The organism is Streptomyces sp. NPDC088387 (assembly GCF_044753385.1).
Classification (GTDB): domain Bacteria; phylum Actinomycetota; class Actinomycetes; order Streptomycetales; family Streptomycetaceae; genus Streptomyces.
Map to the genome: position 1 here is coordinate 531,660 of NZ_JBIVNC010000002.1, position 56,724 is coordinate 588,383.

50 protein-coding genes (2 of these 50 running past the window's edge) are annotated in these 56,724 nt (G+C 71.8%); 17 read left to right on the top strand and 33 right to left on the bottom strand.

Features of this window, described 5'->3' with window-relative positions; all coding sequences use genetic code 11:
• The 15 genes from hpnH to ACIQAC_RS06995 all read right to left on the bottom strand — a co-directional run.
• On the bottom strand, positions 1-679 hold the 5' portion of the coding sequence (gene hpnH, locus ACIQAC_RS06925) for an adenosyl-hopene transferase HpnH (RefSeq protein ID WP_402187760.1). 344 nt of this gene lie to the left of the window's left edge; 679 of the gene's 1,023 nt are visible here — the first part of the coding sequence; it begins with the start codon at positions 677-679; its stop codon lies beyond the left edge, outside the window.
• Between the two features lie 5 nt (positions 680-684).
• Positions 685-1,326 (bottom strand): 1-hydroxy-2-methyl-2-butenyl 4-diphosphate reductase, encoded by a 642-nt coding sequence (locus ACIQAC_RS06930; protein ID WP_402187762.1) that lies wholly within the window; start codon positions 1,324-1,326, stop codon positions 685-687.
• The gene (gene shc / locus ACIQAC_RS06935; RefSeq protein ID WP_402187763.1) at positions 1,326-3,311 is read right to left on the bottom strand and encodes a squalene--hopene cyclase; all 1,986 of its coding nucleotides are present in this window, start codon (positions 3,309-3,311) and stop codon (positions 1,326-1,328) included. The genes ACIQAC_RS06930 and shc overlap by 1 nt, the downstream gene beginning before the upstream one ends.
• A gap of 119 nt (positions 3,312-3,430) precedes the next feature.
• A complete protein-coding gene (locus ACIQAC_RS06940) occupies positions 3,431-4,495 on the bottom strand; it encodes a polyprenyl synthetase family protein (protein WP_402188200.1) in 1,065 nt (354 codons plus the stop codon).
• 68 nt (positions 4,496-4,563) lie between these two features.
• Positions 4,564-5,979, bottom strand: coding sequence for a hydroxysqualene dehydroxylase HpnE (hpnE, locus tag ACIQAC_RS06945; protein ID WP_402187765.1), 1,416 nt, complete (start codon positions 5,977-5,979; stop codon positions 4,564-4,566).
• Entirely contained in the window at positions 5,976-6,209 is a 234-nt protein-coding gene (locus ACIQAC_RS06950; RefSeq protein WP_402187767.1) for a DUF6380 family protein, read from the bottom strand. The genes hpnE and ACIQAC_RS06950 overlap by 4 nt, the downstream gene beginning before the upstream one ends.
• Positions 6,209-7,159, bottom strand: a complete 951-nt coding sequence (gene hpnD, locus ACIQAC_RS06955; protein ID WP_402187769.1) for a presqualene diphosphate synthase HpnD — start codon at positions 7,157-7,159, stop codon at positions 6,209-6,211. The genes ACIQAC_RS06950 and hpnD overlap by 1 nt, the downstream gene beginning before the upstream one ends.
• Entirely contained in the window at positions 7,156-8,067 is a 912-nt protein-coding gene (gene hpnC, locus ACIQAC_RS06960; protein ID WP_402187771.1) for a squalene synthase HpnC, read from the bottom strand. The genes hpnD and hpnC overlap by 4 nt, the downstream gene beginning before the upstream one ends.
• A gap of 356 nt (positions 8,068-8,423) precedes the next feature.
• Positions 8,424-9,203, bottom strand: coding sequence for an ABC transporter ATP-binding protein (locus ACIQAC_RS06965; RefSeq protein ID WP_402187772.1), 780 nt, complete (start codon positions 9,201-9,203; stop codon positions 8,424-8,426).
• The gene (locus ACIQAC_RS06970; RefSeq protein ID WP_402187774.1) at positions 9,196-10,125 is read right to left on the bottom strand and encodes an ABC transporter permease; all 930 of its coding nucleotides are present in this window, start codon (positions 10,123-10,125) and stop codon (positions 9,196-9,198) included. Before ACIQAC_RS06970 ends, ACIQAC_RS06965 begins: the two co-directional genes overlap by 8 nt.
• 95 nt (positions 10,126-10,220) lie before the next feature.
• Positions 10,221-11,105 carry a glycosyltransferase family 2 protein gene (locus ACIQAC_RS06975; protein WP_402187776.1) on the bottom strand — a complete coding sequence of 295 codons (885 nt, stop codon included), beginning with the start codon at positions 11,103-11,105 and terminating at the stop codon, positions 10,221-10,223.
• Positions 11,102-11,881 (bottom strand): CDP-alcohol phosphatidyltransferase family protein, encoded by a 780-nt coding sequence (locus tag ACIQAC_RS06980; RefSeq protein WP_402187778.1) that lies wholly within the window; start codon positions 11,879-11,881, stop codon positions 11,102-11,104. The genes ACIQAC_RS06975 and ACIQAC_RS06980 overlap by 4 nt, the downstream gene beginning before the upstream one ends.
• Positions 11,859-12,920 (bottom strand): iron-containing alcohol dehydrogenase family protein, encoded by a 1,062-nt coding sequence (locus ACIQAC_RS06985; protein ID WP_402187780.1) that lies wholly within the window; start codon positions 12,918-12,920, stop codon positions 11,859-11,861. The genes ACIQAC_RS06980 and ACIQAC_RS06985 overlap by 23 nt, the downstream gene beginning before the upstream one ends.
• Positions 12,908-13,660, bottom strand: a complete 753-nt coding sequence (locus ACIQAC_RS06990) for a sugar phosphate nucleotidyltransferase (protein WP_402187781.1) — start codon at positions 13,658-13,660, stop codon at positions 12,908-12,910. Before ACIQAC_RS06990 ends, ACIQAC_RS06985 begins: the two co-directional genes overlap by 13 nt.
• Entirely contained in the window at positions 13,657-15,453 is a 1,797-nt protein-coding gene (locus ACIQAC_RS06995) for a DUF5941 domain-containing protein (RefSeq protein ID WP_402187783.1), read from the bottom strand. The genes ACIQAC_RS06990 and ACIQAC_RS06995 overlap by 4 nt, the downstream gene beginning before the upstream one ends.
• A gap of 306 nt (positions 15,454-15,759) precedes the next feature.
• Between ACIQAC_RS06995 and galE the strand changes: the two genes are divergently transcribed.
• From galE to idi, 3 genes are all read left to right on the top strand, one after another.
• On the top strand, positions 15,760-16,731 hold the full coding sequence (galE, locus tag ACIQAC_RS07000) for a UDP-glucose 4-epimerase GalE (protein WP_402187785.1): 972 nt from the start codon (positions 15,760-15,762) through the stop codon (positions 16,729-16,731).
• Between the two features lie 135 nt (positions 16,732-16,866).
• Positions 16,867-17,808 carry a cation diffusion facilitator family transporter gene (locus ACIQAC_RS07005; RefSeq protein WP_402187786.1) on the top strand — a complete coding sequence of 314 codons (942 nt, stop codon included), beginning with the start codon at positions 16,867-16,869 and terminating at the stop codon, positions 17,806-17,808.
• A gap of 266 nt (positions 17,809-18,074) precedes the next feature.
• Positions 18,075-18,668 carry an isopentenyl-diphosphate Delta-isomerase gene (gene idi, locus ACIQAC_RS07010; protein ID WP_402187788.1) on the top strand — a complete coding sequence of 198 codons (594 nt, stop codon included), beginning with the start codon at positions 18,075-18,077 and terminating at the stop codon, positions 18,666-18,668.
• A gap of 3 nt (positions 18,669-18,671) precedes the next feature.
• Here idi and ACIQAC_RS07015 read toward each other — a convergent pair whose 3' ends face one another.
• Entirely contained in the window at positions 18,672-19,181 is a 510-nt protein-coding gene (locus ACIQAC_RS07015) for an ATP-binding protein (protein ID WP_402188202.1), read from the bottom strand.
• Positions 19,182-19,468: 287 nt separating this feature from the next.
• Between ACIQAC_RS07015 and ACIQAC_RS07020 the strand changes: the two genes are divergently transcribed.
• Positions 19,469-20,224, top strand: coding sequence for an enoyl-CoA hydratase/isomerase family protein (locus ACIQAC_RS07020; RefSeq protein ID WP_402187790.1), 756 nt, complete (start codon positions 19,469-19,471; stop codon positions 20,222-20,224).
• Here the strand turns inward: ACIQAC_RS07020 and ACIQAC_RS07025 are convergent.
• On the bottom strand, positions 20,211-20,846 hold the full coding sequence (locus ACIQAC_RS07025) for a DJ-1/PfpI family protein (RefSeq protein WP_402187791.1): 636 nt from the start codon (positions 20,844-20,846) through the stop codon (positions 20,211-20,213). The two genes, ACIQAC_RS07020 and ACIQAC_RS07025, sit on opposite strands and share 14 nt — an antisense overlap.
• 35 nt (positions 20,847-20,881) lie before the next feature.
• Entirely contained in the window at positions 20,882-21,841 is a 960-nt protein-coding gene (locus tag ACIQAC_RS07030; RefSeq protein WP_402187793.1) for a GlxA family transcriptional regulator, read from the bottom strand.
• Between the two features lie 178 nt (positions 21,842-22,019).
• On the opposite strand from ACIQAC_RS07030, the gene ACIQAC_RS07035 reads away from it, so the two are divergent.
• Positions 22,020-22,157, top strand: a complete 138-nt coding sequence (locus ACIQAC_RS07035) for an LPFR motif small protein (protein WP_402187795.1) — start codon at positions 22,020-22,022, stop codon at positions 22,155-22,157.
• Between the two features lie 96 nt (positions 22,158-22,253).
• The gene (locus ACIQAC_RS07040; protein WP_402187797.1) at positions 22,254-24,635 is read left to right on the top strand and encodes a Tex family protein; all 2,382 of its coding nucleotides are present in this window, start codon (positions 22,254-22,256) and stop codon (positions 24,633-24,635) included.
• 210 nt (positions 24,636-24,845) lie between these two features.
• Here the strand turns inward: ACIQAC_RS07040 and ACIQAC_RS07045 are convergent, their stop codons facing one another.
• Positions 24,846-26,486, bottom strand: coding sequence for an ABC-F family ATP-binding cassette domain-containing protein (locus ACIQAC_RS07045; protein ID WP_402187799.1), 1,641 nt, complete (start codon positions 26,484-26,486; stop codon positions 24,846-24,848).
• Positions 26,487-26,522: 36 nt separating this feature from the next.
• Positions 26,523-27,548, bottom strand: coding sequence for an oxidoreductase (locus ACIQAC_RS07050; protein ID WP_402187801.1), 1,026 nt, complete (start codon positions 27,546-27,548; stop codon positions 26,523-26,525).
• A gap of 66 nt (positions 27,549-27,614) precedes the next feature.
• Here ACIQAC_RS07050 and ACIQAC_RS07055 point away from each other — a divergent pair, with 66 nt between their 5' ends.
• Positions 27,615-28,568, top strand: coding sequence for an FAD-dependent oxidoreductase (locus ACIQAC_RS07055; RefSeq protein WP_402187803.1), 954 nt, complete (start codon positions 27,615-27,617; stop codon positions 28,566-28,568).
• 73 nt (positions 28,569-28,641) lie between these two features.
• On the opposite strand, the gene ACIQAC_RS07060 is transcribed toward ACIQAC_RS07055, so the two are convergent.
• The 3 genes from ACIQAC_RS07060 to ACIQAC_RS07070 form a co-directional block, all read right to left on the bottom strand.
• Positions 28,642-30,366, bottom strand: coding sequence for a BCCT family transporter (locus tag ACIQAC_RS07060; protein ID WP_402187805.1), 1,725 nt, complete (start codon positions 30,364-30,366; stop codon positions 28,642-28,644).
• A gap of 84 nt (positions 30,367-30,450) precedes the next feature.
• Positions 30,451-31,731, bottom strand: a complete 1,281-nt coding sequence (locus ACIQAC_RS07065) for a M14 family metallocarboxypeptidase (protein WP_402187807.1) — start codon at positions 31,729-31,731, stop codon at positions 30,451-30,453.
• Entirely contained in the window at positions 31,728-33,731 is a 2,004-nt protein-coding gene (locus ACIQAC_RS07070) for a Xaa-Pro dipeptidyl-peptidase (protein WP_402187809.1), read from the bottom strand. Before ACIQAC_RS07070 ends, ACIQAC_RS07065 begins: the two co-directional genes overlap by 4 nt.
• A gap of 198 nt (positions 33,732-33,929) precedes the next feature.
• Between ACIQAC_RS07070 and ACIQAC_RS07075 the strand changes: the two genes are divergently transcribed.
• On the top strand, positions 33,930-35,411 hold the full coding sequence (locus ACIQAC_RS07075; protein ID WP_402187810.1) for a M1 family metallopeptidase: 1,482 nt from the start codon (positions 33,930-33,932) through the stop codon (positions 35,409-35,411).
• A gap of 654 nt (positions 35,412-36,065) precedes the next feature.
• Positions 36,066-36,953, top strand: a complete 888-nt coding sequence (locus ACIQAC_RS07080; protein WP_402187812.1) for an arginase family protein — start codon at positions 36,066-36,068, stop codon at positions 36,951-36,953.
• A 43-nt stretch (positions 36,954-36,996) separates the two neighbouring features.
• Here ACIQAC_RS07080 and ACIQAC_RS07085 read toward each other — a convergent pair whose 3' ends face one another.
• Complete coding sequence (locus tag ACIQAC_RS07085) at positions 36,997-38,463, bottom strand: amino acid permease (protein WP_402187814.1); 1,467 nt, start codon at positions 38,461-38,463, stop codon at positions 36,997-36,999.
• A gap of 269 nt (positions 38,464-38,732) precedes the next feature.
• Here ACIQAC_RS07085 and ACIQAC_RS07090 point away from each other — a divergent pair, with 269 nt between their 5' ends.
• Positions 38,733-39,458, top strand: a complete 726-nt coding sequence (locus tag ACIQAC_RS07090; protein ID WP_402187815.1) for a MerR family transcriptional regulator — start codon at positions 38,733-38,735, stop codon at positions 39,456-39,458.
• Here ACIQAC_RS07090 and ACIQAC_RS07095 read toward each other — a convergent pair.
• The 4 genes from ACIQAC_RS07095 to ACIQAC_RS07110 all read right to left on the bottom strand — a co-directional run bounded on the left by ACIQAC_RS07095 (position 39,435) and on the right by ACIQAC_RS07110 (position 44,862).
• The gene (locus ACIQAC_RS07095; RefSeq protein WP_402187817.1) at positions 39,435-40,094 is read right to left on the bottom strand and encodes an SDR family NAD(P)-dependent oxidoreductase; all 660 of its coding nucleotides are present in this window, start codon (positions 40,092-40,094) and stop codon (positions 39,435-39,437) included. The genes ACIQAC_RS07090 and ACIQAC_RS07095 overlap by 24 nt on opposite strands.
• A gap of 140 nt (positions 40,095-40,234) precedes the next feature.
• Entirely contained in the window at positions 40,235-42,412 is a 2,178-nt protein-coding gene (locus ACIQAC_RS07100; protein WP_402187818.1) for a 3-hydroxyacyl-CoA dehydrogenase NAD-binding domain-containing protein, read from the bottom strand.
• Positions 42,413-42,457: 45 nt separating this feature from the next.
• Positions 42,458-43,672, bottom strand: a complete 1,215-nt coding sequence (locus ACIQAC_RS07105; protein WP_402187819.1) for an acetyl-CoA C-acetyltransferase — start codon at positions 43,670-43,672, stop codon at positions 42,458-42,460.
• The gene (locus ACIQAC_RS07110) at positions 43,669-44,862 is read right to left on the bottom strand and encodes a CaiB/BaiF CoA transferase family protein (RefSeq protein ID WP_402187821.1); all 1,194 of its coding nucleotides are present in this window, start codon (positions 44,860-44,862) and stop codon (positions 43,669-43,671) included. Before ACIQAC_RS07110 ends, ACIQAC_RS07105 begins: the two co-directional genes overlap by 4 nt.
• Before the next feature lie 281 nt (positions 44,863-45,143).
• Here ACIQAC_RS07110 and ACIQAC_RS07115 point away from each other — a divergent pair, with 281 nt between their 5' ends.
• Complete coding sequence (locus ACIQAC_RS07115; protein ID WP_402187823.1) at positions 45,144-46,322, top strand: saccharopine dehydrogenase family protein; 1,179 nt, start codon at positions 45,144-45,146, stop codon at positions 46,320-46,322.
• 31 nt (positions 46,323-46,353) lie between these two features.
• On the opposite strand, the gene mmpA is transcribed toward ACIQAC_RS07115, so the two are convergent.
• On the bottom strand, positions 46,354-46,500 hold the full coding sequence (gene mmpA / locus ACIQAC_RS07120) for a morphogenic membrane protein MmpA (protein ID WP_402187824.1): 147 nt from the start codon (positions 46,498-46,500) through the stop codon (positions 46,354-46,356).
• Positions 46,501-46,725: 225 nt separating this feature from the next.
• Between mmpA and ACIQAC_RS07125 the strand changes: the two genes are divergently transcribed.
• On the top strand, positions 46,726-46,914 hold the full coding sequence (locus ACIQAC_RS07125; protein WP_402187826.1) for a hypothetical protein: 189 nt from the start codon (positions 46,726-46,728) through the stop codon (positions 46,912-46,914).
• Here ACIQAC_RS07125 and ACIQAC_RS07130 read toward each other — a convergent pair.
• Together ACIQAC_RS07130 and ACIQAC_RS07135 are read right to left on the bottom strand one after the other, a co-directional pair.
• The gene (locus tag ACIQAC_RS07130; RefSeq protein WP_402187828.1) at positions 46,863-47,585 is read right to left on the bottom strand and encodes an endonuclease V; all 723 of its coding nucleotides are present in this window, start codon (positions 47,583-47,585) and stop codon (positions 46,863-46,865) included. The two genes, ACIQAC_RS07125 and ACIQAC_RS07130, sit on opposite strands and share 52 nt — an antisense overlap.
• 55 nt (positions 47,586-47,640) lie before the next feature.
• Positions 47,641-48,732, bottom strand: coding sequence for a WD40/YVTN/BNR-like repeat-containing protein (locus ACIQAC_RS07135; RefSeq protein WP_402188203.1), 1,092 nt, complete (start codon positions 48,730-48,732; stop codon positions 47,641-47,643).
• Positions 48,733-49,043: 311 nt separating this feature from the next.
• Between ACIQAC_RS07135 and ACIQAC_RS07140 the strand changes: the two genes are divergently transcribed.
• Positions 49,044-49,460: an SsgA family sporulation/cell division regulator gene (locus ACIQAC_RS07140; protein ID WP_402187830.1), complete on the top strand. Its 417-nt coding sequence runs from the start codon at positions 49,044-49,046 to the stop codon at positions 49,458-49,460.
• An 8-nt stretch (positions 49,461-49,468) separates the two neighbouring features.
• Here ACIQAC_RS07140 and ACIQAC_RS07145 read toward each other — a convergent pair whose 3' ends face one another.
• The gene (locus ACIQAC_RS07145; protein WP_402187831.1) at positions 49,469-50,305 is read right to left on the bottom strand and encodes an isocitrate lyase/phosphoenolpyruvate mutase family protein; all 837 of its coding nucleotides are present in this window, start codon (positions 50,303-50,305) and stop codon (positions 49,469-49,471) included.
• A gap of 398 nt (positions 50,306-50,703) precedes the next feature.
• Here ACIQAC_RS07145 and ACIQAC_RS07150 point away from each other — a divergent pair, with 398 nt between their 5' ends.
• The 4 genes from ACIQAC_RS07150 to ACIQAC_RS07165 all read left to right on the top strand — a co-directional run bounded on the left by ACIQAC_RS07150 (position 50,704) and on the right by ACIQAC_RS07165 (position 56,642).
• Positions 50,704-52,326 carry an ABC-F family ATP-binding cassette domain-containing protein gene (locus tag ACIQAC_RS07150; RefSeq protein ID WP_402187833.1) on the top strand — a complete coding sequence of 541 codons (1,623 nt, stop codon included), beginning with the start codon at positions 50,704-50,706 and terminating at the stop codon, positions 52,324-52,326.
• A 10-nt stretch (positions 52,327-52,336) separates the two neighbouring features.
• Positions 52,337-54,592 carry an ATP-binding cassette domain-containing protein gene (locus tag ACIQAC_RS07155; protein WP_402187834.1) on the top strand — a complete coding sequence of 752 codons (2,256 nt, stop codon included), beginning with the start codon at positions 52,337-52,339 and terminating at the stop codon, positions 54,590-54,592.
• 94 nt (positions 54,593-54,686) lie between these two features.
• Positions 54,687-55,463, top strand: coding sequence for a dimethylargininase (ddaH, locus tag ACIQAC_RS07160; protein WP_402187836.1), 777 nt, complete (start codon positions 54,687-54,689; stop codon positions 55,461-55,463).
• 204 nt (positions 55,464-55,667) lie between these two features.
• Positions 55,668-56,642, top strand: coding sequence for an acyl-ACP desaturase (locus tag ACIQAC_RS07165; RefSeq protein WP_402187838.1), 975 nt, complete (start codon positions 55,668-55,670; stop codon positions 56,640-56,642).
• Between the two features lie 53 nt (positions 56,643-56,695).
• Here ACIQAC_RS07165 and ACIQAC_RS07170 read toward each other — a convergent pair whose 3' ends face one another.
• Positions 56,696-56,724, bottom strand: partial view of a WhiB family transcriptional regulator gene (locus ACIQAC_RS07170; RefSeq protein ID WP_402187839.1) — the final stretch only. Its footprint extends 217 nt past the window's final position; the window shows 29 of its 246 coding nt (coding positions 218-246); its start codon lies off the right edge, out of view; its stop codon occupies positions 56,696-56,698.

The window sequence follows — 56,724 nt, forward strand, 5'->3', positions numbered from 1 at the left end:
AGGCCTTCTTGAAGAGCTCGCGGGTCTGCTCGACGCCGAGGAAGTGCTCCTGGTCGGGCGCCTTCTCGTAGGCGTAGGCGGGCGAGATCATCATCTCGTCGACCTGGAGGTCGTCGTTGAGGAAGTTGAGCACCTCGATGATGGTCTGCGGGGTGTCGGTGTTGAAGAAGGTCGAGTTGGTGGTGACCCGGAAGCCGCGCTGCTTGGCCTCCTTGATGGCGGCCACGGCCTCGTCGAAGACGCCTTCCTTGGCGACCGACTCGTCGTGCCGCTCGCGCAGTCCGTCGATGTGCACGGCGAACGCGAAGTACGGCGACGGCGTGAACTTCTCCATCTTCTTGCGCAGCAGCATGGCGTTGGTGCAGAGGAAGACGTACTTCCGCTTGGCCACCAGCTGCCGCACGATCTCGTCGATCTGCGGGTGCATCAGGGGCTCGCCACCGGCGATCGACACCATCGGCGCCCCGGACTCGAGCACCGCTCCCACGGCTTGGGCGACCGGCATGCGCTGCTTGAGCACCCCGGCGGGGTGCTGGATCTTTCCGCAGCCCTCGCACTTCAGATTGCAGGCGAACAGCGGTTCAAGCTCCACGATCAGCGGGAACTTGTCCCGCCTGCGCAGCTTCTGTTCGGCCAGGTATGTAGCGACCTTGATGGACTGGCGCAGCGGCATGGCCATCTGGCTCACCTCCGGGGGAGCAGCACATTACGGTGCCATTCGAAGAAAGTAGGCATTACGGATCGAAGAACGCGGAAAGCCGATATTCCACCGCGCACCGTGCCGATCCGGACGAGTTCATGTTCTGGAGCGTCCACGACCACCCGTACGGCCGCAACCGGGCGCTCGCCCGCGCGCACGGCGCTCAGAAGCGTGGCCGCCGACTCCATGTCGACGGCGACTGCGCCGGTCGCCCGCAGTTCCGACCGTTCCGGACCGCGGACCACGTGGTCGGAGCCGGTCAGCGGCCCGGTGTGGACGGTACGGCCCGGCAGCGCCCGGGTGAGTTCCTTGACCAGGGTCTGTGTGCCGTGGCAGGTGACGGTCCCGCGCGGGTCCCGGGTCTCCTCGGCGACGACCAGGTCGCCGGGGTGCATCCCGGGCGCGAGGCCGGCGCAGAAGCCGGTGGCGATCACGGCGGCTCCGGCGCGGGCCGGGTCGGCGAGGACCCGGCCCACGGAGCGTTCGGCCGCCCGGGGCCCCATGCCGGTGCGCAGCACGGTGACCGGTCCGCCCGCGCGGCCACGGTCGCCGGTGCGCAGGGCGATCTGCTCGATGCCGAGCGCGCAGGCGATCAGCAGCGGGGCGGAGTCCGGCTGGGCGCCCATCAGCCCTCCTTGATCAGCGCGAACGGGTCGCCGTGTACATAGCGGCCGAGCGCGGTGAGCGGGAAGACCTGCCGGTAGAGGTGGTAGTTGATGGAGAAGTCCCAGGGGAAGCCGGTGCCGGTGAAGTACGGCTCGTCCCAGGAGCCGTCCTCCCGCTGGGTCTCGGCGAGCCACTCGACGCCGCGCTCGACGGCCTTGGAGTCCCGCTCACCGGCGGCCAGCAGCGCCATCAGCGCCCAGGCCGTCTGCGAGGCGGTCGAGGCTCCCCGGCCGCTCCACCGCTTGACGTCGTGGTAGGAGCGCAGGTCCTCGCCCCAGCCGCCGTCGTCGTTCTGCACCGACTCCAGCCAGCGCACCGCCCGGCGGATCGCCGGGTGCGAGCCGGGCAGGCCGGCCGCGGTGAGCGCGGGCACCACCGAGCCGGTGCCGTAGAGGTAGTTGACGCCCCAGCGGCCGAACCACGAACCGTCCGCCTCCTGTTCGGCGAGCAGCCAGCTGATGCCGCGCCGGGTGCGCGGATCGTGGGCGAGTCCCTCGACGGCGAGCATCTCCACGACGTGCGCGGTGACGTCGGCCGAGGGCGGGTCGATGACCTCGCCGAAGTCGCAGAACGGCAGCTTGTTGGGGAACGGGCTGGTGTTGTCGACGTCGAAGGCGCCCCAGCCGCCGTCCTTGGACTGCATGCCGAGTTCCCAGCGCACACCGCGGGCGACGGCCTTGTCGACGCGCTCCCGGTCCGGGTGGGTGACCCGGCGCAGCGCGAGGATCACCTCGGCGCTGTCGTCGATGTCGGGGTAGTTGTCGTTGTGGAACTCGAACGCCCAGCCGCCGGGCGGCAGTTGGGGGCGCTTGACAGCCCAGTCGCCGGGTCTGACGACCTCTTCGGCGAGCATCCAGTCGGCTGCCTTGACGAGTTGCGGATGGTCGGAGGGAACGCCCGCGTCGGCCAGCGCGATCGCGGCCAGGCAGGTGTCCCAGACGGGCGACTGGCAGGCCTCGACCATCCGGGCGCCGTCCTCGCGCCAGACGGTGTAGCGGTCGAGGGACTCCAGGCCGGCGCGCATCACCGGGTGCTGGAGGTCGTAGCCGAGCAGGTGCAGGGCGATGATCGAGTAGACGGCCGGCGGCTGGATGCCGCCCCAGCAGCCGTCGTTCTCCTGGCGTTCGATGATCCAGCGGGCGGCGGTGTTCATCGCGGCCCGGCGCACCCGGCGCGGCGCGACCCTGCGGAACGCGTGCAGCGCCTTGTCGAGCCGCTGGAAGGCGCCGTCCCAACTGGCCGCGGGTGCCAGGGGTCTGGGCGGGTTGGGCCGGGCGGGGTCGGTGTGCAGCTCGTCGAGCGGGAAGGGCGCCGGACGGACCGGGCGCTTCGCGGAGACGATGGTGAGCGGCACGATGGTCTGCCGCGCCCAGCAGCCGAAGTCGTAGATGTTGAGCGGCATCCACTTCGGGAAGTAGATGAGTTCCGGCGGCAGTTCGGGCAGGTCGTCCCACTTCCACCAGCCGAACAGGGCGAGCCAGATCCGGGTGAAGACGCGGGCCTCGGCGATGCCGCCCCGCTCCCGGACCCAGGCGGACGCCCGCGCCATGTGCGGGGCGTCGGGCGCGTCGCCGGCGAGCCGGAGCGCGACGTACGCCTCGATGGTGGCGGAGAGTTCGCCCGGTCCGCCGAAGAAGGTCGCCCAGGTGCCGTCGTCGCGCTGTTCACCGCGGATGAACAGCGCGGCGGCGTGGGTCGTCTTCTCGTCGCGGATGCCCAGGAACTGACGGAGCAGCAGATCCTCCGCGTCCATGGACACGTTGGTCTCCAGGTCGCCCTTCCACCAGCCCTGGGCGTCCTGGAGGGAGAGCAGGAAATCAGTGGCGCGCTCGGTCGCGCGTCGGGCGGCCTCATCGACCCCGGTCGCCAGAGGGGTGGTGCTTTCGCTGGCCGCGGCAGCGCGGGGCGGCATGGCCCCGGTGCTTCCGTCGGTCGTCGCTGTCATGGCTTCCCCTTCGTGCAGTGTGCAAGTGGTGCGTCTGCTGGGTCCGCCGTCGGCCGGTGGGCTTCTTCTGTTCGCGCCGCCGGCCGGCGACTACGCGAGGATGTTTCGACCGATAGTGATCATCTCTTTCGTACGACGACGAAGTCGGCGAGCGCGGAGAACCGTGCCCGCACCTGGTCGGGCATGTCGATGGTGTCGAGGGCTTCGAGGGCGGTGACGTGCTGACGGCGTGCCTCTTCGGCGGTCCACTCGCGGCCGCCCGCCTTCTCGATGAGGGCGGCGCGGGCCGCGAACTCCTCCTCGGAGAAGTTCTCGAAGTCGCTGCTCTTGGCGTCGGCGGCGAGGATCTCGCCGAGCCGGTCGGAGGCGTCGCCGCCCGCCGCGAGCGCGGCCACCACCGGCAGGGACTTCTTGCGCTGGCGCAGATCGCTCCAGGTCTGCTTGCCGGTGGCCTCCGGGTCGCCCCAGATGCCGAGGAGGTCGTCGACGGCCTGGAAGGCCAGGCCGAGATGGTGGCCGTACTTCTCCAGCGTGTCGGCCGTGCGGTCGTCGGCGCCGCCGAGCACCGCCCCGATCGAGCTGGCGCAGGCCAGCAGCGCGCCGGTCTTGTTGCCCTCCATCTCCAGGCACTCCTCGACACTGACCCGGTCGCGGTGCTCGTAGGAGATGTCCTGCGCCTGACCGTCGATCAGGGCGCGGGTGGCGGAGGTCAGCCGGCGTGTCGCGCGGCCGGCGTCGACCGTGCCGAGCTCCAGCAGGACGTCGTTGGCGAGGGCGAACAGGGCGTCGCCGACCAGGATGGCCTGGGCGGGGCCGTGCACCTTCCAGACGGTGTCGCGGTGCCGGCGCTGCTCGTCGCCGTCCATCAGGTCGTCGTGCAACAGGGAGAAGTTGTGGACGAGTTCGACGGCGACGGCGCCCGGGATGCCGACCTCGGGGGCGGCTCCGGTGACCTCGGCGGAGAGCACGGCGAGCGCGGGGCGCACGGCCTTGCCGCCGTCACCGGCGGAGGGCCGGCCGTCGGCGTCGATCCAGCCGAAGTGGTAGGCGGCCACGGTGTCCATCGGAGACGCCAGGCGGTCGACGGCCGCCCGCAGTACCGGGGTGGCCAGGGTCCGGCCGCGCTCCAGGAGCGCGGTCACGTCCACCGCGGTCTCTCGCGCGGCCAGGGAGGCCGGGGGCACAGTGGGCACGTTCTCTCCTCTTGTTGCGGTACCGGAGGTGCGGGGGCCTGCCGCGCGCGGGTCGGTCGTCATGCGGCCTCCTCGACGTCGAAGAGGCGGGCGGGGCGAGGCCGGCCGAGGGCGCGCAGCGCGGCGTCCGCCGCGCTCACGCCGCTGCGGACCGCGCTCTCCATGGTCGCGGGCCACCCAGTGGCGGTCCACGCGCCGGCCAGGTAGAGGCCGGGGGTCCTGGTACGGGCGCCGGGCCTGAGCCGTCCGACGCCGGGGGTGGGAGCGAACGTGGCGGTGCGCTCCCGGGTCACGAAGAAGTCCCGCACCTCGGCGTGCCGGGTGAGCGGCAGCACGCGGTGCAGTTCGGGCAGGTACCGCTCGCGCAGCTCGGCGACCGGCAGGTCGATCTCGTCCTGCGCCGCCGACTGCGACAGCGCCAGGTACTGGCCCTCCTTCAACCCGGACGCGTCGGTCCGGTCGAAGACCCACTGCACGGGGGTGCCGAGGGCGGCGACGAAGGGGGTGTCGAGCACCTTGCGGTCGTAGACGACGTGGACGTTGAGGATCGGCGCGGTGCCGATGTCCAGGAGCCGCTCGGGGGCGTCGAGGGCGCCCTGCGGCAGCAGTTCGTACGTCTCGCGCTGGGGTACGGCGAGGACGACCGCGTCGGTCTCGATGTTCTCGCCGGGAACCTGAACGCTCCACCGCCCGTTTGCGTTGTGGGAGACGGAGGTGACGCGTGTACGGACCTCGGTACGCACGCCCGCGGAGTCGAGCGCCTTGCGGGCGAGCCGGTCGTGCAGTTCTCCCAGGGGCACATGCGCCCAGCCGATGTCGGCGGCGCCCGGGTCGGACAGCAGACCGGTCTTGAACACCATCGCGGCGAGCGACAGTGAGGCGTCGCCCGCGACCGCGTTGAGGGTGGCGACCCCGACCAGGTCCCACAGCGCTTCGACGGCACGCGCCGACTGGCCGTGAGCGGCCAGCCAGCTGCCGAAGTCCTGTGCGTCCAGGGTCGGATCGGAGAGGTCGAGCCCCTTGAGCGCGAGCGCGGCCCGACCGACCTTGGCACGCTCGGCGAGCGAGAGATGCGGGTACGTCGCGAGGCTGCGCCCCAGATGCAGGGGCACCGGCAGCGCGTCGCGCCGGAGTCTGCCCAGCCGCCGCCCCTCGGGCCTGGCGGTGTCGACGACGGGTACGTCGAGGCGGTTCTGGAGCGGGGCGAGCGCCGAGCCGTCGATCCGGTCGAGGAACCACCGGTAGGCGGTGCAGCAGCGCAGGTACACGTGCTGGCCGTTGTCGACGGTCAGTTCGCCGCGTTGGAACGAGAAGGCCAGGCCGCCCAGCCTCGGCCTGCCCTCCAGCAGGGTGACGCGTACGCCCGCGTCCGCGAGCGCGAGCGCCGCGGTGATGCCGGCCAGGCCGCCGCCCACGACGACGGCATCGTGTGCCGCGCGCCCTTCGGGTGGCCTGGCTCGTGGGCCGTCGGTCATCTTGCGCCCTCCCGTGCCCGGCTGGCCTGGGCCGTCGTGCGTGTGCGGCACCGTTGTGGCTGGTCGCGCCCACGTGGCGGAGCCTCATATCGATACGGCCCGCGCCCCTGAGTGGGCCCAGTGGAGCGCGCCGGAACGCCCCGGGTCTGCTCAGTCAGGGACGCGGACCCGGCGCGGAGGGTTGCCCGCCGTTTTTCGCCGGTGTCGTCACCCGGGTCCAGGGTCTCCATCAGGCGCGCCTCCTGACGGTCCTCCGGGTCACGTTCCGGGCGTCGAGGCCGGAGAGTCCGCGTACGGCGACATACGCCTTCTCCCGTCCGGGCAGCGAGACCCGGCCGCGCAGGACCGCCTCGGGGTCGCGTTCGATGCGGTCGAGCAGCCGGCGGTAGATGCCGGCCATGGCGGCGACGCAGGCGCCACTGCGCCGGTCGAGCATGGGGAGCAGCCGGTAGCCCTCGGCGAAAAGGGCGCGGGCCCGTCGCACCTCGAAGTGGACGAGGCCCGCGAAGTCGGAGCCCTCCGGCGGGGTCGGCCCGTCGAACCCGGCCGAGCACCCGAACTTCGCGAGATCGTCCGCCGGCAGATAGGTGCGGCCGGTCTCGGCGTCCTCACGGACGTCCCTGAGGATGTTGGTCAGCTGAAGCGCGAGCCCGAGGGTGTCGGCGTACTCGGAGGCGCGCTCGGAGCCGCGGGCGCCGGGTTCCGCGCCGAAGACGCCGAGGGAGAGCCGTCCGATGGCGCCGGCGACGCACCGGCAGTACACCTTCAGGTCGTCCCAGGTCTCGTAGACCTCGCCGCGGACGTCCATCTGGACGCCGTCGATGAGTTCGTCGAGGCCGTCGAGCGGGATAGGGAAGGCCGCGGCGGCGTGGGTGAGGGCGACCGCGACCGGGTCGGTGTCGTCCTCGTCGACGCCGCCCTCGCGGACCCGGGTGAGCAGCGCCCGGGTGTCCTCCAGCCGGGCCAGTTTGACCTCGTCCGCCAGCGTGCCGTCACCGATGTCGTCGACGCGGCGCGAGAACGCGTACAGCGCCGACATCGCCCGTCGCTTGGACGTCGGCAGCAGCCGGATGCCGTAGGCGAAGTTCTTGGCCTGCTGTCCGGTGACCGTCTCGCAGTAGCTGTAGGCGGCGAGTACCGGTGCGGACACGGGTGGTGTGAGCTCCACGGTCCGGATCACCCCTCTTCTCGCAGAGTCACGCCCACCTCACGCAGCAGCCGGAGCTTGCCGGGCTTGGGCGGGCCGGGAAGTACGTCGTATTCGGCGGCGGCGATCGCTGCGATCGCCGCCCTTCCCCCCGCCACGAACCCCGCGAGCAGCAGCCTCAGCCTGCCGTGGACGCTACCCACCAGGGGGGCGCCTTCATTCAGCAGATCGCGGGCGCGTTGCGCTTCGTATGCAACCAGGGCGCGCGCCGATGCGCCTGTGGTTTTCGCGGCCAGGTCCGTCTCCTGGACGTGGAACCGCTTCATGTCCTCGGCGGGGAGGTAGATCCGGTCACGGCCGAGGTCCTCGGCCACGTCCTGGAGGTGTTCGACGATCTGGAGCGCCGTGCACACGGCGTCGGAGCGGCGGATGCGCTCGGGGGTCGAGGTGCCGGTGACGGCGAGGACGAGACGGCCGACGGGGTTGGCGGACAGCTCGCAGTAGGCGAGCAGGTCGTCGTAGGTCTCGTAGCGTTTGACCAGCTGGTCCTGGCGGTTCGCGGCGATCAGGCCGAGGAACGGCTCGGGGGTCAGTCCGGTGCGGCGGACGGTGGGCCGCAGGCGGCGCAGCAGGGGGTGGCGGGGGCCGCCGTCGGATCCGTCGAAGACCCGGTTCAGGTCGGCCTCGAAGGCGTCGAGCAGATGCAGCCGGTCGTGTGCCCGGTCGGGTGACACACCGAGGAGACGGGCGTCGGCGCCGCCGGGGGCCAGATCGCCGTCGCCGATGTCGTCGACGAGCCGGGCGAAGCCGTACACGGCCATGAGGTCGGTGCGCCAGGCGCGGGGCAGGAAGAAAGGGGCCACGGGGAAGTTCTCGGCCGCGGCCTTGTCCAGCGTGTGCCGCTCCGGATCGCCGGTCCGCGTCGTGTCCGTTCCCGTCATCGTTTGCTGCCCGGAGCGGGGACGGCACATGCTGCGAAGAGCTGGGGAGTTTCCGTAGCCATTGCCGTCACATCTCCCGTTCTACACTGCCTACCCAATACACACTATTTCGGACACGCCGCCCAGGGCTCCCCGCGGCCATCCATGCCGGGTGCGCGCATTATCGCCCTACTTGCCGCGATTCGGCACCCGTACAGCTTACGTTGTACAACGCATGCTGGACCGTGGGGGTGTCCTGCGCATCACAAGAACACACCGATTGGCTCCAAGATTCCTTCGGGGAGCCAGAGTTGGTATTTCCTTTGCAGACACGGGGCCCCGCCGGACAGTTCCGGCGGGGCCCCTTTGCCTCTGGTCTACTTGCCCGTGAACTTCTCGTACTCCTTGAGGACCTCGTCGGTGGGTCCGTCCATCCGGAGTTCGCCGCGCTCCAGCCACAGGACGCGGTCGCAGGTGTCGCGGATCGAATTGTTGTTGTGGCTGACCAGGAAGACCGTGCCGGCCTCCTTGCGCAGCTCGCGGATGCGGGCCTCGGAGCGCTTCTGGAATTTGCGGTCGCCGGTGGCGAGCGCCTCGTCGATCATCAGAACGTCGTGGTCCTTGGCGGCGGCGATGGAGAACCGCAGCCGGGCCGCCATGCCGGAGGAGTACGTCCGCATCGGGAGGGTGATGAAATCGCCCTTCTCGTTGATGCCGGAGAACTCGACGATGTCCTCGTAGCGCTCCTTGATCTGTTCGCGGGTCATTCCCATGGCGAGGCCGCCGAGGATGACGTTGCGCTCACCGGTCAGGTCGTTCATCAGGGCCGCGTTCACACCGAGCAGTGAGGGCTGGCCGTCGGTGTAGACCCTGCCCTCCTCCGCCGGGAGCAGACCCGCGATGGCGCGCAGGAGGGTCGACTTGCCGGAGCCGTTGGAGCCGATCAGGCCGACCGCCTCGCCCCGGTAGGCGATGAAGGAGACACCGCGCACGGCGTGCACCTTGCGCACCCCGCGCTCCTCGCCGCGCTTGAGTATCCGGCTCAGCGCGGCGGTGGCGCTGCCCTTGCCGGACTTCGCGCCGTTGACGCGGTAGACGATGTGCAGATCGTCGGCGATGACGGTGGGGATGCGCTCCCCGGGCAGCTGCTCAGCCACGGCCGTACCTCTCCTCCGCCTTCCAGAAGAACACGAAGCCGCCCAGCGCGAAGAGCACCGCCCAGGTGCCGGCCGCCGCCCAGACGTGGTCGGGGAGGTTCTCCGAGCCGTACCCGTCGATGAGCGCGAAGCGGATCAGGTCCATGTAGATCGCGGCCGGGTTCCACTGGAGGATCGTGGCGATCCACCCCGGCTTGTCGGCCAGCATGATCGGAATGGAGTACATCACGCCGGACGCGTACATCCACGTACGCATCACGAACGGCATCAGCTGGGCCAGGTCCGGGGTCTTCGAACCGGCGCGGGCCATGATCAGGGCGAGGCCGGTGTTGAAGCAGAACTGGAGGGCGAGCGCGGGCACGATCAGCACCCAGGACATGTCCGGGTAGCTGCCGAAGGCACAGGTGACGGCGAACAGCACGATCATCGAGAAGAGCAGCTGCTGGAGCTGCTGGAGCGCGAACGAGACCGGCAGCGCGGCGCGCGGGAAGTGCAGTGCGCGCACCAGGCCGAGGTTGCCGGAGATCGCACGGACGCCCGCCATCACCGAGCTCTGCGTGAAGGTGAACACGAAGACGCCGGTGACCAGGAACGGGATATAGACGTCCTGGGACATACCGCGGTCGGCCTGGAGGATCACACCGAAGATGAAGAAGTAGACGGCCGCGTTCAGCAGCGGGGTGACCACCTGCCACAACTGGCCCAGCTTCGCCTGGCTGTACTGGGCCGTGAGCTTGGCCCGGGAGAAGGCGAGGATGAAGTGGCGGCGGTCCCAGAGCTGGCGGACGTACTCGACGAGGGAGGGCCGGGCACCGCTCACGGCGAGGCCGTACTTCGCGGCGAGTTCCCCCGCGCTCAGCGACTCGTCGGGCGACACGGGCGCGCTCACCGCGACCGTGGCGTCATGCGTTGTCTCACTCACAAGTGGAAACTTTCGTCTTCGATGTGCGCGGCCCGTGCGGGCCCGACGGGCCCGGCCGAAGGGCCACGGCCCGGTCGCCTTCAGGGACGAGCTTGTCAGATCACCGGAGGCCGGCCCAGTCGGGTCAGCCGCCACACGGTACGCCACTTCATGGGCCTGCGGGGCCCGCACGGTGTGGTCCAGCCTTCCCTGAATCCGCCGAACCAGGCACGCAGCGCGGTCCGTGAGGGACGGCGCAGCAGGGTGAGCAGCAGCCAGACGCCGAGGTAGACGGGGACCAGGGGCGCGGGCAGGTTGCGGCGGGCCAGCCAGACGCGGTTGCGGGCGACCATGCGGTGGTAGACCGCATGCCGCGAGGGGGCCGTCGTCGGGTGGAACAGCACCATGTCGGACCGGTAGTCGATCATCCAGCCGGCGTCCAGGGCGCGCCAGGCCAGGTCGGTCTCCTCATGGGCATAGAAGAACTCGTCGGGCAGGCCGCCGACCTCGGCGAGCAGCCGGGTGCGGACCGCGTTGGCGCCGCCGAGGAACGTGGTGACGCGGGAGGAACGCAGCGGGTCGGAGGCGCGCAGCCGGGGCACGTGGCGGCGCTGGGTCTTGCCGGTGTCGGGGTCGGCGATGCGGAAGCTGATGATGCCGAGCCGCGGGTCCGACTCGAAGGCGCTGCGGCACAGTTCGGCGGTGTTGTGATGGGCGAGCAGTCCGTCGTCGTCGAGGAAGAGCAGTATGTCGACGTCGCGTCCGCTGGGGCCGAAGGCCTCGATGCCGACGTTGCGGCCGCCGGGGATGCCGAGGTTCTCGGGGAGTTCGACGGTACGTACGCCCTCGGGGACGTCGGGCACGGGTGAGCCGTTGCCGACGACGACCGCCTCGACCTGGTCGCCGTCCTGCTTGGCGATGGAGTCGAGCAGGGCGCGCAGCTCCTCGGGGCGGTTGCCCATGGTGATGACGACCGCGCCGACCTTCATGCCGGGGCTCACCGGAGCCTGCTCGACGCCAGGATGGACACCAGGTGCAGCAGGGTCTGCACCAGGGCGATGCCGGCGAGTACGGCGGTCCCGAGCCGGGTGAAGAACAGGTCGCCGCGGCTCGCGTCGAGGATCGCGAGGACCAGGATCAGCAGGGTCGCCTCGATACCGAGGACGAGCCGGTGGAACTTGAGGGCGGCGGCGGCCCGGCGGGCGAGCGCCATGCCGGAGGAACGCGGTTCGGACGCGGCCTCCTTGACCGGGGGGAGCCCGCCCTGGTGCCGGGCGACGCCGACCAGGTCGGTCTCGGCCTTGATGAGGATGGCGCCGACGGCGGCCAGGGTTCCGAGGAACGCCCACAGCCAGTCGATCCGGCCGGTGCCCCACAGGTCGGCGGCGCGCAGTCCGAGCCCGACGAGGACGGCGGCGTCGGTGAGGTAGGCGCCGACGCGGTCGAGGTAGACACCGCCGAGGGAGAACTGCTGCTTCCAGCGCGCTATCTCGCCGTCGACGCAGTCGAGCAGCAGGTACAGCTGGACCATGAGGACGCCGAGTACGGCGCCGGTGATGCCCGGCACCAGCAGGGCGGGGGCCGCGAGCACACCGAACAGGGTCATCAGGTATGTGAGCTGATTGGGCGTGATCCTGGTGTTCACCAGGTAGCGGTCGACCCGCAGGGACACCTCGCGCATGTAGAGGCGTCCCGCCCAGTGCTCACCGCTGCGCCGGTCCTTCACCCCTGCGGGGTGCACGACGGGGCGGAGTTCAGCTACCGATGGCCTTGACATAGTCGGCGTAGATGTCCTTGATCTGGTGGGGGGTCAGGGCGAGGTGTTCGAGGATCGTGTAGCGACCGGGCCGGGTCTGTGGGGCGAACTCGACGACCCGGACGAACTCGTCCTCCGTGAAACCGATCTCCTCGGGCAGCACGGGCAGTCCGTGCCGCCGCAGCACGTCGGCCATGTGGACCGACTCCTCGTGCGCGCCGCGCAGGTACATCGCGAAGGCGGCGCCCAGGCCGCACTGTTCGCCGTGGGCGGCCGCGCGCTTGGGGTACAGCAGGTCGAAGGCGTGGTTGATCTCGTGGCAGGCGCCGGACGAGGGGCGGGAGTCGCCCGACACGGACATGGCGATACCGCTGAGCACCAGCGCCTCGGCGAGCACCTGGAGGAAGGCGTTGTCGCCGATGCCGCCGGGGTGGCGCAGTACGGCCTCGCCGGCCTGGCGGGCCATCGCGGCGGCGAGTCCGTCGATCCGCTCGCCCTTGACCCGGTTGGCGAGCTCCCAGTCCCGGATCGCGGAGATGTTGGAGACGGCGTCGCCGATGCCGGCCCGGACGAAGCGGGCCGGGGCCTCGTGGATGACGTCGAGGTCGATGACGACCGCGATCGGGTTGGGCACACCGTAGGAGCCGCGCCCGGCGTCGTTGTCGAGGGTGGCGACGGGCGAGCACAGGCCGTCGTGGGCGAGGTTCGTGGGTACGGCGACCAGGGGCAGGCCGACGCGGGCCGCGGCGAACTTCGCGCAGTCGATGATCTTGCCGCCGCCGAGTCCGACGAGTGCGTCGAAGTGGCCGGCCTTCATCTCGCCGGCCAGCCGGACGGCGTCGTCGAGGGTGCCGCCGCCGACCTCGAACCAGGTGGCGCCGGGCAGGGAGGGCGCGACGCGCTCGCGCAGCCGGGCGCCCGAGCCGCCGCTGACGGCGACGGCGAGCTTGCCGGAGTGCGAGATGCGCTCGTCGGCGAGGACGTCGCCGAGGTCGTCGAGGGCACCCGGGCGGATGTCGACGACGACCGGTGAGGGGATGAGCCTGGTCAGTACCGGCACGCGATCTCCCGTCCCCGGGCGAGATCGTCGTGGTTGTCGATCTCGACCCAGTCGACGTCGCCGATCGGCGCCACGTCGATGCGGAAGCCGCGGTCGACGAGCTCCTGGTAGCCGTGCTCGTAGAACTGCTGCGGGTCGTTCTCCCAGACCGTCCTCAGGGCGTCGCCCAGGTCGGCCGCGGCCTCGCCCTCGATGAGGGTGACGCCGATGTACTCGCCGGTGGCCTCGGCCGGGTCCATCAGCTTGGTGATCCTCGAGACGCCCCGCCCGGGGTCGACGACGACCTTCATCTCCTCGTCGGCGAGGTCCTTGACGTCGTCCAGCGCGAGGATGATCCGGCGGCCGTCGCCGCGCGCGGCGAGCAGCGTCTTCTCGACGGAGACCGGGTGGACGGTGTCGCCGTTGGCGAGGATCACGCCGTCCTTGAGGGCGTCACGGCCGCACCACAGGGAGTAGGCGTTGTTCCACTCCTCGGCCTTGTCGTTGTCGATGAGGGTGAGCTTGAGGCCGTAGGTGCGCTCCAGGGCTTCCCTGCGCGCGTAGACGGCTTCCTTGCGGTAGCCCACGATGATCGCGGCCTCGGTGAGGCCGATCTCGGCGAAGTTGCCGAGGGTGAGGTCCAGCACGGTCGGCTCGCCCTCGACGCCCGCGGGGCCCACCGGCACCAGTGCCTTGGGCAGGGTGTCGGTGTAGGGGCGCAGCCGCCGTCCGGCGCCTGCCGCCAGCACCAGGCCGATCATGCGGGTTCTCCTTCGTCGTGTACGGCGGGTGCGCCTTCCCGGTGGGAGGCGACCCAGAAGCGGACGCTCTCGACGAGCACCACCAGTGCCACGGCCACGGCGAGGACCGTGAGCGCGACGGCGAACCACTCGCCGGTGAGCAGCGCGGCCAGGAGCGCGACGAGCAGCGTGCGCCCGTCGTGTCCCCCGACGACCCGCACCAGCCAGGCCGGCGGCGCCCCGGCGTTTCCGCGGATGCGGTACACCGTGTCGTAGTGATGGTAGGCGACAGCGGCCACCAGGCCGAAAGCTGCGGGAAGGGCTCCGTTCACTTCCGATTCAGCTGCCAGGAGCAGCACGGTGCCGTACTCGGCGGCCCGGAAGAACGGCGGAACCAACCAGTCCAGGGCACCTTTGAGGGGGCGTGCGACGGCGACGGCGGAGAGCGCGGTGCAGAGGACCGCGGCGCCCGCCGTGGCCCAGCCGGCGCCCCAGAGTGCGGCGGAGATCACTACCAGGGCGCCGCCGAGGCCCGCGGCGAGCGGGGCCGGGACACGGGGGGCGAAGCGCCCCAGGAGTTCGGAGAGCGGGCCGCTGTCGGCGAGGTCCCTGAGCGCCTGCGCGGCCCGGTCGGTGCGCTGGGCCTTTCGGGTGAGCGAGCGCAGTACCCGGCCCGCGGTGGTGTAGGTCGCGGCGAGGGCGCAGCCGATCAGCAGGACGGTGAGGGTGATGCGCGGGGTGGTGACCGCGGTGAGCACGGCGATCATCGCCCAGCGCTCGCCGATGGGCAGCACGATCATGCGGCGGGCCCAGACGGTCCAGCCGACGCTGTCGAGCTTGTCGGAGAGGGCCGCGGTGGGGCTGGTGTTGGCGCTCGCGTCGGTGTCCCCGGCGTTCGCCTCGTTGAAGGCGAAGTCGACGACGTGCCGGCAGGTCTGGAGGACCATCGCGCCGAGGGCGAGGGCCCACACGTCGTCCCCGCCGCGGGCCGCGCCGAGCGCGAGGCCCGCGTAGTAGGCGTACTCCTTGGCACGGTCGAAGGTGGCGTCGAGCCAGGCGCCGAGGGTGGAGTACTGAAGGGAGTAGCGGGCGAGCTGGCCGTCGGTGCAGTCGAGGACGAAGGACGCGATCAGCAGGACGCCCGCGGCGACGAAGCCGCCCCGGGTGCCGGTGGCCGCGCAGCCCGCGGCGATCAGCGCGGTGAGCAGTGAGGCCGTGGTGACCTGGTTGGGGGTCAGTCCGCGGCGGGCGCACCAGCGCGCGAGGTAGCGGGAGTAGGGGCTGACGAAGAAGGTGGTGAAGAAGCCGTCGCGGGCCTTCACGGCCGACTTCAGGCGTACGGCCTCGTCGTCGACGGCGGCCACGGCCTGCCGTGCCTCGTTGCGGGCCTGCGGGTCGGGCGGGACCACCGCGACCAGGGTGCCGAGCGCGGGGCGGTGCAGGTCGGCGCCGTCGGTGTCGAGGGCGGCGATGATGCGGTCGGGCAGGCTGTCGACGAGTACGGCGCCCTCCGCGGAGCGCTCGCGGGCCATCGCGCGGGTGAGGGCCTGGCGGCCGGCGGGCTGGGCGGTGACGGCGCCGGGCACGGCGGCGAGCGGGAAGCGGGGGTCGGTCAGGCCGAGCCGCAGCGCGTGCTGGTGGCCGACGAACCGGGCGTCCACGATCGCGACCCGCCGGTCGCCGGGGACCTGGGCGAGGAGCGTCTCGGCCTCGGCGGTGCCGGAGGCTACGCGCACCTCGAAGCCGAGGGTCCGCAGATCGTCCTCGATCGACGATCCCGGGGCCGGCGGGCCGGTGAGGATGGCGGTCGACAAGCGGACTCACTCCCTGGGTTCTGGCACGTCCGCGCCGGTATGTGCATGGTGGGGGGGCGCCCCCGGACCACGCCGGGCGGGCGGCGTTCGGCAGAGGCTATCGGATGATGGGAAGAGCATGTTCACCGGCCGTTCATGATCCGGACGGCGCCGTTTGCCCTTCGTGTGTTCGCGATCATCATGGGGGATGGGCCGCCCGCCGTACAAAATCGCACTGTCGGACCGGGGCGTTCGCGGGCATACGCGACGCCGCCCGCGGCGCGACGGCGAAGGCGCCCGCCGGGCCCCGGCTTAGGGTGGTCGACCATGACGTGGCTGATCACCGGCGGTGCCGGATACATCGGGGCCCATGTGGCGCGGGCGATGAAGGAGTCCGGGGAGCGCGTGGTCGTGCTCGACGACCTCTCGACGGGTGTGCCGGAGCGGCTCCCCGCGGACGTCCCGCTCGTCGTCGGGTCGTACCTGGACCGGGAGTTGCTGCGGCGACTGCTCGCCGAGCGTGGGGTGACGGGCGTGGTGCATCTCGCGGCCCGCAAGCAGGTGCCGGAGTCGGTGGCCCGGCCCACCTGGTACTACGAGGAGAACGTGGGCGGGCTCGCCGCCCTCCTGGACGCGGTGGCCGGGGCCGGCGTCGGGCGCTTCCTCTTCTCGTCCTCCGCGGCCGTCTACGGCAACCCGGATGTGGATCTGATCACGGAGGACACTCCGTGCGCCCCGGTGAACCCGTACGGCGAGACCAAGCTGGCCGGCGAGTGGCTGGTCCGGGCGGCGGGCGCGGCGCACGGCATCGCGACGGTGTGCCTGCGCTACTTCAACGTGGCGGGCGCCGCCGCGCCCGAGCTGGCCGACACCGGGGTCTTCAACGTGGTGCCCATGGTCTTCGACCGGCTGAGCCGGGGCGAGGCGCCGCGGATCTTCGGTGCCGACTACCCGACGCCGGACGGCACCTGTGTCCGCGACTACATCCATGTCGCCGACCTCGCCGAGGCGCATCTCGCGGCGGCCCGGCGGCTGGCCGCCCCGGGCACCACGGGCGATCTGACCGTGAACATCGGCCGCGGCGAGGGCGTCTCGGTGCGCGAGCTGGTCACCCTGATCGGCGCCGCGACCGGGCACACCACCGCCGCGGTGGTCGAACCGCGCCGCCCCGGGGACGCCCCGCGTGCCGTCGCGTCGGCCGCGCTGGCCGCCAAGGAGCTCGGCTGGACCGCCCGCCGCGACGTACCCGAGATGGTCGCGTCGGCCTGGCGCGGATGGCTGCTCCACCACGGCGAATGATCACCCACACGGCCTGACCTGCGGTTCGTTTCCGCAGGTCAGGGCACATGACAACGGTGTTCACTGCCGCGTTGCCACATACCCCCCACCCGTAGTTCACTGTGGTCGCGGGCCGATCACAGGAGGCGGTACTTCATGGGCGCAGGACACGACCACGGGCATACGCACGCCCCGCCGGCCGGCAGCGGCACGGCAGCGGCGGCGTACCGGGGCAGACTGCGCATCGCCCTGTCGATCACGCTCACCGTGATGGTCGTCGAGATCGTCGGCGGGGTGCTCGCCGACTCCCTCGCGCTGATCGCGGACTCGGCGCACATGGCGACGGACGCGCTGGGTCTCGGTATGGCCCTGCTGGCGATCCACTTCGCCAACCTCCCGGCGAGCGGGAACCGCACCTTCGGCTACGCCCGCGCCGAGATCCTCGCCGCGCTCGCCAACTGTCTGCTGCTGCTCGGCGTCGGCGGCTATGTGCTGTACGAGGCGATCCAGCGGTTCATCACGCCCGCCGACACCGAGGGCGGGCTGACCGTGGTGTTCGGTCTGATCGGCCTGGTCGCGAACATGATCTCCCTCACGCTGCTGATGCGCGGGCAGAAGGAGAGCCTGAACGTGCGGGGCGCCTTCCTGGAGGTCGCGGCCGACGCCCTGGGTTCGCTGGCGGTGATCGTCTCGGCGGTGCTTATCCTCACCACGGGCTGGCAGGCCGCCGACCCGGTCGCCTCCCTGGTGATCGGCCTGATGATCGTGCCCCGCACGGTCAAGCTGCTGCGCGAGACGCTGGACGTGCTGCTGGAGGCGGCCCCCAAGGGCGTCGACATGACGGAGGTGCGGTCGCACATACTCGCCCTCGACGGGGTGGAGGACGTGCACGATCTGCACGCCTGGACGATCACCTCGGGGATGCCGGTGCTCTCCGTCCACGTGGTCGTGCGCACCGACGTACTGAACGCGATCGGCCACGAGAAGATGCTGCACGAGCTTCAGGGCTGCCTCGGCGACCACTTCGACGTCGAGCACTGCACCTTCCAGCTGGAGCCGGGCGGACACGCGGAACACGAGGCCAGGCTGTGCCACTGAGCGGGTGACGCGAGGGGCCGGTGTCCGCGGGGGCCCGGCACCCCGGCGGCCCCGGGGGTGGTGCGGCCGCGTGTCGCGCGCCCCCGGCCTGCGGTTCACTCCCCCGGGCGGACGGTTCCGTGCCCGTCGTGCCGGGCACGCTCACCCACCGGGCCCTGCTGCGGCGCCCGCGCCGGGGACGGGACATGCGGGCGCGCCCGGGAAGTACCGGGCACGCCCGTTTCGTACGGCAGACTGGGTCCCGAGGACCGAGGCGAAGGATGGGTATGCCGATCACACCTGCCACCGCGACGCACAGCGCGTCGAACGGCACCGCGGAAGCGATCATGCTGGAACTGGTCGACGAGAAGGGCGCGACGATCGGCACCGCGGAGAAGCTCGCGGCCCATCAGCCGCCCGGACAGCTGCACCGCGCGTTCTCCGTGTTCCTGTTCGACGAGCACGGCCGGCTGCTGCTCCAGCAGCGCGCGCTCGGCAAGTACCACTCCCCCGGCGTGTGGTCCAACACCTGCTGCGGGCACCCGTACCCGGGCGAGGCGCCGTTCGCGGCCGCCGCGCGGCGGACCTTCGAGGAGCTGGGTGTCTCGCCGTCGCTGATGGCCGAGGCGGGCACCGTCCGCTACAACCACCCGGACCCGGCGTCCGGGCTGGTCGAGCAGGAGTACAACCACCTCTTCGTCGGCATGGTGCAGTCGCCGCTGCGGCCGGACCCCGAGGAGGTCGGCGGGACCGCGTTCGTGACCCCGGCCGAGCTGGCCGAGCGGCACGCCAAGGACGAGTTCTCGGCCTGGTTCATGACCGTCCTCGACGCCGCCCGGCCCGCCGTCAGGGAGCTGACCGGTCCGTCCGCGGGCTGGTGAGCCTCAGGGCAGCCCGGCGGGCTTGAGGGGCAGCGCGGCCCAGATCACCTTGCCGCCGCTCGCCGTGTGCTCGACGTCGCACGCCCCGCCCGCCTCCCTGGCGATCTCGCGCACCAGCAGCAGTCCCCGGCCGCCCGTCCGGCCGTGGTCGGCCTCCAGGGCGGTCGGCCGGTACGGGTGGTTGTCCTCCACGGACACCCGCACCCACTCGGCGCCCACGGCCACCTCGACGGCGAGCATCGGCGACAGCAGCGCCGCGTGCCGCACGGCGTTGGTCACCAGCTCCGAGACGATCACCAGCAGACCGTGTGCCAGGTCCTCCGCCACCGGCACACCCTGCCTCAGCAGCAGGTCCCGCACCGCGTGCCGGGCCTGCGGGACCGAGGCGTCCACAGCGGGGGCGGTGAAGCGCCACACCCCCTCGTACGGCAGCGGTTCGGGCGGGCCCGCCTCCGGGGGTCTCACCGCGCCGCCATCTGGGCGTGGACCGGGCCCGAGCCCGTCGTTGTCCATCGTCCGGTCGCCACCCTTGCGCTCGATTGTCACCACACGTCGAGTGTTGGTAACGCATCGCGCGGGACCACGCTACTGAACAGAAGTCAGCGACTATCGAACGCTTCTGACCATTGGCGTATGACGCGGTCAGTTGTGGGACTGCTCCTGTCCCCGCCGTGCCGACTTGCGCACTCTTCGGGTTGTACGGGTTTGACCGCGGCGTCGTCCGGTTCGTCCGCGGCGGGCCGGTCCGACACCTTACCGGCGATCTTCCGCACGCCGAAACCCCGGATAGCATCCGGCACATGGAGCCGCAGCTGCTGCACCGGGTCGAGGACTCGGTCGCCACCGTCGTCATCCACCACCCGGCGAAGCGCAACGCCATGACGGCACCGATGTGGCGGGCGCTGCCGCCGCTGCTGGCGGACCTGGCCGCCGACCCCGGGGTGCGGGCGCTGGTGCTGACCGGGGACGGCGGCACGTTCTGCGCGGGCGCCGACATCACCGGGCTGCTGGCGGGGCCGCAGGAGGCGCGGGACCTGACGGTGGCCGCCGAGGAGGCGCTGGCCGCGTTCCCCAAGCCGACGGTGGCGGCGGTCCGTGGCCACTGCGTGGGCGGCGGCGCGCAGTTGGCGGCGGCCTGCGATCTGCGGTTCGCCGAGGAGGGCGCGCTGTTCGGGGTGACACCGGCCAAGCTCGGCATCGTCTACAAGGCGTCGTCGACCCGGCGGCTGGTGGCACTGGTGGGTCCGGCGACCGCCAAGTACCTGCTGTTCTCCGGAGAGTTGATCGGCACGGCGCGCGCACTGCGCACCGGCCTGGTGGACGAGGTGCTGCCCGAGGGTGAACTCGGCAAGCGGGTCGCCGAGTTCACCCGGATCCTCGCCTCGCGCTCACTGCTGACCCAGGCGTCGGCGAAGGAGTTCGCGAATGGACGCACGGACCGGGACGCCCACTGGGACGAGCAGCTGCGCGAGAGCGGTGATCTCGCGGAGGGTGTCGCGGGGTTCCTGGAGCGCAGGGCGCCGCGGTTCGGCTGGAGCGCGCCTACGCCGGACTGAAGCGGCTGCGGGAGCGCAGCCGCTCCACGAGGTGCGCGGGCGCCTTCTGCGGGGACCCGGCGTCGTAGGGCGGCTGCGGGTCGTACTCCGTCATGAGCTGGACGGACCGCGCCACGTCGTCGTCGGCGATCCGGCCGAGCAGGGACAGGCCCATGTCGATGCCGGAGGAGACCCCGGCCGCGGTGACGTACTTGCCGTCGAACACCACTCGCTCGCCGGTCGGTTGGGCGCCGTAGCGCGTGAGGTGCTCCAGGGCCAGCCAGTGGGACGTGGCACGGCGGCCCGAGAGCAGGCCTGCGGCGGCCAGCAGCAGCGAGCCGGTGCACACGGAGGTGGTCCAGGTGCTGTCGGCGTCCGCGGCGCGCAGCCAGTCCAGGAGGGCCGCGTTCTCCATCTGGTCGCTCTGCCCCGGGCCGCCCGGCACGACCACGACGTCCGGCCGTGGCACGTCCGCGAGGGCGCGGTCGGCGGTGAGGGCCAGGTTCCCGCTCTCGTTGCGCACGGGGCCGGGCCGTTCGGCGACGAACACGGTCTCGGCGCCGGGAAGCCGGCCGAGGGTCTCGTAGGGGCCGACTGCGTCCAGGGCGGTGAAGCGGTCGAAGAGGAGGATGGCGATCTGCATGCGGGGTCCCTTCGGGGGGTGAGGGGGGTGACGGGTCAGGGGGCCGGCAGGGCGCGGAAGCGGCGGCGGTACTCCGCCGGGGCCGTGCCGAGGGCCCGGACGAAGGCGCGGCGCATGGCCTCGGGGGTGCCGTAGCCGCTCTCCCGGGACACCTCCTCGACGCCGTCGGTGGTGTCCTCCAGGAGCCGGCGGGCGTGTTCCAGGCGGACCCGGTCCACGTAGCGGCCGGGGGTCGTGCCGGTCTCGGTGCGGAAGGCGCGGGCGAAGTGGCGCGGGGAGAGGCGGGCGCGGGCGGCGAGCGACTCGACGCTCAGATCGCCCGCGGGGTGCTCGGTGATCCAGCGCTGCACCTCGCGCAGCGGTTCGCGCCGGGCGGTCTGGGCGGCGAGCTGGGCGCTGAACTGGGACTGGTTGCCGGGCCTGCGCAGGAACACCACGAGATGCCGGGCGATGTCGAGGGCCACGTCACGGCCCAGGTCCTCCTCGACCAGGGCGAGCGCCAGGTCGATGCCCGCGGTGACACCGGCCGACGTGGCGACGGATCCGTCCCGGACGTAGATGGGATCGGCGTCGACCCGCACGGCCGGATGGTCCCGGGCGAGTTTCTCGGCGTAGGCCCAGTGGGTGGTGACCCGCCGGCCGTCCAGGAGGCCCGCCTCGGCGAGCAGGATCGCCCCGGTGCACACGGAGACCAGCCGGGGCGCGCGGGGCCCGTGTGCGCGCAGCCAGTCGGTCAGCCGGGGGTCGGGGGTACGGGTGCCGATACCGCCCGGCACCACGAGGGTGTGCGGCCGCCGGGCGTCGGCGAGCGAGGTGTCCGGCACCAGGGCGAGTCCGCTGGAGCTGCGTACGGGGCCGCCGTCCAGGGAGGCCGTACGGATGCGGTACGTCCCCGGCTGGTGCTTCTCGGCCCCGGCGAAGACCTCCACCGGGCCGGTGACGTCGAGGCTCTGCACGCCGTCGAAGAGAACGACCAGAACGGTCCGCTGCGCCATGCCGTCGATTCTTCGCGGTCTGCGGAATGTCCGCAATGACGAGTACCCCACCTTTCCTGCCACCGGCCTTCGATGCGGACACCCTGCGGCACGCATGACCTGCGGTCGTCGAGGTACCCGGTACGCACGGTCCGTCCGCAGGGCGGACCGCCATCGAGTGAGACGAAAGGTGATTCACGTGTTTCGAGCCATCGCGGACGTTCTGCGTCAGATCGGCGGAGCCATCGCCACCGTCGTCACCCTGCCGTTCCGGGCGCTGGCCCGGCTGTTCGGCGGAGCGTCGCGCTCCGGTCGCGGCGGAGCACGCCGCGCCTGACGGCCGCCGCCCGCCGGTTGCCGCCCTGATCCCCGATTGTCGGCGCCACCTGCCACAATTGCCGCGCAACCCGAGCGGAGAAGGCGGTACGGGATCGTGACGACACCCGGGTCCCTGGGAATTGGGTCCATCGAAGGCAGGATCGCCGAGGAGCTCGGCGTGCGGGAGCGGCAGGTCAAGGCCGCCGTGGAGTTGCTCGACGGCGGTTCGACGGTGCCCTTCATCGCTCGTTACCGCAAGGAAGCGACCGAGATGCTCGACGACGCGCAACTGCGCACGCTCGAGGAACGGCTGCGTTATCTGCGGGAGCTGGAGGAGCGCCGGACGGCGATCCTGGAGTCGGTGCGTGAGCAGGGCAAGCTCACCCAGGAGTTGGAGGCCCGGATCCGGGGCGCCGAGACCAAGGCGCGCCTGGAGGACATCTATCTGCCGTTCAAGCCGAAGCGGCGCACCAAGGCGCAGATCGCGCGCGAGGCCGGTCTCGAGCCGCTGGCCGAGGGACTGCTCGGCGATCCGTCGGTGGATCCGCTCGCCGCGGCCGCCGCGTTCGTCGACGCCGACAAGGGTGTGGCGGATCCGCAGGCCGCGCTGGACGGCGCGCGGTCGATCCTCACCGAGCGGTTCTCGGAGGACGCCGATCTGATCGGCGAGTTGCGTGAGCGCATGTGGGTGCGGGGGCGGCTGGCCGCCAAGGTCAAGGACGGCAAGGAGGAGGCGGGCGCCAAGTTCGCCGACTACTTCGACTTCGCCGAGCCGTTCACCGCGCTGCCCTCGCACCGGATCCTCGCCATGCTGCGCGGCGAGAAGGAGGAGGTCCTGGACCTCGTCCTGGAGCCGGAGGAGCCGACCGAGGGTCCTTCGTCGTACGAGGGGATGGTCGCCCACCGGTTCGCCGTCACGGACCGGGGCCGGCCGGCCGACAAGTGGCTGAAGGACACGGTCCGCTGGGCCTGGCGGACCCGGATCCTCGTGCACCTCGGCATCGATCTGCGGCTGCGGCTGCGGACCGCCGCCGAGGACGAGGCGGTCAACGTCTTCGCCGCGAACCTGCGTGATCTGCTGCTCGCCGCGCCGGCCGGCACCCGTGCGACGCTCGGCCTGGACCCCGGTTTCCGTACGGGCGTGAAGGTCGCCGTGATCGACGCGACCGGCAAGGTGGTGGCGACCGACGTCATCTACCCGCACGTCCCGGCGAACAAGTGGGACGAGGCCGTCGCCAAGCTGGCCGTGCTCGCGCGCGAGCACGCGGTCGAGCTGGTCGCGATCGGCAACGGCACGGCGTCCCGCGAGACCGACAAGCTCGCCGGTGAACTCATCACCCGGCACCCGGAGCTGAACCTCACCAAGGTGATGGTCTCCGAGGCCGGCGCGTCCGTGTACTCGGCGTCCGCGTTCGCCTCGCAGGAGCTGCCCGACATGGACGTGTCGCTGCGCGGCGCGGTCTCCATCGCGCGCCGGCTCCAGGACCCGCTGGCCGAGCTGGTGAAGATCGACCCCAAGTCGATCGGTGTGGGGCAGTACCAGCACGATCTGTCCGAGGTGAAGCTGTCCCGCTCGCTGGACGCGGTCGTCGAGGACTGTGTGAACGGCGTCGGGGTGGACGTCAACACCGCCTCCGCGCCGCTCCTTTCCCGCGTCTCCGGCATCACCTCCGGGCTCGCCGAGAACATCGTGGCGCACCGCGACGCCAACGGCCCGTTCACCTCCCGCGGCCAGCTGAAGGGGGTGGCGCGGCTGGGCCCGAAGGCGTACGAGCAGTGCGCGGGGTTCCTGCGGATCCGCGGCGGCGACGACCCGCTGGACGCGTCCAGCGTGCACCCCGAGGCGTATCCGGTGGTGCGGCGCATGGTGAAGACGTCCGGGCAGGAAGTGGCGTCGCTGATCGGCAACACGGGTGTGCTGCGCTCGCTGAAGCCGACCGAGTTCGTCGACGAGACGTTTGGTCTGCCGACCGTGAGCGACATCCTGAAGGAGCTGGAGAAGCCGGGGCGTGACCCTCGTCCGGCCTTCAAGACGGCCACCTTCAAGGAGGGCGTCGAGAAGATCGCCGACCTGGCTCCGGGGATGGTCCTGGAGGGCGTGGTGACGAACGTGGCGGCCTTCGGGGCGTTCATCGACGTCGGGGTCCATCAGGACGGTCTTGCGCATGTCTCCGCGCTGTCGAAGACCTTCGTCAAGGATCCGCGGGATGTCGTCAAGCCGGGTGACATCGTGAAGGTGAAGGTGCTCGACGTCGACATCCCGCGCAAGCGGATCTCGTTGACGTTGCGGCTGGACGACGAGGCGGAGGCTTCGCAGTCGGGCGGTCGTGGGGGCAAGCAGCAGCGGGGTGGGGGCGGGCGTCCGCCCCAGCAGCGGCAGCAGCCCCGGCAGGGTGGGAGTGGGGGCGGCCGGCAGGCGGCTCCGCCTGCCAACAGTGCGATGGCCGATGCTCTGCGCAAGGCCGGGTTGCTGGATCCGAAGAAGAAGGGGCGGTAGCGGGTCGCGGGGAGCTGCGGGCCGGTTGTGGCTGGTCGCGCAGTTCCCCGCGCCCCTGATGGGTTGTGGCTGAGCTCCGGGAAGTGCGAGGCGGTCGCGGCCACGCGGCAGAGACGTCGGCTGCGGGTCGGTTGTGGCTCGTCGCGCAGTTCCCCGCGCCCCTAGGGGGGGTGTGGCTGAGCTCCGGGAAGTGCGGGCCCCATCGGAGTCTCAGCGTTCCGTTACCTTGCCTGCTGTTACCTCCAGGCGGCGGGTGACGTGGACTGCGTTCAGCATGCGGCGGTCGTGGGTCACCAGGAGGAGGGTGCCCTCGTAGGTGTCGAGGGCGGACTCCAGTTGTTCGATGGCCGGTAGGTCCAGGTGGTTGGTGGGCTCGTCCAGGACCAGGAGGTTGACGCCCCGGCCCTGGAGAAGGGCCAGGGCCGACCTGGTGCGCTCGCCCGGGGAGAGGGTCGCCGCCGACCGCGTCACATGGTGCGCCTTGAGGCCGAACTTGGCGAGGAGCGTGCGTACTTCGGCCGGCTCGGTGTCCGGGACCGCCGCGCAGAACGCGTCCAGCAGGGACTCCTCGCCGTGGAAGAGCCTGCGGGCCTGGTCGACCTCGCCTACCAGGACGCCGGAGCCGAGCGCCGCGTGACCGGCGTCGAGCGGGACACGGCCCAGCAGGGCGCCGAGCAGGGTGGACTTCCCCGCGCCGTTCGCGCCGGTCACGGCAACCCGGTCCGCCCAGTCGATCTGGAGGGTGACCGGGCCCAGGGTGAAGTCGCCGCGCCGCACCTCGGCGTCGCGCAGGGCGGCCACGACGGAGCCGGAGCGCGGGGCCGCCGCGATCTCCATCCGCAGCTCCCACTCCTTGCGGGGTTCCTCGACGACGTCCAGACGCTCGATCATGCGTTGTGTCTGGCGGGCCTTCGCGGCCTGCTTCTCGCTGGCCTCGCTGCGGAACTTGCGGCCGATCTTGTCGTTGTCGTTGCTCGCCTTGCGGCGGGCGTTCTTGACGCCCTTGTCCATCCAGGAGCGCTGCATCTGGGCGCGGTCCTGGAGGGCAGAGCGCTTGTCGGCGTACTCCTCGAAGTCGTCGCGGGCGTGCCGGCGGGCCACCTCACGCTCCTCCAGATACGCCTCGTAGCCACCGCCGTAGAGGGTGATCCGCTGCTGGGCGAGGTCGAGTTCGAGGACCTTGGTGACCGTGCGGGTGAGGAACTCCCGGTCGTGGCTGACAACGACCGTGCCGGCGCGCAGTCCGCTCACAAAGCGTTCGAGCCGCTCCAGGCCGTCGAGGTCGAGGTCGTTGGTGGGCTCGTCGAGGAGGAAGACGTCGTAGCGGGAGAGCAGCAGGGAGGCGAGGCCCGCGCGGGCGGCCTGGCCGCCGGACAGGGACGTCATCGGCTGGTCGAGGCCGACGGTGAGGCCGAGCGTGGCGGTGATCTCCTCGGCCCGTTCGTCGAGGTCGGCGCCGCCGAGGCCCAGCCAGCGCTCCAGGCTCACCGCGTACGCGTCGTCCGCGCCGGGCGCCCCGTCGACGAGCCCCTGGGTGGCCGTGTCCATCTCCTGCTGGGCGGCGGCGACGCCGGTGCGGCGGGCCAGGAACTCCCGCACGCTCTCCCCCGGCCGGCGCTCCGGCTCCTGCGGGAGATGGCCGACGGCGGCAGTGGGCGGGGAGAGGCGCAGCTCGCCCTGTTCGGGGGTGGTCAGCCCGGCGAGCATCCGCAGCAGCGTGGACTTGCCGGCGCCGTTGGCTCCGACGAGGCCGATCACGTCTCCGGGCGCGACGACGAGGTCGAGCCCGGCGAACAGGGAGCGGTCGGCGTGGCCGGCGGCGAGGTTCTTGGCGACGAGGGTGGCAGTCATCAGAACGTCGATGGTAATGGGCGCCCGGCGGCCGGGTCAGTGGGCCATGGCCTCCACCAGGACACTCCCCGCGGTCCGCGCGACCACGTAGGACTCGCCCTTCACCGCGCGGGCGTCCAGGGGGATGCGGTGCCGGCCGGCTTCGAGGACGCCGTCGAAGACCTCGTGGGTGTGGGTGCGGTACAGCCGGTCGATGCGGTACGCGGTGAGCCGGACCCGGCACGGGGAGGTGACCTCGATGCCCGCCTCGCCGTCGGCGGCGACGAGCCGGGTCAGCCGGCGCCGCTCGGCGGGGCCGCGGTCGAGGGCGTGTTCGATCTGGGCAACGAGCAGCGGGACGATCGGGGCGAGTCCGTCGACGTAGGCCACGTCGACCCCGGCCCGGTCGAACGCGGCGCGTACGGCGGCGCGTTCGCCGTCGGGGACGGCGCGGCCGAAGGCGACGGCGCCGTAGCCGCGCAGTTCGTCGGCGGGGACGTCCTGGGCGTCGTGGGTGATGTCGGCGCCGACGCCGATGGTGCGCAGGGCGGCGGCGAGTCTGGCGAGGACGGCCACGCGGGCGCCGATCAGCAGCACCCGGCGGCGGTGTGTGCCGGGGGCGTCGCCGTCGAGCAGGGCGTGCAGGGCGGTGCGGTACTCGTCGCCGCGGAAGCGGAACGGCCCTATGCCGTGGTAGCCGTTGAGCTCCCGGTCGACGAGGGGTTCGGTCTGCCAGGCGAAGTCCCGCCAGACATAGTCGTCGTGGTCGCGTTCGATGACGGCGGTGACCGCGCCGCACGCGAGGTCCTCGCACTCGGGACAGCCGTAGACGACGTAACGGCCGCCCGGCAGCGGGGCCTCCGCCTCCAGGAGCAGGCTGCGGACCTGGGCGGTGAAGATCGCGGGTGGGACGTCGGAGGCGAGCGGGGAGACGGCGTCGAGGTCGGAGAGCTGGAAGAGCAGCGGGCGGCCGTCGACGATGAAGTCGACGAAGTCCCGGTGGACCTGGTAACCCCCGTCCGACAGCACGCCGCCGGCCCGCATCGCCGGGGCCAGGCCGAAGGTCGCGTACGCGGCAGACATGCTGTGAGTATCCCCACCTGCCCAGCTCTCTGAGCGCGGCATGACACATTCCGCTACGGTCGCGCTGTGACCGGGGATCAGCGGGGCGACGTGGTGGTTGTCGGCGGCGGTGTGATCGGGCTGACGACGGCGGTGGTGCTGGCCGAGCGGGGCGGCCGGGTCCGGCTGTGGACGCGGGACCCGGTCGAGCGGACCACCTCGGCGGTTGCCGGCGCGCTGTGGTGGCCGTACCGCATCGAACCGGCGGACGCGGTGCGCGGGTGGGCGCTGCGCTCCCTCGATGTGTACGAGGAGTTGGCGGAGCGGCCCGCGGTGACCGGCGTACGGATGGTCGAAGGGGTAGTGGGCGAGACGGACCTGGACGAGACGCGGGGCTGGACCGCGGGCCGGGTGCCGGGGCTGCGGGCGTCCGCGCCGCACGAGTACGCGGGGCAGGGGGTGTGGGCGCGGCTGCCGCTGGTCGACATGCGGGCCCATCTGCCGTGGCTGCGGGAGCGGTTGACGGCCGCGGGCGGCAGGGTCGAGGAGCGCACGGTGACGGCCGGGTTCCCGGAGGCGGACGCGGCGGTGGTGGTCAACTGCACGGGGCTGGCGGCGCGGGACCTCGTACCGGATCCGCGGGTGCGGCCGGTGCGCGGGCAGGCGGTCGTGGTGGAGAACCCGGGCATCCGCACCTGGCTGGCCTCGACCGCGCCCGACGGCACCAAGGCCTACTTCTTCCCGCACCCCGACCGGCTGGTGCTGGGCGGTACCGCCGACGACGACGTGTGGGACACCGAGCCCGATCCGGCGGAGGCCGAGGCGATCGTACGGCGGTGTGCGGCGCTGCGGCCGGAGATCGCCGGGGCGCGGGTGCTGGAGCACCGGGTGGGGCTGCGCCCGGCGCGGGACGCGGTGCGTCTGGAGCGCGAGACGCTGCGTGACGGGCGGGTGCTGGTGCACAACTACGGTCACGGCGGGGCGGGTGTGACGGTGGCGTGGGGCTGTGCGGAGGAGGCGGCGGGGCTGGCTTCGGCCTGACCCGGCCCCGCCGGCTCCTCCCCCGCCGCGTCCCCGCCGCCTCCCCGTCACCTCCCTGCCGCCTCCCTGTCGGTCAGTGCTTGCCGATCGGGTCTCCCTCGACGTCGGGGCCCGATCCCGGACCGATACGGAGTTCGAACTCGCCGTCGTACTGCTTGTGGCCCTCGATGACGGCCATGTCGACGGCCTCGGAGCCCATGCGCTCGCGCACGATGACCGGGTCCTGGCGCAGGTCCCGCATGAGGGCCACACACATGAAGATCATGACGACGACGAACGGGGCCGCCGCGAGGATCGTCAGGTTCTGGAGACCGGTCAGCGCGTCACCCTGTCCGCTGCCGACCAGCAGCATGACCGCGGCGACCGCGCCGGTCAGCACACCCCAGAACACGACCACGAAGCGGCTCGGTTCGAGGGCGCCCTTCTGCGACAGGGTGCCCATCACGATGGAGGCCGCGTCGGCTCCGGAGACGAAGAAGATACCGACGAGGATCATCACCAGCAGGCTGGAGACCGTGGCGATGGGGAACTCCTGGAGTACGGCGAAGAGCTGGCCCTCGGGTGTGGTCTCCTCGCCGAGGCGCCCCTGTTCCTGCATCTTCATCGCCGTGCCACCGAAGATCGCGAACCAGACCAGGCTGACCGTGCTGGGCACCAGGATCACCCCGCCGACGAACTGGCGGATGGTGCGGCCCCGGCTGATCCGGGCGATGAACATACCGACGAAGGGCGTCCAGGAGATCCACCACGCCCAGTAGAAGACGGTCCAGCTGCCCAGCCAGTCGGCGACGCCCTCGCCGCCGCTCGCCTCGGTCCGCCCGGCCAGCTGGGGCAGATCGCCCAGGTAGGAGAAGACCGAGGTCGGCAGCAGGTCGAGGACGATGATGGTGGGTCCTGCGACGAACACGAACAGGGCGAGCACCAGCGCCAGCACCATGTTGATGTTGGACAGCCACTGGATGCCCCGCTCGATGCCGGACACCGCCGAGGCGACGAACGCCAGTGTCAGGACGGCGATGATGGCGACGAGCAGCCCGGTGCTGACGTCGTCCATCCAGTCCAGCTCCTGGAAGCCGGAGCCGATCTGGAGGGCGCCGAGACCGAGCGAGGCGGCCGAGCCGAAGACGGTCGCGACGATGGCGAGCATGTCGATGATCCGGCCGCCGACACCGTTGGCGTTCTTCTCGCCGATGAGCGGGGTGAACACGGCGCTGATGGTCTGGCGGCGGCGCCTGCGGTACGTGCTGTACGCGATGGCGAGACCGACGACCGCGTAGATCGCCCACGGGTGGAGCGTCCAGTGGAACAGCGTGGTGGCCATGGCCGTCTCCATGCGCTCACCGGAGTCGGCCGGGTCGGTGCCCGGTGGCGGCGTGATGTAGTGCGCGAGCGGTTCGCTCACGCCGTAGAACATCAGGCCGATGCCCATGCCCGCGCTGAACATCATGGCGACCCAGGACACCGTGCGGAACTCGGGCTGTTCGCCCTCCGCGCCCAGGTGGATCCGGCCGTAGCGGCTGATCGCGAGCCACAGCGCGAAGACCACGAAGGCGGAGGCGGCCAGCATGAACGCCCAGCCGCCGTTGTGGATCAGCCCGTTGAGCATGGAGCTGGAGGCGTCCTCCAGCGAATCGGTGGCGATCGCGCCCCACAGCACGAACGCGAGGGTGAGCGCGGCCGTGACGCCGAAGACGACACGGTCGGTCCCCGCCCTCAAGGGGGTGCCGGCCCCCGCTTCGGGGGCCGGCTGCGGACCTCTTGGATCGGGGCTGTTCTCACTCTGGTTGTCGGGTGTCACGGGCAGCACCTTTCTTCGGGTCCGCGGGGCGGGGAAAACACCGCTGGGTACGCGCCTACCACACGCGACGCGTTTCTCACCTGATCAGCAGTTCGTGTCGGGCTCCCCCTGCGCCAGGTGGTAGGCGGCACGTCCGTCGAGCAGCATCGGCACCAGCGCGCGCAGCGACTGCCGCAGCGGTACGTAGGTGCCGTCGCGGTCGTGGCGTACGCGGACGCCGTGCAGGGCGAGTTCGTCCTTGACGTCCGTGTACTGGGCGTCGGTGAGGCGGTACGCGCAGGGCGGGTCCTGGATCACCTCGGCGGGCTCGGGCGGGTCGTTGTCGGCGCCGCCGAGATAGACGGGTCCGGTGTCGGCCCAGCCGGCGACGCGGGCCCTGCCGGTGGCCGCCTCGACGTGTCCGCGCCGCTCGTCGGTGTAGGCGAACAGACCGTCCAGGGCGTCGAGCTGGGAGGTGACGCGGCGCCGGTTGTTGAGCGCCTCGTCCCGCTTCTCGGCGTCCGTGAGCGGGTCGACCCGGCTCTCGATGAGCAGGCCGATAGCGTGTTTGGCGCCGGACATGTTCCGCAGGATGCGTTCCTGCCCGTCCCCGGCGACCTGCCGGACCGGTTCACCGGTGACGGGGTCGGTCCAGATCCCGTACGTGCCGATGGAGTGCCCGGCGTTCCGCGCGGCGGGCCGGACGTAGGCCTCGGACAGGGTCTGCGCCTCGTTGTGCACCCGGTCGTCCGTGTTGAGGTTGCGCGGCCACAGGTCGAACAGGTCCTTGTCGTAGTACGGGGGTGTGGCGCCGTACTCGTGCAGGTCGTAGATGACGTCGGGGCCGCGGTCGCGGATCACGGCGGCCAGGGCGCGGCCCTCGTTAGTGGCGAGGGCGACGTGGTCGCGGTTGATGTCGATGCCGTCGGAGTTGCCCCGGGTGTCGGCGGCCCGGCCGTCGGGGTTGGCGGTGGGCACCACGAGCACGGTGGTGCGCTCCAGGAAGCGCCGGGTGTGGTGGTCCCTGGCGAAGGCGAGATCGCGGACGGTGGTGAGACAGGCCTCGCGGCCGGAGGGCTCGTCGCCGTGCTGGCTGCACACGAGGAGCACGGTGTTGGCGGCGGAGCGGCCGCCGATCCGTACGAGTTGCAGGGGGCGGTCCTGCTTCGTCGTACCGATGCTGCTGATCGAGACCTTGCTACTCGCGCGGTCGACGGCGGCGAGGAAGGCCTGTTCCTCGGGCTGGGTGGTCCAGCGGGCGCCGTCGGAGCGTTCGAAGCCGGTGCGTGGCGGTGCGGTGTCGGTGGCGGCCTGGGCGGGGGCCGCCACCAGTGATGCGGCGATGGCGGCGGTGGTCAGGGTCAGGACGCGGACGCGGCGGTTCACCGGCCTCCCTCCGGGATGCGGGACAGGGTCTGCGGCGGCTGGACGCCGGCGAGTTCACCGGCCGGGAGCGCGGTGGCCGTGGCGCCCGCGACGGCGCGGGCGAAGGCGGTGGTGCCGCCGACGACCGGCACGTCGGCCGTGGTGCGGGACAGGTCGACGGTGAGGGTCGGGGTGTCGGCGGGCGGTTCGATGAGGCCCCGGTCGGTGCCGGCGACGATCAGCGCGAGCCGGTGTCCGGCCGGTACGACGTGGTCGGTGGCGGCCAGGTCGAGGGTGATCGTGTACGCCTTGCCGGGGGTCAGCGGGCGGCCCTTGGCGTCGGAGGCGTGGTTGCCGAGGTCGGCCCAGCCGCGGCTGACGACGGTGTGCTCGACGTCCGCGGTCCGGGCCGCGGTCTCCTTGAAGCAGGCGCCGTCGCCGCTGGTGCTCGCGCCCCAGCAGGTGCGGTCCGTGAGGGTGCTGATGCCCTCGCCGGGGCCCGCGTAGTCACGGATGGTGTCCGGGCCGACGTCGACGAGGACGGCGCTCAGATGGGCCGTCGGGGTGTTGGGCGTCGCGGTCACGGTGACCTTCGAGGAGCCGGAGAGGCGCAGGTCGCGGCTGAGCGGGACGGTGACGAAGCCCGCCTTGTCGGGGGTGGAGCTGCCGAGGTCGGCGGCCCAGTCGGCCTCGTCGCGCGAGGGGTCGTCGGTGAACGTCTCGGTGCCGCCGCCGGTGCGCAGGCCCAGGGTGCCGACACCGGGCGCGGTGCCCTCGGCGGGCTTCAGGCGCACGGTGTCGGTGGTACGCGGCGGCCAGACGGCGGAGGTGACCCACTGGTCCGGGTGGCGTTCGATGTCGGCCATCGGTTCGTCGTCGATGCCGTTGTCGTAGCCGAGGAGTTCGTGGTCGAACCAGCGGTGCAGGGTGTTCACCCAGTCGGCGCGGCGGAAGTCGAAGGGGTCGACGTGGCCGACCTGGGAGAGCCAGATCTTGCGCTCGACGCCGTTCTTCGCGAGGGCGTCCCACCACTGTCCGAAGTGCTTGGCGCGGACGTTGAGGTCCTGCATGCCGTGGACGACGAAGACGCTCGCCTCGACCTTGCCGGCGTCGGGGACGTGGTTGCGCTCGCTCCACAGCGCGGTCCAGTCGCCGGTGCGGGGCGCGCCCGCGACGATCCGCTCCTGGACGGCGGCGCACCGGGCGCGGGCTTCGGGGCTCTCCACGCGGTTCGCGAGCCCGTCGGGGCCGGAGTCGAACAGCGGGGCGCCCTTGGCGAAGTAGTAGTCGTACCAGGAGGAGATGCCGCCGATCGGGACGATGGTCTCCAGGCCCTCGACGCCGGTCGCCGCGACTCCGTTGGCGATGGTGCCGTCGTAGCTCTTGCCGATCATGCCGGTGCGGCCGTTGCTCCAGTCCGCGGCGGCGCGGGTGGTGCCGGTGCGGGTGGTGTACGCCCGGCCGCGGCCGTTGAGCCAGTCGACTACAGCCTTCGCGGACTGGACGTCGGAGCGTCCGCCGACGTCGACACAGCCGTCGGAGCGGTTGGTGCCGGCGAGGTCGACGCCGACGAAGGCGTACCCGCGGGGCACGAAGTAGTTGTCGTAGTAGAGCGGCATCTGGACGACGGTGCCGTTCGCGTCGTACGTCTTGAGCTGGCTCTCGTTGCCGCGTCCGCAGCAGGAGTAGTACGGGCTGGCGTCCATGATGACGGGTATCTTGCGGCCCTTTTGCGCGGGTTCGCGCGGGCGGACGATGTCGACGGCGACCCGGTCGGTCTTTCCGTCGCCGTCCCCGTCGAGCCGGGTGTCCACCCAGACGGCCTCGCGGACGGCGCGGTCGTAGGAGTAGACGGGTTGGCTGGAGCGCGAGGCGCGCTTGTCCTGCTCCTGGACCTGTGTCCGGTCCTGTGCCTGGTCCTGTGCCTGGCTCTGTACCGGGATGAGGAAGGTGGCCATCAGGGCGGCCGTGGCCGCCGTCGCGAGCGGTCTCCAGATCGTGAAGCGCGTGCGTATCGGCATGCCGCGGACGGTACAGCCGTCAACTCCCGCACAGAAGAGGGCAGGTGAGGGAGGTAAGTGAAGGAATGTGGCCGGAATCGGCCCCCGGGTCGGGGGGTTCGTGGCGGCCGAATGGCGATCGTGTGACACGGGCGGCGTGGACAGCCGTACGGGATCAGGCGGTACATAGGGTTCGAACAGTCTTCGGTCCCCTACGACTTGGAGCCTTTCGTACACCGCAGAATCATCGCGCCGGGATCCCTCGCCGCGGCCACCCTGCTGCTGGCGATCCCGGCATCGGCCGCGAGCCTCTCCCCCGGCGCACCGGGCATCGGCGATCCCTACTACCCGGCGTACGGCAACGGCGGCTACGACGTCTCCCACTACGACCTGCGCCTGAAGTACCAGCCGGCCACCGACCGCCTCGAAGGCACGGCGACGCTGCTCGCGCGCACCACGCAGGATCTGAGCCGGTTCAATCTGGACTTCCTTCTCGACGTGTCCGAGGTCCGGGTCGACGGCGTCAAGGCGTCCTTCACGACGTCCGGCGAACACGAGCTGGAGATCACCCCGAGGAAGCCGCTCGCCAAGGGCAAACCGGTCACCGTGGTGGTGCGGTACGCGGGTGTGCCCTCGTCGAAGCAGGCGTACGGGTTCACCAGCTGGCACCGGACGGCGGACGGCGGGGTCGCCGCGAACGAGCCGGAGGCGGCGTGGTGGTGGTTCCCGAGCAACGACCACCCGCTCGACAAGGCGACCTACGACGTCTCGGTCCAGGTGCCCGACGGCACCCAGGCGATCTCCAACGGCGTCCTTCAGTCGACGGGTTCGCGGGCCGGCTGGACGCGTTACGCCTGGCGGTCCGACAAGCCGCAGGCGACGTATCTGGCCACGCTCGCGGTGGGCCGGTTCGACATCACCACCGGGACCACGGAGAGCGGTGTCCCCGTCCTCAACGCCTACAGCAAGGACCTCGGCGCGAACGACGGGGCGGCGCGGGCGAGTGTCGAGCGGACCGGTGAGATCGCCGACTGGCTGTCCGGGTACTTCGGGCCGTACCCCTTCAACTCGGTCGGCGGGTATGTCCCGAACACGAACACCGGGTACGCGCTCGAAACCCAGACCCGGCCCTTCTACAGCCCGCGGCAGTTCGCGAACGGTTCGAACACCTCCGTGGTGGTGCACGAGCTGGCCCACCAGTGGTACGGCGACCTGGTCTCCGTCACCGGCTGGAAGGACATCTGGATCAACGAGGGGTTCGCGCGCTACGCGCAGTGGCTCTGGTCCGAGCACGAGGGCGAGGGGACGGTGCGGGAGCTGGCGGACTATGTGTACGCGTCGCATCCGGCGGACGATCCGTTCTGGACGGTGAGGCCGGGTGATCCGGGGCCGGAGAACCAGTTCGATGCCGCGGTGTACGACCGGGGGGCGCTGGCCTTGCAGGCGCTGCGGAACGAGATCGGTGACGGCGCGTTCTTCGCGGTGCTGAGGGGGTGGCCGGGTGAGCACGCCTACGGCAACGCGTCCGTCGCCGACTTCCGGCGGTACGCGGAGGGGGTGAGCGGGGTGTCGCTGGCGACGTTGTTCGACACCTGGTTGTACCAGCCGTCGAAACCGGGCGACTTCGTCGCGGGGGCGGGGGTTCCGGAACGCCCACGTTCCTGGAAGAAGATCGCGGAGACGAACGCGGGGCGGGGGTAGGGGGTCACTGCGGCGCCGCGCCGGCCGCTCGCGCAGTTCCCCGCGCCCCTGGGGGGTTACGCAGGGTCCTGACCTGCGGCGCCGTCGTGGCTCGTCGCGCAGTTCCCCGCGCCCCTGGGGGGGTCAGCACGGACCTAAGCTGCGGCGCCATCGTGGCTTGTCGCGCGGTTCCCCGCGCCCCTGGGGGGGCAGCACCGCCCTAACCTGCGGCGCCGTCGTGGCTTGTCGCGCAGTTCCTCGCGCCCCTGGGGGGGGTTACGCAGGGTCCTGACCTGCGGGGCCGTCGTGGCTCGTCGCGCGGTTCCTCGCGTCCCTGCGGGGCGGGTACCTGACCGGGGTGCTGTGACTGGGCCCAGTTGGGGGCGCGGGGAACTGCGCGACCAGCCACGACGGCGCCGCGCCCGAACAGGGGGTTCACCCATCGGGGTGCCGTCACTGGGCCCACCCAGGGGCGCGGGGAACTGCGCGACAAGCCGCCTGCCCCCGTTGCGCCCCGCCCGACCGCGACGTCGATCGAATGTCCGTTCTAGAACACGCTTCCGGAACAGTCCGGTGACGCGCGCGTTTGCTGACGCGCCCCAACACCTCCCTCGGTCTACGGTGGCCCCATGCGCCGGACGGCTCGGCGCGCGGACGAGGTGAAGGAGCCGAGGCGTGCGGGACGTCGCGATCATCGAGGCACCGTCCGTGCTGGGACTGCGGCCGACCGGGGTCGAGGAACTGCCCGAGGCACTGCTCGGCGCGGGACTGGCCGAGGGACTCGGCGCGGTACGCGCGGGACGGGTCGAGCCGCCGCCGTACGACCCCGACCGGGACCCGGAGACCGCGATGCTGAACGCGGCCGGGATCGCCGAGTACTCCGTACGGCTGGCCGACGCGGTGGGCGAGGTACTCGACGCCGGGAAGTTCCCGCTGGTGCTCGGCGGCGATTGCAGCATCCTGCTCGGCAACCTGCTCGCGCTGCGGCGCCGCGGCAGACACGGGCTGCTCTTCCTCGACGGCCACACCGACTTCTACCAGCCCGAGGCCGAACCGGTCGGCGAGGTGGCCTCCATGGAACTGGCCCTGGCCACCGGCCGTGGCCCCGAGGTGCTGTCGGCCCTGGAGGGCCGCGGACCACTGGTCCGGGACACGGACGTCGTGGCGTTCGGTTACCGGGACGCGACGGAGTCGGCGGTCTTCGGGATGCAGCCCCTGCCGGACGAACTGCACGCCATGGACCTGCACACGGTCCGCGAACTCGGCGCGGCCGAGGCGACCCGCAGCGCGCTGGACCTGCTCCATTCGGACGCCGGCAGCGAAGGCTTCTGGGTGCACCTCGACGCGGACGTCCTGGACGACGCGGTCATGCCGGCGGTGGACTACCGCCTCTCGGGCGGACTCTCCTGGGAAGAACTGGACACCGTCCTGGGCGCGGCACTGGCCGACCCCCGCGCACGCGGCCTCGACCTGGCCATCTTCAACCCCCGCCTGGACCCCGACGGCGCCCTCACCTCCCGCCTGGCGACCTGCCTGCTGCAAGCGTTCCAGACGGCGCGCTGATCAAGGCGGGCCGACAAGGGGCCGCGGGGAACGAGCTCGTCCCCTACTTCGTCAGCCTCGTCAGTTCCGTGTCCGTGTCGCGGTTCGATCGGCGGCGGAGGGCGTACCAGCCCGTTACGAGCAGCGCTGTGATGGCCGGGATGAGGTAGAGGGTTTTGCGGCCCACCTCGGGGTCGTTCCACATCATGCCGAGGCAGGCCAGGAGGAAGGCGATCGTGGTGATCTCCGTGACCGGGCTGCCGGGGAGGCGGAAGTGGGGGCGTTCGACGTGGCCCTCCCGGGCGCGGCGGACGAAGACCAGGTGGCAGACCATGATGATCACCCAGGTGCTGATGATGCCGAGGGAGGCGACGTTCAGCACGATCTCGAAGGCCTGGGACGGGACCAGGAAGTTCAGGCCGACCCCGAGCACGCAGACCGCGCAGGTCAGCAGGATGCCGCCGTAGGGGACCTGGCTGCGGTTCATACGGGCGGTGAACTTGGGCGCCGAGCCCGCCATGGCCATCGAGCGCAGGATGCGGCCCGTGGAGTAGAGGCCGGAGTTGAGGGACGACATGGCGGCGGTGAGGACCACCAGGTTCATGACGTCGCCCGCCGCCGGGATGCCGATCTTCGACAGGACGGTGACGAAGGGGCTCTCGTCGGCCGAGTAGACCGAGCCCGGGAGCAGCAGGGCCAGAAGGACGACCGAGCCGACGTAGAAGATGCCCACGCGCCACATGATGGAGTTCACCGCGCGCGGGACGACCTTCTCCGGCTCGGCGGTCTCGCCCGCGGCGACGCCGACCAGTTCGAGGGCGGCGTACGCGAAGATCACGCCCTGCATGACGAGGACGACCGGCATCACGCCGTGCGGGAGGATGCCGCCGTTGTCGGTGATCACGCTCAGCCCCGGCGTCGTGCCGCCGACCTCGTGCCGGGTGGCCAGCAGGAAGATGCCGATGAGCATAAAGCCCACCAGCGTGGCGACCTTGATGATCGCGAACCAGAACTCCATCTCGCCGAAGATCTTCACCGAGATCAGGTTCACCGCGAGGACCACCGCGAGGGCGATCAACGCCAGGACCCACTGCGGGATGTCGGTGAACAGGCTCCAGTAGTGCGTGTAGAGCGCGATCGCGGTGATGTCGGCGATCCCGGTCGTCGACCAGTTCAGGAAGTACATCCACCCCGCGACGTACGCGCCCTTCTCGCCGAGGAACTCGCGCGCGTACGACACGAACGAACCGGAGGACGGCCGGTACAGGACCAGCTCACCGAGGGCGCGGACCACGAAGAACGCGAAGACCCCGCAGACCAGGTAGGCCAGCGCCAGCGCGGGACCCGCGTTGTGCAGTCTGCCGCCGGCGCCCAGGAAGAGGCCGGTGCCGATGGCGCCGCCGATGGCGATCATGTTGACGTGCCGGGCCTTGAGGTCCTTGCTGTAACCGGCGTCGCCCGCGTCCGCGGGCGTGGTGGTCGCCCCGTTCCCGGCGGTGACCCTGGCCGTGTCCACGGCGTCCTTGCTCACGGGTGGTACCACTCTCTGGTGCGCCCCAGCGGCGTGCGCTCGGGTGTCCGTACGTGACTTCGGTCCGTGACGCGTTTGCCGACGCGACACAGACCGAGGCAGCACCTTCCCACACAGATCCGGCCATATGGCATGGCTTACGTCACACAGCGTCGCTTCTCACACGTCCACCCGGAGATCTCCCCACCGTCACCCCACGTTCACCACGCGGTGGACGGGTGCCGCGTCCGCGGTGTCACAGCACTGGTGAGACAGCGATACTGCTGCGCATGACGACCGACACCGCCGAGCAGCCGGGAACGCCCCTCACCATCGACGAGCTGGCCGCCCGCGCGGGCGTCACGGTGCGCACGGTCCGCTTCTACGGCACCAAGGGCCTGCTGCCGCCTCCGGCGCTCGGTCCGCGCCGGGTGGGGCACTACGGCCGGGAGCATCTGGCGCGGCTGGCGCTGATCGAGGAGTTGCAGCACCAGGGCATGACCCTGGCCGCCATCGAACGCTATGTACGGCGACTGCCGCCCGGCCTGAGCGCCGACGATCTCGCCATCCACCGCGCGGTGGTGGCCTCGTGGGCGCCGGACGTGCAGGAGACCGTGTCCCTGGCGGAGCTGGAACGGCGGGCCGGGCGGGCGCTGGCCGGGCCCGACCTGGAGCGGCTGGCCGCGATGAACGTCGTGGCCGCGGAGGGCGAGGCCTTCCGGGTGGACACCGGGCTGCTGCGGCTCGGCGTCGAACTGCTCGACGTACCGCTGCCCCAGGAGGCGATCCTGGCCGCCCGTGCCGTCCTCGTCGAGCACTCCCGCGCGGCGGCGCAGGAGCTGTCGCGGCTGTTCCGCGAGGAGGTGTCGGAGCGGGACGCGGACGCGGTGCGGTCGCTGTCGGCCCATATGCAGCCGATCGTGGTGCAGGCCCTGCTGACCACCTTCCAGCGCTCCCTGAAGGAAGAGCTGCGGGTGTGGCAGAGCGAGGGGTCAGAGGTGGGCGGGTCCGCCTGACACGGTGAGGGTCTGGCCGGTCAGGGCGCCGCTGCCCTCGTCCACCACGTAGAGCAGGGTGGAGATCAGGTCGCACGGGCGCAGCCGGCCCATCGGGCCCGGCGCGGCGGGCGCGATGGCGTTGACCGTGATGCCGTGCGGGGTGAGGGCGGTGGCCAGCGCCCGGGTGAGGCCGATCAGGCCCATCGTCGAGGCGGCGTAGGGGACCGTCTCGGGCGGGGGCGTCCGTACGGCCGCGGAGGCGATGTTGACGATCCGGCCCCACCCCGCCGCCTTCAGATGCGGCAGCACGGCCCGGGTCACCAGGAACGGCGCCTCCAGGTTGACGCGCATGACGTGCCGCCAGTCCTCGGCGGTGGTCTCCTCGAAGGGCCGCTCCGGGTGGACGCCGGCGGCGTTGACGAGCACGTGCAGGGTGCCGAAGTGCCCGAGGACGCGGGCGAGTCCGGCCAGGAGCCGCGGTTCGTCGGCGGCGTCGGCGACCACCTCGACGTAGTCCAGGATCCTCGCGGCGGTCCTCGGCTGGGGGACGACGTCGAGCCCGGCGACCCGGTAGCCGCGCCCGGCGAGCGCGACGGCGAACTCCTGCCCGAGGCCCTGTGCCGCTCCGGTCACCAGGGCGGTACGCGTCTCCATGCGGCGAGTGTGATGAGCCGTCAGGCGGCGGACAAGAGGGCGTTTTCGGCGCCCTCCCGGGCCCGGCCTCCCGGTCCCGCCCTACGCGCCCCCGTCTCCGGGATGACACCCCAGGCGAGGGCGCGTCGCTCAGCGGTCCGTCACCGGCCGTCCGTGAAGGTCTCCCCCTTCTCGGCCTTCGCCACCAGCAGGGCGGGCGGGGTGAACCGCTCGCCGTAGGTCTGCGCCAGCTCCCGCGCGCGTGCCACGAATCCGGCCACACCGCCCTCGTAGCCGTTGATGTACTGGAGGACGCCGCCGGTCCAGCCGGGGAAACCGATGCCGAAGAGGGAGCCGATGTTGGCGTCGGCCACGGACGTCAGCACACCCTCCTCGACGAGCCGTACGGTGTCGAGCGCCTCCGAGAAGAGCATGCGCTCCTGCATGTCCCGGAACGGGATCTCGGTGCCCGCGCGCGTGAAGTGCTCCCGCAGTCCGGGCCACAGGCCGGCCCGCTTGCCGTCCTCCCCGTACTCGTAGAACCCGGCGCCACCGCTGCGGCCGGTGCGCCCGAACTCGTCGACCATCCGGTCGATGACGGCCTCCGCCGGGTGCGCGGTCCAGGTGCCGCCGGCCTCCTCGACGGCCTGCCGGGTCTCCTTGCGGATCTTGCGGGGCAGGGTGAGCGTCAGCTCGTCCATGAGGGACAGCACCTTGGCCGGGTAGCCCGCCTGGGCCGCGGCCTGTTCGACGGACGCGGGCTCGATGCCCTCGCCGACCATCGCCACGCCCTCGTTGATGAAGTGGCCGATGACGCGGGAGGTGAAGAAGCCGCGGGAGTCGTTGACCACGATCGGGGTCTTGTTGATCTGCCGGACCAGGTCGAAGGCGCGCGCGAGGGTCTCGTCCCCGGTGCGCTCGCCCTTGATGATCTCGACGAGCGGCATCTTGTCGACCGGCGAGAAGAAGTGCAGCCCGATGAAGTCGGCCTGGCGCTCGACGCCTTCGGCGAGGGCGGTGATGGGCAGGGTGGAGGTGTTGGAGCAGAGCAGCGCGTCCGGCTCGACCACGCCCTGGATCTCCTGGAACACCTTGTGCTTGAGGGCGGTGTCCTCGAAGACGGCCTCGACGACCGCGTCGCAGCCCGCGAGGTCGGCGGCCTCGGCGGTGGGTGTGATGCGGGCGAGCAGCGCGTCGGCCTTCTCCTGTGTGGTGCGTCCCCTGGCGACGGCCTTGGCGCACAGCTTCTCGGAGTAGGCCTTGCCCTTGGCGGCCGATTCCGGGGTGACGTCCTTGAGGACGACGTCGATGCCCGCGCGGGCGCACGAGTAGGCGATGCCGGCGCCCATCATCCCGGCGCCGAGGACGGCGACCTTGCGGACCTTGCGGGGTTCGACGCCCTTGGGGCGGTTGGCGCCGGAGTTGACGGCCTGGAGGTCGAAGAAGAACGCCTGGATCATGTTCTTCGACGTCTGCCCGGCGGCCAGCTCCACGAAGTAGCGGGCCTCGATGACCTGGGCGGTCTCGAAGTCGACCTGGGAGCCCTCGACCGCGGCGGCGAGGATGCTGCGCGGCGCCGGGTAGGGGGCGCCGTTGGTCTGCTTGCGCAGGTTGGCCGGGAAGGCGGGCAGGTTGGCGGCGAACTTGGGGTTGGCGGGGGTGCCGCCCGGGATGCGGTGGCCGGGCCTGTCCCATGGCTGCTGCGACTCGGGGTTGGCGTCGATGAAGGCGCGCGCCTTGGCGAGCATCTCCTCGCGCGTGTCGGCGACTTCGTGGATCAGGCCGTTGTCCAGGGCGCGCCGAGGGCTGTACTGGGTGCCCTGGAGGAGCACCTTCAGCAGGGCGTCGGTGATGCCGAGGAGCCGGACCGTGCGGACGACTCCGCCGCCTCCGGGGAGCAGGCCGAGGGTGACCTCGGGGCAGCCGATCTTCGAGCCGGGCGCGTCGAGGGCGACGCGGTGGTGGCAGGCGAGGGCGAGTTCGTAACCGCCGCCCAGGGCGGCGCCGTTGAGCGCGGCGACGACGGGCTTGCCGAGGGTCTCGATGCGGCGCAGGTTTCGCTTGATGGCCAGGCCGCCGTCGAAGAGCTCCTGGGCGGTGCCGGGCGTGACGCGGATGAGGTCGCGCAGGTCGCCGCCCGCGAAGAAGGTCTTCTTGGCGGAGGTGACGATGACACCGCGGATCGCGTCCCGCTCGGCCTCCAGGCGGTCGGTGACCGCCGCGAGGGAGTCGCGGAACGCCTGGTTCATGGTGTTGGCGGACTGGTCGGGGTCGTCGATGACGAGGGTGACGACACCGGTGTCGTCCTGTTCCCAGCGGATGGTGGTGCTTGTGGTCATGAGGGTCTCTCCGTTGAGGTCTCTGGATGTCTGCCGCTGGGAGGGTCAGATGCGTTCGACGATCGTGGCGACGCCCATGCCGCCGCCCACGCACAGGGTGGCGAGGCCGTAGCGCTTGTCCTGGCGCTCCAGTTCGTCGACGAGGCTGCCGAGGATCATCGCGCCGGTGGCGCCGAGCGGGTGGCCGAGGGCGATGGCGCCGCCGTTGACGTTGACCTTGTCCAGGGACAGGCCCATGTCCTTCACGAAGCGCAGCACGACGGCCGCGAAGGCCTCGTTGATCTCGACGAGGTCGATGTCGTCGATGGTCAGCCCGGCCTTGGCGAGCGCCTTCCGGGTGGCCGGGGCGGGGCCGGTGAGCATGATGGTGGGCTCGGAGCCGGAGACGGCGGCGGAGACGATCCGCGCGCGCGGGGTGAGGCCGTAGCGCTCGCCGACCTCCTGGGAGCCGATGGCGACGAGGGCGGCGCCGTCGACGATGCCGGAGGAGTTGCCCGCGTGGTGGACGTGGTCGATCCTCTCGACCCAGTGGTACTTCTGGAGCGCCACGGCGTCGAAGCCGCCGAGGTCGCCGATGTCCGCGAACGACGCCTTGAGCCTGGCCAGCGAGTCGGCGGTGGTGCCGGGCCGCATGTGCTCGTCGTGGTCGAGGACGACGAGCCCGCTGCGGTCCTTGACCGGCACGACGGACCGCTCGAAGCGGCCCTCCTTCCAGGCGGTGGCCGCGCGCTCCTGGGACAGCGCCGCGTACTCGTCGACGTCGCGCCGGGAGAAGCCCTCGATCGTGGCGATCAGGTCGGCCCCGATGCCCTGCGGCACGAAGTTGACGGCGAGGTTGGTCATCGGGTCGTTGAACCAGGCGCCGCCGTCGGAGGCCATCGGCACGCGCGACATGGACTCGACGCCGCCCGCGAGGACGAGGTCCTCCCAGCCGGAACGGACCTTGGCGGCGGCCATGTTGACCGCCTCCAGACCGGAGGCACAGAAGCGGTTCTCCTGGACGCCGGCCACCGTGTCGGGCAGGCCCGCGGCGATGGCCGCGATGCGCGCGATGTCGGAGCCCTGGTCGCCGACCGGGCCGACGACGCCGAGCACGACGTCGTCCACGGCCGCCGGGTCCAGGCCGGGGAAGCGGGCGCGGATCTCGTGGATGAGTCCGACGACGAGGTCGATGGGCTTGGTGCCGTGCAGGGCGCCGTTGGCCTTGCCGCGCCCGCGCGGGGTGCGGATCGCGTCGTAGACGTACGCTTCGGTGCTCACGGGGTGGCCTTTCGAGGGGTGTTCCGAGGGGGATGAGGGTCTTCGCGGCCGGCCGGGGCCGGCTCCTGGCGGTCGGCGAGTCCGGGTACGTCCCAGTCGCGGGCCACCTCGGCGGTGTCCGCGCCCGGCCGGGCCGGGCCGCCGGAGAGGGCCGTGGGTGTGGCGGAGAACCGCGGGGCGGGCGCCGGCTGGGTGATCCCGGCGTGCTCGGTGAAGGTGCCGCGCGCGGCGAGGTGCGGATGCCGCGGCGCCTCGCGCAGGGAGAGGACGGGGGCGACACAGGCGTCGGTGCCCTCGAACACGGCCGTCCACTCGTCGCGCGTACGGGATCCGAAGCGGGCGGCGACCCGCTCGCGCAGCTCGTCCCAGCGGGCCGGGTCCTTGCGGGCCGGGGCGTCCTCGGCGATGCCGAGAAGCCGCAGGAACTCGTCGTAGAACTGCTGCTCCAGCGCGCCCACGGCCATGTATCCGCCGTCGGCGGTCTCGTACGTGCCGTAGTACGGGCAGCCGCCGTCGAGGAGGTTGGCGCCGCGCCGGTCCTGCCAGCCGCCCGCCGCGAGCATGCCGTGGATCATCGCGCCGAGGTGGGCGGCGCCGTCGACGATCGCGGCGTCCACGGTCTGCCCGGCGCCGGTGGCACGCGCGTGGTGGAGGGCGGCGAGGACACCGACGACGAGGTAGAGCGAGCCGCCGGCGTAGTCGCCGAGGAGGTTGGCGGGGACGGGCGGGGGGCGGTCCGGGTCGCCGATCATGCCGAGGGTGCCGGTGAGCGCGAGGTAGGCGATGTCGTGGCCCGCGCTCTGCGCGAGGGGGCCGTCCTGGCCCCAGCCGGTCATCCGGCCGTACACCAGCGCGGGGTTGCGGGCGTGGCACGCCTCGGGGCCGACGCCGAGCCGTTCGGCGACTCCGGGGCGGAAGCCCTCGATCAGGATGTCGGCTCGGGCCGCGAGGTCGAGGACGCGGGCGGGTCCGCCGGGTGACTTGAGGTCGAGGACGACGGAGCGCTTGCCGCGGTTGGTGACGTCGTAGGCGGGGTTGATCGCGAGGCCCTGGCCGCCGGGGCGGTCCACGCGGACGACGTCCGCGCCCAGGTCGGCGAGGAGCATGGCGGCGAACGGGGCGGGGCCGATGCCGGCGAGTTCGACCACCCGCACGCCGGTGAGCGGGCCGTGCCCGGGTGTCCCTGCCATGCGACCCCCATCGCTGTGACACAACTGATGTAACACCGAAGATGCTAAGAACGTGTTCCAGTCCGCACAAGACCTGGCGAGCAAGCGCTTAGCCAATTATGGCCGCAGGCCGTCGACGTGCGTCCAGCTCCGCCATGAGCTTCTTCGTCACTGTCGCGCGGCGACTCCGGTGTTTCCGGCCACCGCCCTCCCGAACACCTCCGGGCTCGTCCTCGGCTCCGTACTCCTCACGCTAGCCTCGGCCACCGACAGCGGCGCGAGCTGCGGGACCGAGGGGTGACATGGGCAGGTCGAACACAACGGATCGTCCCTACGACATCGTGCTGTTCGGGGCCACCGGCTTCGTCGGCGCCCTGACCGCCGAGTACCTCGCGGCGCACGCGCCGAAGGGGCTGCGCTGGGCGGTCTCCGGCCGCGGTGAGGAGCGGCTGCGCGCGCTGCGGGACCGGCTTCCGGGCGGCGAGGCGATCGGGGTGCTGCCCGCCGACGTGACCGACCCGGCGTCGCTGCGTGCCCTCGCCGGGCAGGCGCGGGTGGTCGCGACGACCGTCGGCCCGTATCTGACCCACGGCGAGGAACTCCTGGCCGCCTGCGCCGACGCGGGCACCGACTACCTCGATCTGTGCGGCGAGGCCGAGTTCGTGGACCTGATGTACGTCCGGCACGACGCACGCGCGCGGGAGACCGGCGCGCGGCTGCTGCACGCGGCCGGTTTCGACTCGGTCCCGTACGACCTGGGCGCCTACTTCACGGTCCGGCAGCTGCCCGAGGGTGTGCCGCTGTCCGTGGACGGTTTTATGGCCGCCGACGCCATGTTCTCCGGCGGCACCTTCGCGTCCTCGCTCCACCAGGCGGGCCGGGTCCGGCAGATGACCGCCGCCGCGCGGGAGCGCCGGCGGCACGAGCCGCGGCTGGTCGGCAGGCGCGCCTCGGTGCCGGTGAGCGCGCCCCGGTTCGCCGGGGAGGTCGGCGCGTGGGCGGTGCCGATGCCCACCATCGACCCGCAGATCGTGTGCCGGTCGGCACGCGCGCTGGACCGTTACGGCCCGGACTTCCGCTACCGCCAGTACGCGGCCGTACGGCGGCTGCCGGTCGCGCTCGGCGGGGTGGCGGCCTTCGGCGCGCTCGCCGCCGCCGCGCAACTGCCGCCCGCGCGGCGCTGGCTGACCGAGCGGTACCGGCCGGGCGACGGGCCGGACGCGGAGAAGCGGGCGCGCAGCTGGTTCTCGCTGCGGCTCGTCGGGGAGGGCGCGGGCCGCCGTGTGTACACCGAGGTCGCGGGCGGTGACCCGGGCTACGGCGAGACGGCGAAGATGTTCGCCGAGGCCGCGATGGCCCTGGTCCTCGACGCACTGCCGGACACCTCGGGACAGGTCACCACTGCGGTGGCGATGGGCGACGCGCTCATCGAGAGGCTGGTCCGCGCGGGCATCACGTTCCGGGTGGCCGCCACCCGCTGAGGCACCCGCGCCCCGCGCTGCGGGGACTCGCCTAGAGGGGCCACTGGACCAGCGTGTAGACCATGCCGCCTATCCAGCCCACACCCGCGAGCACGGCGACCAGAAGGGCGGCGTTCACGGCCCGCTCGACGGGACGGCCGGGGTCGGACAGGGGCTTCGGGGCACGGTGTGTCGTCATGCGCCCAGCCTTTCGTCCGGGCGGGCCCCGGACATCCGTACAGGTACTCAGACGACGTACTCAGCCGCAGGAACGCGCAGCCGCCGCTCACTTCCTGCGCGATTTGAGGCTTGGCGGCCCCGGGCCCCTGTCTTCTCCTGCCCGTCCGGCGCAAAAGTCCCCACTAGGACTTCAATGAAACACTTGAAGGGCAGGTCAGCAGCCGATCAGAAGGTGGTGGAGCGCGTGAAGTTCGTCCTCGAGGTCACGGTGGACGAAGGGGCGATGGCCAAGGACCCGGTGGGTGAGCTGGGCCGGATCCTGCGGTACTGGGGCGGCAACATGCGCCACTACGCCGTACAGCCCGGGGACACGAGCACGATCTACGACTCGGAGTACCGCGAGGTCGGCGAGTGGCGGATCGTGGCCTCCTGAAGCGCCCTGCGGCACAGGGAGTCCGCTCGGCGGGTGGTCTCGGGGAGGCGGTGGGCGGGGGTGAGCGCGAGCGTGTGCGCGCACGCGTTGGCGAGACTCACACGGTGGCCGACGGAGACGTAGACCGGCTTGACGCCGTCGCGGGTGCGCAGCGCGCGGCCGACCTCCTCCTCGCCCGCGAGGAGCGGCGCGGACGATCCGCGCGGGGTGCCGGGCGCCTCGTAGGTGAAGGTGAAGGGGTTCTTGGCGACGCCGATCGTCGGCAGGCCGGTCAGCACACCGAGGTGGCTGGCGAGGCCGAAGCGGCGCGGGTGGGCGCGGCCGTAGCCGTCGCACACCACCAGTCCCGGCGGGCACGGCAGCGCGTCCAGGGCGGCGAGCACGGTGGGGATCTCGCGGAAGGCGAGCAGCCCGGGGACGTACGGGAAGGAGATCCGGCCCAGGGCGGTGGCCTCGGCGACCACGTCGAGGCTCACCGCGTCCAGGACCACGGCCGCCGCGGCGACGAGGTCCAGGTCGTCGTCGTAGGCGACGTCCACGCCGGTGACCGTGCCGGTCCCCGGTACCGGCCCGGACTCGTCGAGCATCACCGCCGCGCGCAGCTCGTCCTGCACCGCGCGGGCCTGCTCCTCGGTCGCGGGCCAGCCCGCGGGGATCTCTACGGTCGTCATGGTGGCCAGAGCCTAGCCACCGCGCGGCCGTGTCCGTTCCTGTGGGGCGGGAGGGTCAGGGCTCCAGCCGTGCCGCCCGGCCCTTCTCGCCCGCCGCCCAGCAGGCCAGGTCGGGGGTGCAGTCGACGGTGTCGTAGGAGCCCGTGTCGACGGTCCGCCAGGTGCGGCCCGCGTCGGTGGTGAGGTCGGTTCCGGTCGGGCCGACGGCGAGGGCGGCGCTGCGGCTGTACGGGAGCCAGACGACGCCGGAGCGGTAGGCGGGCGGCGAGGTGGTGGCCGACCGCCAGGTGCGGCCGGCGTCCGTCGTGCGGGCCGCCGCCTGCGGGGAGGGCTGGTCCGGGTTGAAGTCGCCGCCGACGGCGAGTCCGTGGGTGCGGTCGCGGAAGGCGAGGGCGAAGACACCGCGGGCCGAGGTGCCGGCCGGGATGGGGCTGTCGGTGGCGGTCCAGGTCAGACCGCGGTCGGTGGAGTGCAGCACCCGCGCGCGTGCCGCGCCGCCGGTGGCCATCCACACGTCCTTCGGCCCGGAGGCGACCAGGCACTGCCCGCTGGCCGCGAACCCGGCCTCGCCGGGCAGCGCGGGCGGCATGCCCTTGTCCGGGAGCACCTTCCAGGAACGGCCGCCGTCGCGGGTGGACAGGATCCGGAACTTCCCGTCGACCGGGTCGCTCATGGCCAGGCCGTTGCGTGTGTCGAAGAAGGTGACGCAGTCGTAGAAGGCGCGCGCGTCGGTGTTGCGGAAGGACTCCGTCCAGGTCGTGCCGCCGTCCTCGGTGCGGTACACGCGCGAGGCCTCGCCCTCGCCGATGGCCAGCACCACCGCGCGGCGTGCGTCGAACGCCTCGACGTCCCGGAACTGAAGGTCGGTGGTGCCCGGCGGGGACACGTTCCGCCAGTGCGCGCCGCCGTCGGTGGTCCGCAGCACGGTGCCGCCGGTGCCGGCCAGCCAGGCCGTCGAGCGGCTGACGGCGGACAGGCCCCGGTAGCGCACCTCGGGTGTGCCGGTGTCCTTCAGCTGCCAGTGCGGGGCGCGGTTCCGCGCGGAGGCGGTCTGTGCCGCGCCCTCGTCCGCGTGTGCCGCCGCCGGGACGGCCGTCGCGGCGAGGGCCGCCGCCCAGGCCACGCCGACGGCGACCGTCCGCCGCATCCGCGCGGATCGCCCCACAGGCCCCACTCGTCCTGCCCGCATCGCCCATATCGCCACTGCCGTGCGTCGCATACTCCCCAAGGGCCTCATGGCGGGCGAAGCTAGCCGAGCGCCCGGGTGGCGTCCAGAGGGCGGTGGACGCACGGGCATGTGCCGATACGCGCGGGGGACACGGTGACAGAGGTCACTGGAGATTCATGTGCACGTCCTGGCCCATTTCTTCGTCTCTCTCCATGACCGGCCTCGTCCATCCGGAGGCGCGCCGCCGGTCAGACCGGAAGCTCGTTCCGCCGTCACAAGGGAGCAAGGTCGTGTCCACAGTCATCGAGCAGCCCGTGGAGGCCCGACTCGTCGCAGCCGCGCCCCGTATGCCGAACATCCCGGCCACGCTGCGCTACGACCGCAGTGAGCCGTTCGCCGTCCGTATGACCTTCCCCGCCCAGGCCACCCTGGAGGGCGTGGAGGTGTGCTGGACGTTCTCGCGCGAACTGCTGGCGGCCGGTCTGGAGGGCCCGGAGGGCCAGGGCGACGTCCGGGTCCGGCCGTACGGGTACGACCGGACCGTGCTGGAGTTCCACGCCCCGGAGGGCACGGCCGTGGTGCACATCCACTCGGCGGACGTGCGCAGCTTCCTGGAGGCGACCGGCGATCTGGTGTCCGAGGACCGGGAGCACCTCCAGTTCGACCTGGACCGCGGCCTCGCGGAGCTGATGCGCGACGCCTGCTGACGGCACGGTCAGCGGGCGTCCCCGAACAGGGCGTTGAGCTCGCCGTAGGGCAGCCCGTCGCCCACCGTGTCGTACGTCCCCGCGTCGAGCAGCTCCCGTGCGGCGCGGCGGACTGTGGCGTGCGCGGCCTCGGCGATACGGCCGCCGGTGCTGACGCGGGCGACGCCCAGGGCGGCGAGTTCGGCGACGGGTGGGAGTCCGGCGCCCACCACCACGTTCAGCGGCGCGTCCACGCCGTCGACGAGCAGTTTCAGCGTCTTCGGGTCGACGGCCCCGGGGACGAAGATGCCGTCGGCGCCGGCAGCGCGGAAGGCGGCGGCCCGCTCCAGCGTGGCGTCCACTCCCCCGGCGCCCGAGAGGAACGTGTCGATTCGCGCGTTGACGAAGAGCGGCACCCCTGCCGCGTCCGCGGCCTCGCGGGCGGCGGCGATCCGCTCGGCCTGCTCGGCCACCGCGCGCAGCGGCCCGGAGCCCGGCTCGTGCAGGGCGTCCTCGATGTTGACGCCGACCGCGCCCGCGGCGAGCACCGCGCGGACGGTGTCGGCGACTCCGGCCGGGTCGGCCGCGTAGCCGCTCTCGATGTCGGCGGTCACCGGTACGTCCACGAGGGCGGCGATGCCCGCGACCACCGCGAGGGCCCGGTCACGGTCCAGGTGGTCGCCGTCCGCGGCGCCGAGTCCCCAGGCGAGCCCGGCGCTGGTGGTCGCGACGGCCGCGGCACCGGCGTCCTCGATGATCCGGGCGCTCGCGAGGTCCCAGGCGTTGGGCAGCAGCAGCGGGCGGCCCGGGACGTGCAGGGCGTGGAAGTGGCGGGCGCGGTCCTGAAGGGTGGTGTCGGTCGTCATACGTCCAGCCAACCAGCCGCGCGCGTGCGGGGCTGGCAGGAATCCGACACGGTCGTCGAAGTCCCGCACGGCCGGCGGTGCGGCCGGCGGTGCGGACCACGCGGAAAAGCCCGTTGACACCCGTCCCGCACGCTCGTACGGTGTACAACGCTTCTGTTGCCGCCGATTGGAGAAGGACGTTGCTCGTCTGAGGTCCTGAGACACCACGCCACACCGCACCGGTGTGAGCGTCGCGTGCCGACCTCGGCGTTCGAGCCGTCCTTGCGGAACAGGGGCCTTTTCCATGCCCCGGCCCACCGCCCTTGCCCACGGCCTCGACCCACCGCCCCGTCGTCACGCCCCCGTGTCTCGATACGCGTTGCTGCCCCCTGATCGCTCCAAGCAACCGCGAGGCCCGTATGTCATCTTCCATCACTGTCACCTCCCTCTCCTACGCCTGGCCGGACGGCACCGCCGTCTTCGACGGCATGGACGCCTCCTTCGGTACCGGCCGTACGGGCCTGGTCGGCGTCAACGGATCGGGAAAGTCCACCCTGTTGAAACTGGTCGCCGGTGAACTCCGCCCGGCCGACGGCATGATCCGTGTCGCCGGCGAGGTCGGGTACCTCCCGCAGAGCGTCACGCTGGACACCGCGCTCCGCGTCGACCAGGCGCTCGGCATCGCCGGGCAGCGGGCCGCGCTGCACGCCATCGAGTCCGGCGACGTGTCCGAGGCGCACTTCGAGACCGTCGGCGACGACTGGGACGTCGAGGAGCGCGCCCTGGCCACGCTCGGCGAACTCGGGCTCGCACACGTCGGGCTGGACCGCACCATCGGTGAGGTCTCGGGCGGCGAGTCGGTGCTGCTCCGGCTGGCCGCGCTGCTGCTCCGCCGGCCCGACGTGCTGCTGCTCGACGAGCCGACCAACAACCTCGACGTGTACGCCCGCCGAAGGCTGTACGCGGCCGTGGAGGCCTGGCCGGGTGTGCTGGTCGTGGTCAGCCACGACCGTGAACTCCTCGACCTGGTCGACCAGATCGCCGATCTGCGGTCCGGGGAGATCACCTGGTACGGCGGCAACTACTCGGCCTACGAGGAGGCGCTCGCCACCGAACAGGAGGCCGCGGAACGCATGGTGCGCGTCGCGGAGGCCGACCTGAAGAAGCAGAAACGCGAACTGGTCGACGCCCAGGTGAAGTTGGCCCGGCGCAAGCGGTACGGCCAGAAGATGTTCGAGCAGAAGCGCGAGCCGAAGATCGTCATGGGGGCGCGCAAGCGCGCGGCGCAGGTGTCCGCGGGCAAGCACCGCATCATGCACGAGGAGAAGCTCACCGAGGCGAAGGACCGGCTGGACGAGGCGGCGGAGGCCGTCCGGGACGACGACGAGATCCGCGTCGACCTGCCGTACACGGCGGTGCCGGCCGGGCGTTCCGTGCTCACCCTGCGGGAGCTGGAACTGCGGTACGGGGCCCGGGTCGCCGGAGGGTTCGATCTGTACGGTCCGGAGCGGATCGCGCTGGTCGGGCGCAACGGCGCGGGCAAGACGACGCTGCTGCGCACGATCGCCGGGGAGCTGGAGCCGGTGTCGGGCGAGGCGACGGCCCATGTCCCGCTGCGGTTCCTGCCGCAGCGCCTCGACGTGCTCGACGGTTCCCTGACGGTCGCCGAGAACGTGGCCCGGTTCGCGCCCGGCGCCACCAACAACCGGATCCGGTCGCGGCTGGCCCGCTTCCTGTTCCGGGGCGCCCGCGCGGACCAGTCGGCGGACACCCTGTCCGGCGGCGAGCGGTTCCGGGCGGCTCTCGCGGCGCTGATGCTGGCGGAGCCGGCCCCGCAGCTGCTGATGCTGGACGAGCCGACGAACAACCTGGACATGGCGAGCGTACGGCAGCTCACCTCGGCCCTGGAGAGCTACGAGGGGGCGCTGATCGTGGCCAGTCACGATCTGCCGTTCCTGGAGTCCGTCGGCATCACCCGCTGGCTGCTGCTGGACGGAGAACTCTCGGAAATCACGCCAGAAGCTGTCGGGTTTGAGGCCTAGCGTCGGCCGTATGCGCGAGTTCATCACCATCACCGGAGCCAGGGAGAACAACCTCAAGGACGTCGCCCTCCGGATCCCGAAAGGCCGGCTGACCGTGTTCACCGGCGTTTCGGGATCGGGGAAGTCGTCCGTCGTCTTCGACACCGTCGCGGTGGAGTCGCAGCGCCAGCTGAACGAGACGTTCAGCTGGTTCGTGCGCAACCGGCTGCCCAAGTATGAGCGGCCGCACGCGGACGCGCTGGAGGACCTCGCCCCCGCGATCGTCGTCGACCAGCGGCCGGTCGGCGGGCACTCCCGCTCGACGGTCGGCACGATGACGGACGTCTACTCGGTGCTGCGGGTGCTGTTCTCCCGGCACGGCACCCCGAGCGCCGGAGCGGCGACGGCGTACTCGTTCAACGACCCGTCGGGCATGTGCCCGCGCTGCGACGGACTGGGCCGCACGGTCCGGCCGGACTGGGAGCGGATCCTCGACCCGGCCAGGTCGCTCGCGCAGGGGGCGGTGCGCTTCCCGCCGTTCACCGCGGGCACCTGGCAGGGGAAGACGTACACCAACAGCCCGGAACTGGACCCGGACAAGCCGGTCGGCGAGTTCACCGCCGCCGAGCGGGAGTTCCTGATGCGGGGGCGGCCCGGCAGCAAGGTCGACGTCAGCGGTGCGGGCGGCACCTGGACGACCGACTACGAGGGCCTCGCCGACCGCTTCGAGCGGCTGTACCTCAACCGTGATCTGTCGGGGTTCAGCCAGAAGACCCGCGACCTCGTCGCCGGCTATCTCGCGGAGGGGGTCTGCCCGGAGTGCTCGGGCGCCCGGCTGAACGCGGCGGCGCTCGCGTCCCGGATCCGCGGGCTGTCCATCGCCGACTGCGCCCGGATGCAGATCACGGACCTCGTCGGCGTACTGCGGGAGATCGACGACCCGGTGGCCCGGCCGGTCGCGGCGGCGGCCGTCGGCGCGCTGGAGCGGATCGACGCCATCGGGCTCGGCTATCTCAGCCTGGACCGGGAGACGTCGACCGTGTCCGGCGGCGAGGGGCAGCGGCTGAAGACCGTGCGGCATCTCGGATCGAGCCTGACCGGGATGACGTACATCTTCGACGAGCCCAGCGTCGGGCTGCACCCGCGCGATGTGCACCGGCTCGGCGATCTGCTGCTGCGGCTGCGCGACAAGGGCAACACCGTGCTCGTGGTGGAGCACGACCCGGACGTGATCGCGCTCGCCGACCATGTGGTCGACATGGGGCCGGGAGCGGGGACCGCGGGCGGCACGGTGGTGTTCGAGGGCACACCCGCCGAACTGGCCCGCGCCGACACACCGACCGGGCGCTGCCTGGGCCGCCGTACGGCACTCAAGGACACCGTGCGCGAGGCCGACGGCGGGTTGTGGGTGAAGGGCGCGGACCGGCACAACCTGCGGGACGTGACGGTGGAGTTCCCGACCGGCGTGCTGACCGTGGTGACCGGGGTCGCCGGATCGGGCAAGAGCACACTGGTCGCGCAGTTCACCGAAACCCATCCGGACGCCGTGGTCGTCGACCAGTCGTCGATCGGCATCTCGGGGCGCTCGACGCCGGCGACGTATCTGGGCGTGATGGACCCGGTCAGGCGGCTGTTCGCCCGGGAGACGGGCACCGAGCCGGGTCTGTTCAGCTTCAACTCCTCGGGCGCGTGCCCCACGTGCGAGGGGCGTGGGGTCATCCACACCGACCTCGCGTTCATGGACCCGGTCACCACCACCTGCCACGACTGCGAGGGCCGGCGCTTCAAGGACGAGGTACTGCGGCTGACCGTGGCCGGCCGCTCTGTCGCGGACGTCCTGGAGATGACGGCCGAGCAGGCGCTGGACGTCCTCACGGACCCGGGTGTGCGCAGGCGGCTGCACGCCCTGAAGGACGTCGGGCTGACCTATCTCACCCTCGGCCAGCCGATGTCGACACTGTCCGGCGGCGAACGCCAGCGCATCAAGCTGGCCACCCGGCTGCATCGCAGGGGCGCGGTCTACGTGCTCGACGAACCGACGACCGGACTGCACATGTCCGACGTGGACGGCCTGCTCGCCCTGCTGGACCGGCTGGTCGACACGGGCAACACGGTGGTGGTCGTCGAGCACAACCTGGACGTGGTGGCGCACGCCGACCGGATCATCGACCTGGGCCCCGACGGGGGCCGGGACGGCGGCCGGGTGATCTTCGAGGGGACACCGCGGGAGCTGCTCGCCGCGCGGGACTCGTTCACCGCGGACCATCTCAGGAGGGCCACAGCCTGACTACGGGGGTTTTGTCCGCACGGGTGTGCGCTGCATGATGGCGGACCGGTGCCCCAGGCGCCGGTGCCGTCGTCGCCGATCCGGAGTGATCCCCGTGCCCAGCAGGAAAGCCCTCGTCCGCCGCCCCAGCCCCCGACTCGCCGAAGGTCTCGTCACGCACATCGAGCGCGAGGACGTCGACACCGGGCTGGCGGCCGAGCAGTGGGAGGCCTACGTCGCGGCACTGGCCGAACACGGCTGGGAGATCGTCGAGGTCGACCCGGCCGACGACTGCCCCGACTCGGTGTTCGTCGAGGACACCGTGGTCGTCTACAAGAACGTCGCCCTGATCGGCCGGCCGGGCGCCGGGTCGCGGCGCGACGAGACGGCCGGTGTGGAGGAGGTCGTCGCGGGCCTCGGCTGCTCGGTGAACTGGGTCTGGGAGCCCGGCACGCTGGAGGGCGGTGACGTGCTGAAGGTCGACGACACGATCTACGTCGGCCGCGGCGGGCGCACCAACGCCGCCGGCGTCCAGCAGTTGCGCGCCACGTTCGAGCCGCTCGGCGCGCGGGTCGTGACGGTGCCGGTGAGCAAGGTGCTGCACCTGAAGTCGGCGGTCACCGCGCTGCCCGACGGAACGGTCGTCGGGCACATCCCGATGATGGACACCCCGTCCCTGTTCGGGCGCTTCCTGCCGGTGCCGGAGGAGTCGGGGGCGCATGTAGTGCTCCTCGGCGGGAACTCGCTCCTCATGGCGGCGAGCGCGCCGAAGACCGCGGAGCTGTACCGCGATCTCGGTTACGCACCGGTACTCGTCGACATCAGTGAGTTCGAGAAGCTCGAAGGTTGTGTGACATGCCTCTCGGTACGGCTGCGGGATCTGTACGCCTGACGGGTGAGTCGATCACCCGATCGGCCCCGGACCTGCGGTCCCGGCGACTGACCCCGTTCCCCGTGTACATGCCGTGAGCTGGGACCTTTACCGCACACTTAACCTACGGTCCCGTAACCTACGGATTCGTAGCCTACGATCTCGTAGGTTCCCGGCCCGCTCGCCGGTCGACTCTCCCCTGTACGACGTCCCCCTGGAGTTCCCGTGACGATCACCTCCCCCCATCTCGGCAGCCCTTCCGTCTGGACCGACGCCCGGCTGTTGCTCGCGCTGGAGGAAGTGGTCGAGAAGGAACTCAACCGGCATCTGAAGGTCGCCAAGGACTGGATGCCGCACGAGTACGTGCCCTTCAGCGACGGCCGCAACTTCCCCGGTCTGTTCGACGACGGCGAGGCCTGGGAGAAGGAGCAGTCCAAGGTCACCGAGATCGGCCGCATCGCGCTTGTGGTCAACCTCCTCACCGAGGACAACCTGCCCAGCTACCACCACGAGATCGCCTCCCTGTTCGGCCGGGACGGCGCCTGGGGCACCTGGGTGCACCGCTGGACCGCGGAGGAGGGCCGGCACGGCATCGTGATGCGCGACTACCTGCTCACCTCGCGCGCGGTGGACCCGGACAAGCTGGAGCAGTTCCGCATGTCCCACATGAGCGAGGGCTTCGAGTCGGACAACCGGCACTCGATGCTGCACTCGGTGGCGTACGTCGCCTTCCAGGAGCTCGCGACCCGGATCTCGCACCGCAACACCGGCCACCAGTCCGGCGACCCGGTCTGCGACCGCATGCTCGCGCGCATCGCGACCGACGAGAACCTCCACATGGTCTTCTACCGCAACCTCCTCGGCGCGGCCTTCGAGCTCGCCCCCGACCTCACCATGCAGGCCGTGCGGGACGTCGTGGTGAACTTCCGGATGCCCGGCCACGGCATCCCCGGCTTCGAGCGCGCCGCCGCGCAGATGGCCATCGGCGAGGTCTACAACCTGCGGATCCACCACGACGACGTGATCCAGCCGGTGCTGCGGTTCCTCAAGGTGCTGGACATCGACAATCTCGGCCCCGAGGGTCTCCAGGCGCAGGAGGAACTGGGCCTGTTCATGGGCGGCCTGAACGCCGAGGCGTCCAAGTTCGACGAGAAGCTGGCCGCCCGCAAGGCGCGGCTCGCGGCCCGCGCGGCGGGCTGACACCCGCCGGGGGGGCACGACCGGGTGCCGGTGAGCCGGTACTGGGGCGGGGCTCAGTCCGAGGCGCGGCGCAGCTGGAGGC

Excerpts from the sequence above, each read along its gene's own strand:
- ACIQAC_RS07030 (WP_402187793.1), bottom strand. The coding sequence starts at position 21,841 with ATGGCGCAGCGGACCGTTCTGGTCGTTCTCTTCGACGGCGTGCAGAGC.
- galE (WP_402187785.1), top strand. The coding sequence starts at position 15,760 with ATGACGTGGCTGATCACCGGCGGTGCCGGATACATCGGGGCCCATGTG.
- ACIQAC_RS07130 (WP_402187828.1), bottom strand. The coding sequence starts at position 47,585 with ATGACGACCGTAGAGATCCCCGCGGGCTGGCCCGCGACCGAGGAGCAG.
- ACIQAC_RS07005 (WP_402187786.1), top strand. The coding sequence starts at position 16,867 with ATGGGCGCAGGACACGACCACGGGCATACGCACGCCCCGCCGGCCGGC.
- ACIQAC_RS07020 (WP_402187790.1), top strand. The coding sequence starts at position 19,469 with ATGGAGCCGCAGCTGCTGCACCGGGTCGAGGACTCGGTCGCCACCGTC.
- shc (WP_402187763.1), bottom strand. The coding sequence starts at position 3,311 with ATGACAGCGACGACCGACGGAAGCACCGGGGCCATGCCGCCCCGCGCT.
- ACIQAC_RS07150 (WP_402187833.1), top strand. The coding sequence starts at position 50,704 with ATGTCATCTTCCATCACTGTCACCTCCCTCTCCTACGCCTGGCCGGAC.
- mmpA (WP_402187824.1), bottom strand. The coding sequence starts at position 46,500 with ATGACGACACACCGTGCCCCGAAGCCCCTGTCCGACCCCGGCCGTCCC.
- ACIQAC_RS07155 (WP_402187834.1), top strand. The coding sequence starts at position 52,337 with ATGCGCGAGTTCATCACCATCACCGGAGCCAGGGAGAACAACCTCAAG.
- ACIQAC_RS07045 (WP_402187799.1), bottom strand. The coding sequence starts at position 26,486 with ATGACTGCCACCCTCGTCGCCAAGAACCTCGCCGCCGGCCACGCCGAC.
- ACIQAC_RS07095 (WP_402187817.1), bottom strand. The coding sequence starts at position 40,094 with ATGGAGACGCGTACCGCCCTGGTGACCGGAGCGGCACAGGGCCTCGGG.
- ACIQAC_RS07015 (WP_402188202.1), bottom strand. The coding sequence starts at position 19,181 with ATGGACAACGACGGGCTCGGGCCCGGTCCACGCCCAGATGGCGGCGCG.
- ACIQAC_RS07145 (WP_402187831.1), bottom strand. The coding sequence starts at position 50,305 with ATGACGACCGACACCACCCTTCAGGACCGCGCCCGCCACTTCCACGCC.
- ACIQAC_RS07070 (WP_402187809.1), bottom strand. The coding sequence starts at position 33,731 with ATGCCGATACGCACGCGCTTCACGATCTGGAGACCGCTCGCGACGGCG.
- ACIQAC_RS07100 (WP_402187818.1), bottom strand. The coding sequence starts at position 42,412 with ATGACCACAAGCACCACCATCCGCTGGGAACAGGACGACACCGGTGTC.
- ACIQAC_RS06980 (WP_402187778.1), bottom strand. The coding sequence starts at position 11,881 with ATGTCAAGGCCATCGGTAGCTGAACTCCGCCCCGTCGTGCACCCCGCA.
- ACIQAC_RS06950 (WP_402187767.1), bottom strand. The coding sequence starts at position 6,209 with ATGGAGACCCTGGACCCGGGTGACGACACCGGCGAAAAACGGCGGGCA.
- ACIQAC_RS07090 (WP_402187815.1), top strand. The coding sequence starts at position 38,733 with ATGACGACCGACACCGCCGAGCAGCCGGGAACGCCCCTCACCATCGAC.
- ACIQAC_RS07050 (WP_402187801.1), bottom strand. The coding sequence starts at position 27,548 with ATGTCTGCCGCGTACGCGACCTTCGGCCTGGCCCCGGCGATGCGGGCC.
- ACIQAC_RS07025 (WP_402187791.1), bottom strand. The coding sequence starts at position 20,846 with ATGCAGATCGCCATCCTCCTCTTCGACCGCTTCACCGCCCTGGACGCA.
- ACIQAC_RS06990 (WP_402187781.1), bottom strand. The coding sequence starts at position 13,660 with ATGATCGGCCTGGTGCTGGCGGCAGGCGCCGGACGGCGGCTGCGCCCC.
- ACIQAC_RS06930 (WP_402187762.1), bottom strand. The coding sequence starts at position 1,326 with ATGGGCGCCCAGCCGGACTCCGCCCCGCTGCTGATCGCCTGCGCGCTC.
- hpnE (WP_402187765.1), bottom strand. The coding sequence starts at position 5,979 with ATGACCGACGGCCCACGAGCCAGGCCACCCGAAGGGCGCGCGGCACAC.
- ACIQAC_RS07115 (WP_402187823.1), top strand. The coding sequence starts at position 45,144 with ATGGGCAGGTCGAACACAACGGATCGTCCCTACGACATCGTGCTGTTC.
- idi (WP_402187788.1), top strand. The coding sequence starts at position 18,075 with ATGCCGATCACACCTGCCACCGCGACGCACAGCGCGTCGAACGGCACC.
- ACIQAC_RS07110 (WP_402187821.1), bottom strand. The coding sequence starts at position 44,862 with ATGGCAGGGACACCCGGGCACGGCCCGCTCACCGGCGTGCGGGTGGTC.
- hpnC (WP_402187771.1), bottom strand. The coding sequence starts at position 8,067 with ATGACGGGAACGGACACGACGCGGACCGGCGATCCGGAGCGGCACACG.
- ACIQAC_RS07135 (WP_402188203.1), bottom strand. The coding sequence starts at position 48,732 with ATGCGGCGGACGGTCGCCGTCGGCGTGGCCTGGGCGGCGGCCCTCGCC.